Source organism: Acinetobacter sp. YH01007, assembly GCF_013420425.1.
GTDB lineage: Bacteria > Pseudomonadota > Gammaproteobacteria > Pseudomonadales > Moraxellaceae > Acinetobacter > Acinetobacter towneri.
This window is the reverse complement of record NZ_VOYC01000007.1, coordinates 1-57,671: the sequence shown is the minus strand read 5'-3', so window position 1 is coordinate 57,671 and position 57,671 is coordinate 1. Positions and strand designations below refer to the sequence as shown.

Below are 57,671 nucleotides of genomic sequence, written 5' to 3'. Positions count from 1 at the left end.
ATGCGCTCACTTTCTGGTCCGAAAGCTCCTGAAAAAGAAGCAGATCCAATTATTGTGCATCCTGCTGTACGCAATATGCTATTGACTCAAAAAGCGTTTGCTGAAGGTGGTCGCGCACTAGTGTATCTGTTGTCTCTACACGCAGATATCGTTGAACAAGGTGCAACTGAAGAAGAACGTAAGTTCTCTGACAACATCTTGTCTTTATTGACGCCTATTGCAAAAGCATTCTTAACTGAAACAGGTTCTGAATCTGCAAAACATGGTGTGCAAGTCTTCGGCGGTCATGGCTTCATTTCTGAGCATGGCATGGAACAAATTGTGCGTGATACACGTATTTCATGCTTGTACGAAGGTACAACTGAAATTCAAGCAATCGATTTGTTAGGTCGTAAAGTTTTGGGTACACAAGGTGCAATGTTGAAAGACTTCACCAAAATCATCCATAAATTTGCAGAAGCCAACAAAGACAACGCAGCAATGCAAGAATTTGTTGAACCGCTCGCAGCGCTCAATAAAGAATGGGGCGATTTGACCATGCAAATTGGTATGCGTGCAATGCAAAACCCTGAGGAAGTAGGTGCTGCAGCAGTAGACTACATGTACTTCTCTGGTTATGTAACACTAGCTTACCTATGGGCACGTATGGCATTGGTCGCTCAAGAAGCACTTGCAGCAGGCACAACCGATGTAGACTTCTACAATGCTAAAGTGACGACTGCACGTTTCTACTTCAAGAAAATCTTGCCACGTGTTCGCTCACACGTAGACGTGATTGCAACAGGTGTAGAGCCACTATTTGCATTAGATGCTGAACACTTTGCTTTCTAAGCGAAAATTGAAACTCGCTAAATATTGAACATATTTAGCGAGATATTCAAAATGTTGTACTCTTGAGTACAGAAATTGAGAAAGGACGGTCATAGCATTGACAGTCCTTTTTCTTTATAAATAAAGCATTCTTTCGCTTTAGTCGCCTACAACATTCACAATTGTAGATTACACTGAACTCAACGAATCAAGATTCAAACAATAAACAGGTGAACTCACATGCCAATTTATAATGCCCCACTTGCCGATATGAAATTCATCTTAAATGATGTATTCAATGCAGAACAATTCTGGCAAAACAATGAAAACCTCGCTCACCTTGATGCTGCAACGGCTGAAGCAATTTTGGAAGAAATGGCAAAATTTGCCCAAAATGTGACGTTGCCTATTAACCGTAGCGGTGATGAAGAAGGCGCGACCTATAACAATGGCGAAGTCACCACACCTGCTGGATTTAAAGAAGCATTTAAACAATATGCCGAAGGCGGCTGGATTGGTTTAGGCGCAGATGAAGAATGGGGTGGTCAAGGCATGCCAAAAATGCTGACAGTATTGTCAGATGAAATGCTGTTTGCCACCAACCCATCCTTCATGTTGTATCCACTGCTATCTGTCGGTGCAGGCATGGCATTAAGCAGCTATGCATCACAAGAACAGAAAGAAACCTATTTACCTAAAATTTACTCAGGTGAATGGTCAGGTACCATGTGTTTGACTGAACCACATGCAGGAACAGACCTCGGGATTATTAAAACCAAAGCAGAACCAAATGCAGACGGTACGTACAACATCACAGGGACTAAAATCTTTATTACAGGTGGTGATCACGACCTCGCAGAAAACATCATTCACTTAGTTTTAGCGAAAACACCAGACGCTCCTGCAGGTTCACGCGGTATTTCTTTATTCATCGTGCCAAAATTCTTGGTGAATGAAGATGGTTCGTTGGGTGAGCGCAACCCAGTAGGTCCAGGCTCAATCGAACACAAAATGGGCATTAAAGCCTCTGCAACATGTGTGATGAACTTTGATGGTGCCAAAGGTTACTTGGTCGGCAAAGAAAACGAAGGCTTGGCTGCCATGTTCGTAATGATGAACTACGAACGTCTGTCTATGGGAATTCAAGGTTTAGGTGCATCTGAATTTGCCTATCAAAATGCTGCGCAATATGCGACTGACCGTATTCAAGGCCGTAGTGCATCGGGCGTAAAATCACCAAACAAAGCAGCGGATAGCATTTTGGTGCATGGCGATGTGCGTCGTATGCTGCTCAATGCACGTGCCAATAACGAAGCTTCACGTGCATTTGCGGTATATGTGGGTCAACAATTGGATATCACTAAATTCTCTACCGATGCAGAAGTTGTGAAAAAAGCCAATGACCGTGTTGCATTGTTAACTCCAATTGCCAAAGCCTACTTAACCGATACTGCTTTCAATGCGACACTTGATGCGCAAATGTGCTTCGGTGGTCATGGTTATATCCGTGAATGGGGTATGGAGCAATGTGTTCGTGATTTACGTATCGCCCAAATTTATGAAGGCACCAACGGCGTACAATCGCAAGACTTGATTGGTCGTAAAACCATTAAATGTAATGGCGAATTTATTGCAGAATACATTGCAGAAATCCGTGATTTCACCAATGGTTTAGATGCAGACCTCAACTTCATTAAAGATGCAACTTTAGATGCAGCGACTGAAGTTGAATCCGTGACTCAATACGTTTTAAATGCAGCCAAAGAAAATGTAGATTTCCCGAACGCAGCAGCGGTTGATTATTTACATGCGGTAGGTTTGCTCAGCTTCTCATATATGTTTGCGCGCATTGCCAATGCAGCCAAGCAAAAAGAGGGTGAGTTCTATCAAAACAAATTGTCATTGGCACTGTACTTTGTACAACGTATTTTGCCAGAACTGACTTTACGCATTACCAAAGTGAAAGCGGGTGCAGAAGTGGTGATGAACTTCAGCGAAGATTACTTCACTAACCAGTCTTAATTAATACATTATCGCAAAAACGCCTGAATCATCAGGCGTTTTTTTGTACTAAATTTTATATCCCTATTCTAATTTGTGCATGAAATTTGCATCACCTTTGTTGAAGTCTGAATATCCATACTCAAACAGGAGGTGAAAATGGCAGTACGTCGTTCAAAAATAGATAAAAATATTCAAGCAGTTGAAAGCCTATTAGACAAATATGGCAATTGGGCTGTAGAAAGTTTTCATTATCTTGCGCTCTTTATCATTGGCTGTATGGTCATTTGGTCTGCTGGACATACGGTAATTGATATTTTCACCATCAAACAATATGCCACTATTGATGACATCTTATTGCTTTTTATCTATTTAGAACTAGGTGCAATGGTGGGTATTTATTTTAAAACCAATCACATGCCTGTGCGTTTTTTAATTTATATTGCCATTACCGCACTAACCCGTTTGCTAATTTCAGATATTCAACACGACCATAAAGCTGATCTCGACTTAGTGATTATTACTGGTTCAATTTTAATTTTAGCCGCTGCAATTTTAGTGGTGCGTTTTGCATCTTGGCATTACCCTTCCGTTATTCGAGACAAGCACAGTGAAAAGCCTTTAGCACAAGGCAAAACCCCTCGCCCAGAAGATGATGAATTGGCGTAAAAATCTAAAATAGGTCAAAAAAATGCTTCTAGATACTCAATATCTAGAAGCATTGATGTCTATGATTTCACTTTTTTCTCAACGATTTGCCACCAACACATAACGCCCATGTTCAAAAATCCAGTACATACCTCGTGGCGGAGCGGGTAAACCCAAGTGCTGCCAGTCGGTCACCACACGATAGGTCGAACTTTCAATATGTGCGCTACTTGGCTCACCATTTACCCAACTGTAACTTTGGTGGTTATATTGCACAGTACTTGGCGCATTGTATTGAATATTGATGCCACTACGAATCGTGGGCTGCCCCCACTGCGGCACAGGTCGTTGATGGTATGGATAATGTGGTGGATAGGAATAGGGTTGCTGTGAATGATAAGGTCGATGCTGCGGATAAGCAGGACGATGTTGTGGCGAATAAGGACGATGCTGATCACGCTGTGTATTGACGCCTGTATATCCTGCCCAACGATTGGTTTCGGCCAAGCTCTGCATCGACACACCTAAAAATAGCATGCCACTCAATGCAGTTAAAATCGCCACTTTCATATCTAGCACTCCTATTTTTTTTCATATTTTTATTCTAAGCTCAAATTAAGGATAAACAATGAATAAAAAATCAGCAATTTTAAACTTTCGTCTCCGCAGATTTCACCGACACGGCTCGCCATTTATGAAATATCTCCAACCCCTATGCTAAGATACATTTTTTTTGAAATTGGATGAAACCTAGTGCCTGAATTAAATTTTGACCGCCTTCATCAGTTTTTCTGCAAAGTTCCGAGTGTACAGCAAGCCCGTGTAGACGCTTATGGTTCAGACGGTCAGCATGCATGGTGGTTCAAATTTCAAATTGATGTAGAACATCCGTTAGCATGGCAAACTGTGCAGGAATTGGGACATGTGCTGAATTATATTTCCAGAGATGAGCGCTTGCCGACTCAATTCTTACCTGTTTCACCGCCACCGTATATGAATGGTGAAGCCAAAGATTTTTTATCGTGGGTAATTCAATGCAACCATCCAGAATTTAGCCCAGATGTGGTTTGTGATTGGTTAGAAGCGCGTTTACCGAATCCTGTGGATGATGAAGCACAATGGAAAATCAAAACCGATATTGCCGAGTTAGATCAAATGAGTGATAAAGATTTGGATGAAATGGTGCCGCCAAATCCTGTAAAGTAATATTCGGCTCAAAAAAATCCCTCTTTCAATAAGAGGGATTTTTGAGTTCAAGGCATACAATTAAAAAATCAAAAGGTCGATAAACCACTCCATTCCATAAAGCGATACAGCGCATATTTCCACTTCGACTCATCGGCATAAACCGCATAATCCACACTCATATTTTTACCCTCAAGGTTTGACCATGCGGTATTAAAATAGTGTTGAGCATCCTGAAATACAGGGTCTTGCACCTGTCCGACCACACGCAAGTTGCTTTCTAAATTATAGTTTTTTAAATTACGTGCGGTGAAATTAGCAGAACCTAAAATCAACTCAGCCTGTGTGGCATTCGATTTCATCAGCATTTTATTGTGGCATTGCTCGCCTTGGGTATTACACCAACGTATCTTCACCCCTGCAGCATGTAATTCTGCCGCTACTTGTCGGTTTGGAATGCCATTTTTTTCACGTCCAAAAGCATCTTTATTCGGGTCCAGTAATACTCGCACTTGTACGCCACGTTGTTGTGCAGCAATCAGTGCCTTGATGATTTGTCGCTCCGATAAATAGAACATTGCCAAATCCAGATGTTCTTGCGCTTTTGTCTGCTGAATCAGTGTCAAACTGGCCTCTAAAATGGCTTGTTCAGTGATGACTTGCACTTGAGGATAAGACGAATCTGCCTCAAACTCCCCCACAATCACCCCAGACAGATTGCCCTGCGACATACGCGCGACGGCTTGTTCTGTTTGCAACACATCTACTGCGGTATTGCCCGTCACCAATAAAGCGCTGTTAGAATGACGTGAACTGCCATCATGTGGATTAAACGACGTGACCAATGCTTTCCAGCCTTCGGCGGTATCGACCACCATGGCTTTACGATGGTTGGCTTTAAAATTAAGCAAGCTGAAATAACTACGTAAGGTAATTTTATCTTTGCCGAAAGGACTGGGTAGCCAACCCTTTTCAGCATTATTTGGAATGCCCTGACAGCAGAGATACCAAAACCCCGACCACAGCGGATTCGATGCGCGCAGCGGGGTTAAATCTGTTTCAATCACATCAATACCTGCCTGACGCAATTGACGATAATGTTCAGGTGCAATGCCACCATATACCGAATTAATGGGATCAGTAATGACTTTGATTTCAATATTTGGCTGCAGCTGACGTTTATGAATTAAAGCATCGGTGAGTTGCTGTGTCAGTGGCTGATGCTGCTGTTTAGATGTTCCCACTTCAGGATTAAACAAGAACATATCCAATACAATGGTGCTTTGTGCTGCATCAACCAGCTCTAAAATTTCATTAAAAATTTGATGCTGTTGTTGCTGAACACCTTGCGCGTCGATATAGGTCTGATCGGCAATAAATTTAATAGGCGCATGACGTAATTTTCCAGTGTAATTCAGCCCTTCGGGTAATGGTTTTAAGCTGTGGTAGGTCGCAGACGCCAAATAACCTAAAGCCAGAAAACTTATAATAAGTCCCACATACGCCCGAGGCGACCAATTCAATTTTTGATGAATTCGCTGAAAGATACGCATAACAAAAAACCTAGTCCGATGCGCTCAGACTAGGTTTAATTGTTTGGATTTTCAAGAGGATTTCTGTGTTTTCACGCAAACATCCTGCTCAAGGCAAATTGAATTTTAGAAGCCAAATTCCACGCCGACTGTAAAGTTACGACCCACTTGTGGAATATTCGACAAGAACGATGTATGTGAATACACTTCATCATCGAGCAAGTTGTTGGCTTTAAAATACACACGGTAATCTTGTTTGTTGGCATAGTTGCCCGCATAAGCCACACCAACATTGACCATATTATAGCCTGCTGTTTCTTGCTCATAAGCAGCAATTTTGTCTTGTTTGAATACACGGTAGTATTCCGCCATACCCGACCAACCGTCGGCAAAGTTGGCATCCACCTTAGTCCCCAAACGCCCTGCAGGTACACGTGGTGCATTTTGATTGTCAATTTCACCACGCACATAATCACCAAACACACTGAGTTTATAATCTGAGCTAATCTGATACCCTAGCTTGGCTTCTGTACCATAAAACTTGGCTTTGTCTTGTTGATAATCAATTAAACGGAAAGTTTCCTTATGGTCAGTAGTCGCACCATAAATATAGTTATCAAACCAGTTATGATACACATGTAATGAATAATCGAGTTTGTCAGCTTCATAGTGCAAACCAAGTTCTAAATTATTCGACTTTTCCACATCTAAATTCGCATTCCCACGCTCATAGGTGTTGGTTGCAAAGTGGATTCCATTGGCATAAAGCTCTTGCGCCAATGGTAAACGCTGCTGATGTGAACCTGTAAGGGATAATTTATAGTTCGGTGCAAACTGCCAGTTGGCTGCGGCAGAAGCAGATACACCTGTATCTGAATAATCTTTTTTCTGAGCATCGACATCAATTTTTTGATGTTCAACCCGTGCACCGAGTTCAACATGCACATCGCCAAATTGTTTATGCTCTAAACCGAATAAACTATATTTTTGAGTTTTGGTATCAGGCATAGGTACGGTTTCGTGAGAATGATCGCCGTGTTGTTCTACTTGTCCAGTTAAATCGATTTTTTGCTGACTATACTGTGTACCAAACACACCTTCCCAACCTGCAAGGGGTTTATGCACCAATTCTAAACGCGCATCATAGCCTTTACTTCTAAAGTTACTGATAACTTTATTTTCTTCTAATTCATCATGTTCATAATCAGTAAAGCTGGCGTGCGCACGTAGTTTATCAAAACCTGCAAAAGGCTGATCAAGCTCGGTACGTAAATCATAACGGTGTGATTCCAAATCAATCCACGGGCCACCATGTGTATGTTCGTGTTCGTCATGTGGATCTGGTTGTGGTGCAGGGTCATGACTTCCGCAATGCAATTTATTTCCATGTGGATGGCAATCATGATACTCATGACTATGCCCTGGCAAACCATATTTGTCCTGACGGTTACTGTACGACAACCCCACAAAACCACGGTCATGAATCCATGATCCACCAATATTCACCGTTTGGCCTTCGGCAAAGGTATTGTCTACACGGCGTTCTTTTACCAACTCTTCATGTTCATGTGTATGGGTTGAGCCATCTGGTTCAACATGTACTTCTGTATGATGATGCTCTACCCAATAGTTTGGGGTAATGTAATCATTGGCTTTACGTTTTGAACCTTCAATACGCAGCGCAAATTGATCACTGAGTGCTGCAGTTACCCCCGCACTCACTAGCTTTTCATCGCTACCTGTGTTGTAACGTAAACCTACCTGTCCTTCTAAACCATTATTTGGCATTTGAGTTGGAATTTTTTGATCGGTCACATTAACTAAGCCACCAACCGTTCCTGCACCATAAAGTAATGTTGATGGGCCACGAATAATTTCAACTTGTTTGGCTAAAATCGGGGAGACAGTGATAGCATGGTCTGGTGAAAGCATAGACACATCGGCAGTTTCTGAAGCATGTTGCAGCACTTTAACCCGTGGACCATCTTGTCCACGAATTACTGGGCGGCTAGAGCCTGAACCATATTGATTGGAATATACGCCTAGCTCATCTGCCATCGCATCACCAATGGTGGTACTACGTTCTGCCAAAGTTTTTTGATCAATCACATGATCTGCCACTGCAAAATCTGCCGCAGTTTGCACCAAAGGATGTGCTTGTAACTGAATGGTTTCCAGTTGTGTGCTACTGCTTTCAGTATTGGCGAATGCTGCAGGTGTCAGCACTGAAAAAATGGAAAGTGTTATTAAATTTTTATGGAACGACATGACCCATGCTCAAATTAGTAAAAATAATTGATGTTATAATATAACATTTCATTAACATTGCAATAAAAAACATTGTTCCTCTGTATTCTCAATTAAGCTATTCATCACAATTTATTCTGATTTTTTATATTATTTACTTTGAATTGGTATGCCCTTTACGCTCTCACATGCGGTACTTGCCCCACCACTCGCCAAGCTTTCAGGACAACGTCTGCCTATCGCTGCACTCGCTATAGGTACGATGTTGCCAGATTTACACCGTCTGTTTACTTTGCGTCATGATCCCACTCCACATTTATGGTCAGCATTGCTGTATCCAAATTTATTATTGGGTCTTGTCTTTTGTGCGCTGTGGTATTTACTCTATCGCCCTGCATTGTATCGCTTTGTGGGCGTGCATCACCCTTTAAATCTAAACACGATAAAATCTGTACTTAGGTTTGTATGTGGCTTGATTCTCGCCTTACTGATTGGCAATGCCACCCATTTAATTTGGGATGGTTTAACCCATCACGACTTTCGTAGTTTTGCCTTTCAGGATTTTTTAGCGCAATCGGTACAATTAGGAACAGGGATTTATCCGATGCATCGCGTACTACAAATTGGCAGTTCTATTTTGGCGCTGCCTTTTTTGTTATGGATGAGCCTGTATTATTATCGCAAGCATCGACAGGTCAGTTCTGTAAGCACTAAAATTCGCGTTTATGCCATCGGCCTAATTATCTTGTCGATTGTATGTGGTGGTTTTTCACTTTGGGATTATGCGCGTTATATCCCCGATGCGACTTGGCAAGCCGAACTGTATTATTTTACGGGACGTGCCATCAATGAGTTTAGCCAAGGGGCATTACTCATGTTCAGTTTAGGTTGTCTGTTATTTTTGTTTTTGGATCGGTAAGGGTAGATAAAATAAAGTCAAAGCTCATCACTTTATCCTGAATCTTGCTGCATTATCCTATTTCAGACACATTCCTTGTAAAAACCCACTGTTTTTGCAGCAGGTTCTTGTAGCCACATGCCCAAAGAGGCATAATCCTACCTTTGCTAAAGGCGGTGCGCTGTTTACGTATTCGCTTCCTTAACCCATATAGTTGGATTTTTAACGCTATGATGCGAACTCATTATTGCGGTTCTTTAACCGAAGCTCAAATTGATCAAACCGTGACCCTGTGTGGTTGGGTACACCGTCGTCGTGACCACGGTGGTGTAATTTTCCTAGACATGCGTGACCGTGATGGTCTTGTGCAAGTCGTAATTGACCCAGATACCCCAGAAGCATTTGCAACTGCAGATAAAGCACGTTCAGAATTTGTATTAAAAATCACAGGTCGTGTACGTCGTCGCTATGCAGGCACAGAAAATGCCAATATGGTCAGTGGACAAATTGAAGTTTTAGGCAAGGAAATTGAAGTTCTTGCAGCATCTGAAACGCCTCCGTTCCCATTGAACGATGAAAATACCAACATTTCAGAAGAAATTCGTTTGAAATACCGTTTCTTGGACATCCGTCGTCCAGAAATGTTAGATCGCTTACGTTTCCGTTCAAAAGTCACCAACCTGATTCGTAACTATTTAGATGATCATGGTTTCTTGGATGTTGAAACACCAATTTTGACACGTGCAACGCCTGAAGGTGCACGTGACTATTTAGTGCCAAGCCGTGTATCTAACGGTAGCTTCTATGCTCTACCACAATCGCCACAATTATTTAAACAATTGTTGATGGTGGGCGGTATTGACCGTTATTACCAAATCGCTAAATGTTTCCGTGACGAAGATTTACGCGCAGACCGTCAGCCAGAATTTACTCAAATCGACATTGAAACATCGTTCATGAGTGACGATGACATTATGGATTTGATGGAAGGCATGACCGTGAAGATGTTCGATGAACTTCTAGGCGTGAAATTCGACAAATTCCAACGTATGCCGTATTCAGAAGCGATGCGTGATTATGCGTCTGATAAGCCAGACTTGCGTATTCCACTGAAATTGGTAGACGTAGCAGACTTAATGCAAGACGTTGAGTTCAAAGTGTTTGCTGGCCCAGCGAAAGATCCGAAAGGTCGTATTGTTGCGCTTCGTGTTCCTGGCGCGGGTTCATTGCCACGTAGTGCAATTGATGAATACACTAAATTTGTTGGCATCTATGGTGCAAAAGGTTTGGCGTATATTAAAGTCAATGAACTTGAAAAAGGCATTGAAGGTTTACAATCTCCAATCGTGAAATTTATTGAGCCAATCGTGCTTGATCTACTCAAACGTGTAGGCGCAGAAAATGGCGACATCGTATTCTTTGGTGCAGATAAAGCCAAAGTGGTCAATGATGCGATGGGCGCACTGCGTGTCAAAATCGGTCACGATTTGAACCTCGCCACTTGCGAATGGGCACCGCTTTGGGTCGTTGATTTCCCAATGTTTGAAGAAACTGAGGATGGTAAATGGACCTCTGTGCATCACCCATTCACCTTGCCTAAATCAAGCGTTGAAGATGTGAAGAGCAACCCAGGTGAAGCATTATCTGTTGCCTATGATATGGTGTTGAACGGTACTGAAATTGGTGGTGGTTCACTGCGTATTTATACTTTAGAAATGCAAAAAGCGATTTTTGAAGCTTTAGGTATTGAAGAAGAAGAAGCCGAAGAGAAATTCAGTTTCTTACTGAATGCGTTGAAATACGGTGCGCCTCCGCACGGTGGTTTGGCATTTGGTTTAGACCGTTTGGTGATGTTGATGACAGGCGCATCGTCTATTCGTGATGTGATTGCCTTCCCGAAAACCAAGACAGCTGAATGTCCATTGACTCAAGCACCAGCACCAGTTGAAGCGACTCAATTACGTGATTTGGGTATTCGTTTACGTGAAAAACCAAAAGCAGAATCTCAAGAATAAGTTTTGAGAATGTGAGAAGAACCCTGCAAATTTGCAGGGTTTTTTATTAACTTCAATTTGGATAAATTCCAAGTTGAACAATAAAAATAATAATTACTTTACTTGGCTAATAGCAAAACGATTACACTGCACTATGCTAAACTGGCTAATTATGAATAACATTGAATAATTCAATTTCATACCTCATTTTATTTTGTTTTAAGGCTTCTGATCATTTTTCTTGTGAAACAAGCACGTTCGCGTTCACTGCAAAATTTATGCTTCATTTGTACCTTATATTTTGAGATCGGCTGTCTGATGTACTTAATTTTAAAAATAATATCTGTCTTTCCGTTACGCCTGCTGCAAGCAATTGCAATGATGGCTGCTGGTCTTATTTATTATTTTAATTTATCTATCAAACGCATCACTGCAATTAATATTAAACTGGCTTATCCAAAGCTTTCATCTGCCGAACAAGAACAGCTCATAAAAAAGAGTGTACAAAGTCAATGTCTCAGTTATCTAGAGTTTATTAAATGCTGGGGAATGCCACCAAATTACAGTTTGAATCTGCTAAAAAATGTTTATGGTGAAACGGTTTTAACTGACGCTCTTGCAAATAAAAAAGGAGTTATCGTGGTAGTTCCTCATTTTGGTTGCTGGGAGTTACTCAATGCATGGCTCAGTGTATATACAGCCCCCATGATTATGTATAAGCCCAATAAAAACAAAGGGATAAACAGATATTTACTAGAAGCTAGAGAAAAATTTAATGCCACTTTAGTACCCACCAATGAAACTGGTATTCGTTCTATTTTTAAACATTTGAAACACGGCGGTTTAACAGTCATTTTACCAGATCATTTACCCAAGCCATCTGGTGGTATATATTCTGCTTTTTTTGGGAAAAAGACTTTATCCATCACACTAGTTTCCAAGCTTGCAGCAAAAACACAGTGCAATATTATTGGTTTAAGCTGTATTCGAAGTCCAAATTTAAGATATTTCAATATTCACTGTCAAAAATTGCCAGATGCTATTCTGTCTCAAGATTTACAACACTCTGTAGACTGTCTAAACCTTTCAATGCAAAATATGATTGAACAAGCACCTGAGCAATATATTTGGTCATACAAGCGCTTTAGAAATTGCTTGGGCAATGTCAATATGTACCGTAAAGAGTAGATTTTTTTAAATACGTTTGCTCTTTTTGCACGTATAAAACCAAGATTTAGGTTATTCAATTGAGATCAATTTTCAACAATGGCATAATAGCGCTTCGTTTTGAGTTTTAAGTTGAGCGTTACTATGGCTATGCGTCCTGCAGTTCGTAATCGTGGCATTATGCTAATTGTATTTGCTGTCGCTCAATGGTTGTTCATGCGTTATATTCTGGCCAATAACCTATTTGCCTTAGACACCAATGACCGTATTTTATACTTTAGCTTAAGTTCTATTGGCGGTGCATTTGTGATTTTTGTGGGGCTGATTTATATGGTGTTGGCAGGGAATGCGGATAAAAACCGATAAGCCATTTTTCGATTCTATATTTTATACTAATACTTTAATATTTTGAGCTTCTGATGATTCCAAAAATTATTCATTACTGTTGGTTTGGTCCAAACAATATTCCTAATGAACTTATTAACCACATGAAGTCTTGGGAGTTATTTTGTCCTGACTATGAGATTAAATTATGGAATGAAGACTCTTTCGATATTAATAGCCACCCATTCACTAAATCAGCATACAATGAGGGGAAGTATGCATACGTATCAGACTATGTTCGAGCTTATGCATTAAATGTTTATGGTGGAATTTATTTAGACACAGATGTTGAATTAAAACAAAACTTAGATATTTTTTTAAATCACGAAGCTTTTACTGGATTTGAATGCATTGGAGCACCATTTACAGCAGTATGGGGTTCTATTGAGAATCACAGTTTAACTAAACGAATTTTAGACTACTATAAAAATAAAGTTTATACTATACATGAACCAACAAATACAGCCTCTGTTTCAGAGATTCTTATCAAAGATTACCATATCAATCCTTTATCAAATGAAAAACAAAAAGGTGATGATAACAATAATTCAATTATTGTTTATCCATCAACTACTTTTTGTTTGGATCTTGCAACCAATTATGCCACTCATCACTTTCATGGCTCATGGTTAGAAAATAAAAAGAAGAGTTTTAAAATCAATATCCATGAGAAATACTTATTAGAGTCCCTAATTAAATACAATTCAATTTATAAAGAAAATAACTTCATTAAAGAAATTGCAAAAAATTTAACGTTTAAAGACTTTTTAAAACTATTAAGATACTTTATTAAATATAGAGTATTTTAATAAATATACTTTAAAATAATTCAAATTTTTTAAATTTAATTTTAGCAATTTGCTTTGATATCCCATATCCATAGTGACTACGGAGTATATCACTACTTTTTACTCTTTCAGACTCAATATAACTATTATCAATATTTTGCTCAACAGGATGGTCTATTAAATTAGTCATATAAATTTTTGCTTTAGGATTAAAATCATACAAATAACTCCAATCATCTGCTCTCCGTAGTTTACGATGATAAGCCAATAGGACTTCAGCCATTTTTCGATCAATTACGTATGCAAATGTGAAGCAGACTCTATTATAAAAATGGGGGTTTATTTTTATAATAGTTTTTGAAAGTATTTTACTTTTTTGAAACTCACCTCTTACATTACGACACACTTTCATTTGCACACCACCTAAACTTAATAAAAAGCAGTCTTCCAATTCAATCTTTTTTATTTGATTAAGTAGCTCATACGAGGTTAATGTAGAAGGGAAAATTGCATCATCTTCAAAAATTAATGCAAAATCATCCCCTGTTTGTAGGAATTTCTTATATATTTCAAGATGTGATAAAGTACAACCCAATTCTCCAGGTGTCAAAGGCTTCACCCTTCCATGAACAGCTAAATTAAAATATTCTTTAGCTGTTATCTCTCCTCCTTTAACACCCTCAATATGAATATCTCTTTCAGGAATATCCTTAAAAAAATTTTGTTTAAAGAAAGAATTCAACCTTTGACTCTCTCTTTCCTCGATACTGACTACATATAAACTAAACATATAAAACCTTATCTAATTAACTATAATTGCTCTTCAATATAGTTACTATTTTTTTAGCCGAACAACCATCACCATATGGATTACTAGCTTCAGACATTTTTCGGTACAATACATTATCATCTAATAAAGCCTGAACATTAGAAATAATACTCTCTTGGTTCGTACCAACCAATTTTACGGTTCCTGCTGAAATGGCTTCTGGGCGTTCTGTCGTTTCTCTCATTACCAACACAGGAATACCCAAACTTGGTGCCTCTTCTTGAATACCACCTGAATCCGTCAAAATAATATAGCTATGCTTCATTAAGTTAATAAATTCCAGATAAGATTGTGGAGGAATTAACGCTATATTATTAATATCAGACAAATAGCTATTAACTACATTTTTAACATTAGGATTTAAATGGACTGGATAAATAAACTTTACATTTGGATTATTTTTTGCCAGGTACTTTAAAGCTAAACAAATATTTTTAAAACCTTCCCCAAAGTTTTCGCGTCGATGGCCTGTAATTAGTACTATCTTATCTTTCGGATCTAATTTAAAAAATAATTCATCAGAAAGCTTTGGCAATGGCAAATTATCATAACTTACTACACTTAATAAAGCATCTATTACTGTATTGCCTGTAATGTATATATTTTCTTTCTTCAGTCCTTCATTGACTAAACTTTGATATGAAATTTGAGTAGGAGCAAAATGTAACCTTGCTATTCTAGAAATTAATTGTCTATTTCCTTCTTCAGGCCAAGGAGATGTTAGATCATAAGTTCTTAATCCTGCCTCTACATGCCCAATATCAATCTGATTATAAAAAGCAGCCTGAGCTACAACAAAAGCAGTTAGAGTATCACCATGTACTAAGACTATATCTGGTCGAAACTCATTAAATACATCATCCATCCTTCCTAAAATATTTGAAGAAATCTGTGTTAATGTTTGATTAGGCTTCATAATATCTAAATCAAAATCTGGTTTTATATCAAACACAGCTAAGACTTGATCTAACATTTCACGATGTTGTGCTGTTACTAAAACCTTAGTATCAAATGAAGCGTCTGCTTGTAAGGCGTTAACAACAGGCGCCATTTTAATTGCTTCAGGACGCGTACCGAAAGCGACTAGTACATTAATTTTACGCATATCAATTCTACATAATCTGTTTATAGTAATTTTCTGTTTGCTTCGCAATCACAGTCCAGTCAAATTTAAACTTTGCTCTTTCTGAACTCGCCAAACTTAACTGAATATATTTTTGGTTATCAAAAGACAAAACTCGATCCATTTTTTCAGCTAAGGCATTAGCATCATGGGCTGGTACTAAAAAACCCGTCACCCCCTCATCAATAAGATATGGAATACCACCTACGTTTGTCCCAATAAGTGGTAATCCTGAAGCCATTGATTCAAGCCCTGTAATACTTGTAGCCTCATAAAATGATGGTAAAACAGAATAATCTGCTTGTTTATATAAAGCTGGCATATCCGAGTTATTAACAGCCCCAATAAATTTAACTTTATTTTCTATACCAGCTTTTTTTAATATTTCTTGCATAGCTTGTTGTTCAGCACCCACGCCAGCAACTAATACCTTAAAATTTGGATTTTTGATTTTAGTTAGTGCTTCAGCAAACACTACAACACCATTTTTTTCGACCAAACGCCTCGCGAGAATAAAAGTTTTCTCTTCGTTAATACTCTCTAATTCCTTTGCGGAAAACTTATTTGTATCCACTCCATTAGAAACAAAATATACAGGCCCAGTGTAGCCAGTTTTGACTGTAGCATCACATAACTCATAACTTGGTGCCAATACTAAAGAGACATGTCGTAAACGTGATTTTAAGCGACCTTGTAAAATTGAAGGCTTTTCTAATCTTTTTAAAAAACCCGAAGTATGATTTGTAAATACCACAGGAATTTTTAAGCCTTTGGTTGCTTCCAAAGGCCGCATTCCATGTACATGAACTAAATTTATTGAATTATCATTTATTATTTTTTTTATATACTTAGCCATCCCCCAAGTATAAAAGGGCTTTTGCCAAAGAACTTTTACACGATGTACAAAAACGCCATCCATCATCTCTACGGGTTCACTCCCATGAACTAAGGAAGTCAAAACATGAACTTCGTGCCCAAGTTTTACCATTGCTTTTGCTAACTCATGTGCATGAGAGGCAACGCCACCTAATGTTGGTGGAAAATCTGTAGAAATAAAGCAAATTTTCAACTTTATGTACTCAATATTTAGAATCATGCTTATTGTAGCTTCTTTTTTCAAATAATTTAGCTTCTTTTAGAAAAGCATAAAACGCATTAATCATACTACTAACAAAACCACGCCATCCATTCATAAAATTTCTTCTAAAAAAGTACGATTTCATAAACATTAAGGGCATGATACATATCAATTTTAAAATACTTGGATGTTTCCCTTTTTGGTATTTTTCTTGTGCTTTTAATTCAGAATATTGATTATTCTTTTCAACTTTAACAAAAATACTTGATTCACCATAATGGTAAATATCACCTTCTGCACGAACACTCTGACCATCTACAATCACATTTTCATGCACTTTATTTTCTAAGTCATATCGCCCTTTAGACTTACGAAAAAAACGTACCTTGGCATGCTTTTTTGTATGTTTACTATTGGGAACACCTAAAAACACATCGTTAATTGGTGTAATTAAAGCATCGAGTTGATTACTCTGAATCGTTTGCTCAATTTCAGCTTTTAATTCAGAAGATAAAACTTCATCACCATCTAAATTTAAAACCCAATCATTTTTACATTGCGCCAAAGCTAAGCTTTTTTGACCCGCATAGCCCTGCCAATCTTGATGAGAAATTCGCGTATTGGGAAATGATTCTGCAATAGCATAAGTATGATCTGTACTGCCTGAGTCTAAAATAATGACCTCTGAAAAGTCTTTTACACTTTCCAGTGTACTCTCAAGCCATTCGGCACAATTTAAAGTTACGATATAAACACTACAAGGAATCATAATTTATAACGTCCTTTGGCTAAAGCAATACGCATTTGTAAAGCATTCATTGCGCCATGCGTACTGACACGTGGAATATTAAATTGATTAGTTTCTGTATAAGCTTCTACTTTTTTACGTGTAGATACAGCATTTTTAAAACCAATTTTTTTTGCCATTTGTTGATGTTTCTCATTAAAACGCCCAAATGGATAAGCAAAGCTTAGACATTTCCCGACTAAAACTTCTACATCTTTTTTTGATGCCTGCATTTCAGCAAATGCTTCCTCATCAGACAATTTCAGCAAATTTACATGATGCTGAGTATGTGCACCAAACTCAATTAAGCCAGAAGCTGACATTTCTTGAATTTGTGCTGTATTTAACTTTTCAATACCTTCAATTTGTGTTGCTAAATAAATTGTTGCCTTCACATTATATTTTTTGAGTAAAGGAAATGCATACTGGTAGTTATCCTGAAAGCCATCATCAAATGATAAGGCAAAAACATTACTCTGCCTCTCATACTGGTCAAGTTCGGAAACGAAACAAAAAACAGCCTGTTTTTTTACCAAATACTGCAACAACTGTTCAAATTTAGCCGGTGGCATATTCATACCAGAAGCTTCTACATGGGGAGTTACTTGATGCAACATCACAATACGTGGCAATTTTGCACTGCGTAATGGTAACCAAAAGGTATAATTACCCAATAAGTAAAGTATTGCAGCAAAAAAAATTAAACCAAGTACCACATAAACAAACCACATTAGATATACACCTCATGTGCCCACTCATATGCTTCAGATAAAGGCTGATCAAAAATAACCTCTAACATATATTTTGCCACCCTAGCACTATTAAATGATTGATGCGATTTTTTCCAACCATTTTCCGCAATCACCTTTGCTTGTTCTGTATTCATTTTATAGTATTCAAATTTTTCTATAAGATCTTTCAAGTCATCAAAATAAACTACTTCTTTATCAGTATATAATTTCTCAAAACCAGGTATACGTGGAGTAAATGTTAATAAACCATTGCCTGTTAATTGCACGATACGATCAGATGAATATAATTCAATATCATTACGTCTTGATAAGTTTAACCCACATCTAGCTGAAGACAAAATATCAATGTACTTATGTCCATACACAGCTTTATTATCAAAAGCTCCAAAACAGTGAAAATTTTCACCCAAACTCTGAACTAAATGTGTTAAAAATACTTCTCGATCAGGATCTTTATATACAGTACCAAAAAATATAAAATCCCTTAAAAAAAAATCTTTATTAAATTGCTGAAGCTCTTCAATAGATTTTTGAGCAATATTTGGAATATAACCAATTTTATTATTTGGTAATTTAAATTGTGTTAATAACCTCCCACCTGTTGTACAAAAAATAGCATCAACATAAGGAGCAAACTCTCTTATAAAATTTGCTTTGGATTGTTCACATAACCAATCTACAAACCAAAATCCAATCTTGATTGAGGGATAATTTTTGCGAATCGTTTGAAGAGTTTCTTTTTTTAGTAAATCACTATGACCGATCAAAACAAGCTCTGGACATAAATTTTCTACAATTTTTAAAACCTCATTATTAGCTACACCACTCCCTAACTTTTTTGTTTTGAAAATTGTTCCCATTCTTGCCATATCACGAAAACTATAATCATAAACAAAATGACCATTTTCTATTAAACCTGCAGAAATTTTTCGATCTATAGAATAATACCGCTCTCCCAACTTATTAAATGCAAAATTAGCTATATGTAAAATTTTCATAAAATCAAAGCTCTAACTAGATAATATAATTTTAGCAACTCTAGTTGCTTCATTTAGAAATGTATTAGACAATAATTTTCTTTCATTATCAAAAAAAGTTGAAGTTATTAGTTTATCTACGGAATGCGTAATCCGATCCTCTTTCACTCGATCTATCTGAATAAGCCCTACTTTACAACCTGCGGTGAGTGCTTCGTATATCATAGACACACTATCTTCAGTCACCCATACTGCTTCCGCTTTTTGCATCTCTTCAAAAATCCAACCCTGCGGCGTTTCTTCAACTGGGAAAATTTGCAATTGTGAAGCAAAACTTTGCTGGGCCACTGCAGGTAAAAAATCAGCAGGTGTACGCCTAGAACTCGTCAAAATAATGTCACACTGCATGTTCTGCTGCACAATCTGCTGAATCGTAGACATCACCTTATCTGCATTCCAAATATGCCGTTTAGATGAACCACCTAACGCAATCAAAATACGGTTTGCTATGTGTCGCTGCTCATTTTCAATGGGATTCAACGCACCTTGTGTAACAATCACATTTTCCCGCTCTAGCACACCATCATGTTCAGGAATAACCACATGATCAAACCAAGATAATGGAAAATTGGGTTTCATTAAAATGACAGTTTTCGCACATGAAAAAACTTTGCCCATCAATAAAACACGTAATTGCGTATGACTACCTACTCCAAAAATATAATCAGGTGGCTGCGATACTGCAGCATGTTTTTGTTTTTTATATGCGGCCAATAAACTCAACAGTGGTAAATGATCAATTGAAATTTCTTCAAAAGTCAGATCAATATTTGTTTGCTTTTGCATTGCCTTAAAAAGACCCAATGCTTGAGAGCGATGACCTGCCTTACCATCGCTCACATATAAAATATGCATATTCACCCACCAGATCTAAAGCACGAATAGCATCATTTTACTAGATCAAAGCATTTAAAGTAAGCAAAGCTACATATCCTCAATGACTCGAAATATAAACTTCATTGAACTGTCACAGGGCTTAAATCCGCCTTTTCAGATTCAATGAGTAATTGAACCGCTCTTTCTCTAATTTCGGGGGTATAGTTTGGTTTTTTCATCGGAATAGTCTCTCAGAATATTGAGTCTCCGACAAACCCGGTACGGTTCAAATTGCCTTAATAGATTGACCTTGTTGATGAAGTATTTGGATTGTCACTGCTTGCTCCAAAGTTAACATGTTGAGCAGTCCAAAAAGACCACTATATTAACCAAGGGGGTCAATTTTCAAATGCTGTTGGGGGGTCATTTTTACATTGCCGCTAACAGTAAATTCCATGAACTGCATGTGACCGGGAAAAGTCAGGTCGCTGAACAGGCATTAGTGCTGATTCAGAAACTGTATGCCATAGAAGCAGAACTCAGGAAAAAGACGGATGGTACAGCGGAAGACCGCCGCGAATACCGACAACAGCATAGCCAACCGGTGATGCAACAACTATATGAATGGCTCAACCAACATCATCTGACGGTGCCATCGAGTTCTCCCACCGCCAAGGCTATCAATTACACTCTGAAGCGTTGGCCAGCTTTAATCCGCTATTTGGATGATGGCAATCTACCGATTTGCAATAATTGGGTAGAGAATCAAATGCGACCTTGGGCCTTAGGGCGCAAGAACTGGCTGTTTGCTGGCTCGCTGCGCAGCGGCCAGCGAGCGGCGAATATCATGACTTTAATCCAGTCAGCAAAGCTGAATGGCTTGGATCCGTATGCCTATTTAAGTGATGTGCTGAAAAGGCTGCCGACGCATAAAGCGACCCAAATAGAAGAATTACGCCACATCGCTGGAAATCCAACTCAAATTAAAAAATAGGCATGGGGTTCAGCGGACGCTTACAGCGCAAGGAGTGAAAACACAGTTCTGAGCGAAGCGCAAGACACGTAACATCCTTTACTTCACTCATAAAAAAACCCTTATATACAATAAGGGTTTTTTAAAGATTAAACTAAAACTTAGTTTTTCTCTTTGTCTACGATTTTGTTTGCTTGGATCCAAGGTACGAAAGAAAAGTAAAGCACTGCTTTACTTTTCTTAAGGCGCGTAACTTAGTTCTTTTCTTTGTCTACGATTTTGTTTGCTTGGATCCAAGGCATCATCGCACGTAACTTGTTACCCGTTACTTCAATACCGTGAGCCGCGTTTTGACGACGACGAGCAGTCATTGATGGGTAGTTCAACGCACCTTCTTGGATGAACATTTTCGCATATTCACCAGATTGAATACGTTTAAGTGCATTACGCATTGCTTCACGAGACTGTTCGTTAATTACTTCAGTACCTGTTACATATTCACCGTATTCAGCATTGTTAGATACTGAATAGTTCATGTCAGCGATACCGCCTTCGAACATCAAGTCAACGATCAATTTAAGTTCGTGTAAGCACTCGAAGTAAGCCATTTCTGGTGCATAACCAGCTTCAACCAAAGTTTCGAAGCCCATTTTAACCAATTCAACAGCACCACCACAAAGAACTGCTTGCTCACCAAATAAGTCAGTTTCAGTTTCTTCACGGAAAGAAGTTTCGATGATACCAGTACGACCACCACCCACGCCTGAAGCGTAAGAAAGTGCAACATTACGCGCGTTACCAGAAGCATCTTGGTGAATCGCGATCAGGTCTGGAACACCTGAACCACGTTGGTATTCAGAACGTACTGTATGACCAGGTGCTTTAGGTGCAACCATGATTACGTCTAAGTCAGCACGTGGAACAACTTGGTTGTAAAGAACCGAGAAACCGTGTGCAAATGCAAGTGTCGCGCCTTGTTTGATGTTTGGCTCGATTACGTCGCGATAAAGTTGTGATTGAAACTCATCTGGAGTCAAGATCATAACAACGTCAGCTTGAGCTACAGCAGCAGGAACTTCAGCAACTTTAAGACCCGAATTCTCAGCTTTTTTCCAAGAAGTAGAACCAGCACGTAAACCTACAGTTACGTCTACACCAGAATCTTTAAGGTTAAGCGCGTGTGCGTGACCTTGTGAACCGTAACCAATGATTGCTACTTTCTTAGACTGGATGATAGATAAGTCGCAGTCTTTATCGTAAAAAATTTGCATTGCTGTCTCCGCTAAAATGCTTTGGATTCCTATCTTGCTCAAATGCAGGTCTATTCAGCATTTGAGCAAGCTCTCCATCCTTTGAGATGGAATGAATTCGATGAATAAAATTAACTAAATTCAGTTAAATGGTTAAAACTTTTTCGCCACGTGCAATACCAGACACACCTGAACGTACAACTTCTAAGATCGTATTTTCTGCAATCGCATCAATAAAACCGTCAAGTTTTTCAGTTGTACCCGCAAGCTGTACAGTATAAGTGGTCGGTGTAACATCTACAATTTGTCCACGGAAGATGTCTGCTGTGCGTTTAATTTCGGCACGTGCAGCACCTGACGCTTTTACTTTAATCAGCATCAATTCACGCTCAATATGTGGACCTTCTGACAAGTCAACCACTTTTACCACTTCAACCAATTTGTTTAATTGCTTGGTGATTTGCTCAATTTTATGATCATCACCATACGTGGTCAGTGTTAAACGTGAAAGCGTTGGGTCTTCGGTTGGTGCAACGTTTAAAGTCTCAATGTTATAACCACGCTGAGAAAATAAACCCACTAAACGAGAAAGCGCACCTGATTCGTTTTCAACGAGAACGGAAATAATGTGTCTCATTCTGTACGCTCCCCTTTACCTAACCACATATCTTTCATAGATTGACCCGCAATTTGCATCGGATAAACGTGCTCTGTACGGTCAACCATTACGTTAATGAATACACATTTATCATTAATCGCCATTGCTTCTGTAAGCTTAGACTCAAGCTCATCGGCATGGTTAATCTGAATACCCACATGACCATAGGCTTCCATCAATTTAGGGAAGTCTGGCAATGAGTCAACATAAGAACTAGAGTGACGACCTTCATAGTTCATGTCTTGCCATTGTTTAACCATACCTAAAGCTTGGTTATTCAAGCACAAGATTTTTACGTTTAAGCCATATTGCTTACAAGTTGAAAGCTCTTGGATACACATCTGAATTGATGCTTCACCTGTAATACAAACAACTTGTTGATCTGGATAAGCCAGTTTAGCCGCCATTGCATACGGCAAACCTACGCCCATCGTACCCAAACCACCAGAGTTCAACCATTGACGTGGACGCTTATACTTATAGTAGTTCGCGCCAAACATTTGGTGCTGACCTACGTCAGAAGTAATGATCGCATCACCATTGGTCACTTTATCCAATGCTTCAACTACTTGTTGTGGCTTCATACTGCCATCAGTTGGCTTATCATATTTCAGACCATGAACTTTGCGCCATTCATTAATCTGATTCCACCACGCAGCAATTGCTTCTGGGTTTGGCTTAGAAACATTTAACTGTTTCAGCTGCACTAGCATTTCCTGAAGTACAGGCTCAACTGCGCCCACAATTGGAATATGCGCCATGATGGTTTTTGAAATCGTCGCAGGGTCGATATCAATATGAATCACTTTGGCATTTGGACAGAATTTTGCAGGATTATTGGTTACACGGTCATCAAAACGCGCACCAATACACAAAATTACATCGGCATTGTGCATGGTCATATTGGCTTCATAGGTACCATGCATACCCAACATACCAATAAATTGTGGATCATTGCCCGGGAACGCACCCAAGCCCATCAATGTATTGGTTACAGGGAAACCTAAAATGTGTGCAAGTTCAGTCAATTGCTCCGATGCATTACCTTGAACCACACCACCGCCTGAATAAATAACAGGGCGTTTTGCATTCAACAATTCATCAATTGCTTTACGAATTTGACCTGAGTGACCACGATGCGGTGGCTGATACGAACGCATCTTCACTTTTTCAGGATATTCGTAAGCAAATTTTTCCGCTGGGTTGGTTGCATCCTTTGGAATATCAACCACAACAGGACCTGGACGGCCTGAAGATGCAATATAGAAAGCCTTCTTAATCACTGAAGGAATTTCACTTGCATGACGCACTTGGAAACTGTGTTTTACAATCGGACGTGAAATACCCACCATATCGGTTTCTTGGAAGGCATCTTCACCAATTAAGTGTGTTGCAACCTGACCAGACAAAATCACCATTGGGATTGAGTCCATATACGCAGTTGCAATTGGAGTTACTGTGTTGGTTGCACCAGGACCTGAAGTCACTAGCACCACACCAGTTTTACCTGTTACGCGCGAGTAGGCATCTGCCATATGACCAGCAGCTTGCTCATGACGCACGAGGTAATGATTAATTTTGTCTTGTTGAAAGAACGCATCGTAAATATGAAGTACTGCGCCGCCTGGGTATCCAAAAACATGCTCAACGCCTTCGTCCGCCAATGCGCGAACGAGCATTTCACCACCAGATAAAAGTTCCAACGTGATTCACCCTAGTCTTATCACTGCAAAATGGGAGACACCTGCAGTGTTTTGTTCATTAATTCCTGCACTGTTATAGCACACATATTTCATAGTTTTCATGGCAATAGGAAAAATTTCCGATCTGATTACCGTATAAGCAATATGAGATCTAAAACGTGTTGGGGTAAACACATTTTATAAGCTTTGTTCAGCTTCTCGGCTAGAGAAGTTGCCCATTGCATGACATGACACTTATTCGAAGGGTGATCGATCTAAGGCACATAAAACTAAAGTGTGCATTTTTGTAGTTTACCCGACTAAAGTCAAGTTTAAAAATCGGCTTTTTCTGCTTTATTTATAAACTGGGCATTTTTTACGCTTTGTGTCATCCATCACAATTTAATCCCAAGCCCAATATTTCCATATAAAACAAATAACTTCAGATATTTGCTGAATTTTTTATAATTTTTTCATATCAGATACATAAAAATAAAGAATGAATTAAAAAATATATAAATCGCTTGGTTATGATTCAGCAACGCATTTCAGCTTATTTTAACTCGCAAATTGGCAAGCCAATGCTCCAATTTTGAATAGGCACTATTGCAGATAAAAATCATCGAAAAATTGTCAATAAATCCTAGCTTCATGGGGAATTATTGCTAAAATTTAGCCAACATGATTTTTTGTAATTGGTTTTCTGCCATTTACCCTTTTTGCTCAGGACTTCCAAACATGAAAACGCCAATGATCCGCTTGAGTTGTCTTTCTGCAAGCTTGATTTTAATTTTTGCCACTAGCTCAGTTTCTGCAAAACAATATTACAAGTGGGTCGATGCAAATGGTTCAACCCATTACACCACGACACCGCCGCCAAAAACTGCCAAGAAAAAAGGCAAAGTCGATACCTATGGCTGGAGAAATTCAGCACCAACCGTTGCCACTCCTGCAAATCCTGCTGACAACCCTGCACCTACTGCTGCAAATACAACAAACCAACATGCGACACCTACCACAAATCATCCTGCAGGAAATCCAGCTATGGATCAGCAACAACGTGAAGCCAATGCAGCTTTAAATCAGGCACAACAAGAACGTGCCAACCCACAAGTTTTTTAAGTTTTAAGCCATAAAGTACGACTCGCTTAAATTTTCCTGCACAATCCAACGCGCAAAATTCAATTTAGCTGCATTTTGCGCTATGCTGTGTGACACACTTTTTTTAACCGTTTATTCCTGATTTAACCTTATGACTACTCACATTGACCCTGAATATCAAGCCAGTGCGATTGAACCCCAAGTCCAAAGCGACTGGGAATCTCGCAAAGCCTTTAAAGTTGCCGACACAGTCGAAGGTCCACATCGTTATATCCTCTCGATGTTCCCTTACCCAAGCGGCAAACTGCACATGGGTCACGTGCGTAACTACACCATTGGTGATGTAATTAGCCGTTTTCACCGTTTAAAAGGTGAAACCGTCTTACAACCTATGGGTTGGGATGCTTTTGGTTTACCTGCAGAAAACGCAGCGATTGCGCATCAGGTTGCCCCAGCTAAATGGACTTTTGAAAATATCGCCTACATGCGCGACCAATTGAAAAAACTAGGTTTGGCAATAGATTGGGATCGTGAATTTGCCACTTGTACTCCAGAGTATTACCACTGGGAACAATGGTTATTCGTGCAACTGTATAAAAAAGGGTTAATTTATCGCAAACTCTCGACAGTCAACTGGGATCCTGTCGATCAAACAGTTTTGGCCAATGAACAGGTCGAAAATGGCCGTGGTTGGCGTTCAGGTGCATTGGTAGAAAAACGCGATATTCCAATGTACTACTTCCGCATTACCGATTATGCCCAAGAATTATTAGACGATTTAGAAACTTTAAAAGATGGCTGGCCACAGCAAGTCTTGACCATGCAACGCAACTGGATTGGGCGTTCGCAAGGGATGGAAATCACATTCCCATCGGCAAATCCTGAAATTTATGCAGATGGTCTGACTGTATTTACAACGCGTGCTGACACGTTAATGGGTGCAACTTATGTGGCTGTTGCTGCAGAACATCCTATGGCGTTAAAAGCAGCAGAAAACAATGCACAATTAAAAGCCTTTATTGAAGAATGCCGCATGGGTTCTGTGGCAGAAGCTGACCTTGCCACTGCCGAGAAAAGAGGCATGGCGACTGGCTTGTTTGTGAAGCATCCAGTAACGGGTAAAGAATTGCCAGTGTGGATTGCCAACTATGTGTTGATGTCTTACGGTTCTGGTGCGGTGATGGCTGTACCTTCGCACGATGAGCGTGATTTTGAGTTTGCCAATAAATTCCAATTGCCAATTATTCAGGTGATTGATGCCAAAGGTGCAGACGATGCGGACTTTGACACAACCCAATGGCAAGAATGGTACGGTTCTAAAGAAGGTAAACTGGTCAATTCAGGCGAATTTGATGGTTTAGATTTCCAAGCGGCTTTTGATGCACTTTTAGCGAAATTAGAGCCACAAGGTTTAGCCAACGTAAAAGTACAATTCCGTTTACGTGACTGGGGTGTTTCACGCCAACGTTACTGGGGTTGCCCAATTCCAATGATCAACTGTGAAAAATGTGGACAAGTTCCAGTTCCAGAAGATCAGCTTCCTGTCATTTTACCTACCAATGTTGTGCCAGATGGCTCAGGCAACCCGTTAAATAAAATGCCTGAATTCTATCAAACTACTTGCCCATGCTGTGGTGGCGAAGCACGTCGTGAAACCGATACCTTAGATACTTTTGTAGAATCATCTTGGTATTATGCACGTTATGCATCTCCAGATTTTACAGGTGGTATGGTCAAGCCTGAAGCTGCGCAAACTTGGTTGCCAGTTAATCAATATATTGGTGGTGTAGAACACGCCATCTTGCACTTATTGTACGCACGTTTCTTCCACAAACTTATGCGTGATGAAGGCGTGGTACAAGGCAATGAGCCATTTACCAACTTGCTGACTCAAGGCATGGTCTTGGCTGACACCTTCTACCGCGAAGCAGAAAGCGGCAAGAAAACTTGGTTTAACCCTGCCGATATTGAGCTTGAAAAAGACGAAAAAGGTCGCGTTCTTTCGGCTAAATACATAGGCGATGGTCAAGCTGTGATTGTTGGTGGTCAGGAAAAAATGTCGAAATCGAAAAATAACGGTATCGACCCACAAGCCATTATTGACCAATACGGCGCAGATACTGCACGTGTATTTATGATGTTCGCTGCACCACCAGATCAGTCTTTAGAATGGTCAGATGCAGGCGTTGAAGGTGCGAACCGCTTCTTAAAACGTGTTTGGCGTTTGGCGGCAGGTTTCCTTGAAAAAGGCAGCAATGCAACTGCAATTGACAGCAGCAAACTTGCTACAGCAGCACAAGACTTACGTCGCAAAACCCATGAAACCATTCAAAAAGTGGGCGATGATATTGAGCGTCGTCATGCGTTCAACACTGCAATTGCAGCATTGATGGAACTCTTGAATGCTTGCAACAAGTTTGAAGCGCAGAACGAACAAGACCTTGCGGTTGAACGTGAAGCAATTGTGACGTTATTGACCTTGCTTGCGCCATTTGCACCACACTTGAGCCAAACCTTATTGGTAGAGTTCGGAATTGAATTAACCTCCACCCTATTCCCTGTGGTCGATGAGTCTGCATTAACCCGCAATACTCAAACGATTGTGGTGCAGGTAAATGGTAAATTACGTGGCAAGCTTGATGTAGCAGTAGATGCATCTAAAGAAGACATTCTTGCACTTGCCAAAGCCTTACCTGAAGTACAACCATTCTTGACTGGGCCAACCAAGAAAGAAATTGTGGTACCGAATAAGTTAGTGAATTTGGTGGTTTAAGTGCTTTTAAACCTCCCTTTTTTAAAGGGAGGTTTGGAGGGATTTTATAAAACAATCCCCCTAAACCCTCCTACAAAAAAGGAATTAAAACAATTTCCTAACAAAGCCCGTTGTCAGTCAATGGGCTTTGCACCTACAATCAAGATCTTCTCAACTTCCGCTTTTAAACTTTCAAGAATATTACAGAGGACAGCACATGCACTTTAGCCAACGTCTAGCAGTCATTGTTTTAACTTGTGGACTCAGTGCTGGCTTAGTCGGCTGTGGTTTTCATCTTAAAGGCACCAATCCAAGCATTGCACCTGTGGCTTATTCAAAAATGAGTCTGGCTTTACCGAGCAATGCTGAAGAATTAGAAGAAAAACTTTCCATTCACATGGGTACAGCGGGCGTACAACTCAGCAATGACCCTAATGCCTATGTACTGCGTGTACTTGACTATACGCCACGTCGCTTGGAATTGAATGGCAAACTGGTAGAAACCTTATTACGTTTGAGTGTGACTTTCCGTATTGAAGATGCGCAAGGCAACCCGATCACCGAACCTCGTACCGTCATGGCAACGCGCAGTTATCAATACGATGTCGCAACTGTGAATACCGATGATCAGGAACAAAAATTCTTAAAAGAAGTCATTATTGATGATGTAGCACAGCAAATTGTGCGTCAAATTTCATCTAATCGTTTACCTTTGGTCAACCCACCTGTGTATTCAAACCCTAAATAAGTTTTCGAGTGCGAATTTTTTATGAAACTTGACTATCTACAAGCCCTCAAACGTGTCGATGAAGCACGTGGCGTATGGATTTTGCATGGTCAAGAACCCTTACTCGAACAAAACTTGCTGGATGCTTTTCGTGCCAGTTGGCAAAAACAGGATATTGAACGTCAGCGTTATGATTTAAATAGCGTTAGCGATTGGAAAAATGTATTCAATGCCTTAAACAGTCTGTCACTGTTTTCGAGTCAATTGGCGGTTGAAGTACACGGCAATATCAAGCCCGATGCCAGCACACTAAAACAACTGAAAAGTTATATTCAGCACAATGAACAAAACTTGCTGTTGGTAGTGATGCCAAAACAGGACAGCAATAGCCTGAAATCCAGTTTTTTTCAGTTGATTGATGCCAATGGGGTCAATGTTGCACTCACGGCGAATTATCCTAAAGATCGGCAGCTGATTTTAGGTTTGGAAGCAGAAAAGCTTGGCATCCAATTGGGACATGATGCGTGGCAATGGTTGGAACAACATCATGAACACAACCTTTTGGCTGCCAAAAATAGCTTAATGCGGGTCAGTGACACCTTTCCTGAAATTCAGCAGATTCAGATTGAACATTTACATGCCTGTTTACAAGATCAATCTCGTTATAGCACTTATGATTTAAACGATGCTTTACTGGCAGGAAATCTGGCGCAAGCCATGAAAATTTTTCAATACCTCATGGCTTCGGGTGAAGCCATGAGTTTAATTTTGTGGAGCATCAGCAAAGAAATGCGCCTGCTGATGCAATTATTTGAACAACCACAAAATGCTTTGCAACTGGGTATTTGGAAAAACAAAGTCAGTGTTTACCAGCAAGCTTTGCGACGTTTAAATCCAAATAGTTTCTTGCAATGGCCCGCCCTATTATTGCGTATTGATGCCGCCATCAAAGGGATGTCCAAGGAAAACCCTGAACATTTGGTGCTACAAGCCATTACAGAACTCTGTGGTAAAACGCTGTTTGCTTCTCACTCGGCTTAATTAAGCAGACTTCATCAAATAATTTTTAAAATCATCTGCTTTTCAGAGGATTAGCTAAAGAAACGTGCAAACCAACTTTTGCCTTTTTTCTGTTCCTGTGAACGCAAATAATGCAGCATATTGTCGCGTACCGCATCGACATAATCCTGATCATCATGCTGAATATGGTTAATCAACCATTTAGACAACAAACGATACAAATCATGTTCTACCGATTCGCCATTGGCAAAACGCTGACGGCAATCATTCAAACGCTTCACAAAGAGTTCGTGAATACCACGATGTGATGGTAAGTATTGATAATTGACCTGTGACAACAAGTTTTCTTCAAAGCTAAAATGCGATTGCGTATAGTCAATCAAGTCATCCAAGACTTCTTTGATTTGCTCCCGCGCACCTGTCGCCCGAATTTTTTCCAGCGCATTAATATAGTCCAGAATTTGTCGATGTTGATTGTCAATCACATCAATTCCGATATTAAATTTCTCACTCCACTCCATGATTTACCCCTCAGATTTTTTGCTTAAAGTCATGTTTTATTGCATCGTCCCGATGCCGTATTATCCTAATGATTAAATCCATAATTATTTTATGGAATTTGATACTAGCTGCTTTTAATTCTTAAATCCATATAGAAAATAAGGTTTTTTAAGCAACTTAGACCATAGTTGTATTTTTCAGCATTTATCATAAAAATTCATAAAATTATCATAGAGATGAAACAAACTACCCCCACCTCGTTAACAGATGCTATTTTCACTTTTTTTATGGATGTAATACCGTACTCAGACTGTATTAAATCTAGCTCAAACCACTAATAAATAATTCTCATTTGCAGTTTCTTCAAAAAATTCACGATTTATCCTTATTTCACTTCTATAATCCTTTTAATTTCTTTTTCTGTTTTTTGACTCATGCCAAAAATAAAATCGACCAAACTTATTGCGGGAATTATCATTGCGCTGATGCTGGCATTTGCCGCTTGGTATTTTTTAAAACCCAAAGAACAACAACCGCAATACATTACTGCCGAAGTGAGCCGTGGAGATATTGAAAGTGCGGTGTTGGCAACAGGCGTACTTGAAGCCACCAAAATGGTCAGTGTTGGTGCGCAAGTTTCAGGTCAAGTCAAAAAAATGTATGTTCAGTTAGGCGATCAAGTCAAACAAGGACAGTTGATTGCCCAAATTGACTCCGTACGACAGGAAAATGAGTTTAAAACAGCGCAGGCCAGTATTAAAAACCAACAGGCACAATTGGCGGTTCGACAAGCCAATCTCGCCAAAGTCGCAGCAGAATATCAGCGTCAACAAGCCATGTATGCGCAAGATGCGACCTCACGTGCCGAACTTGAAACTGCCTTAGCCAACTATAAAACTGCACAAGCAGAAATTGCTGCCATTAATGCTCAAATTGAACAGTCACGCCTAACTTTAGACACGTCTAAAGAAAATTTAGGTTATACCCGTATTCTTGCCCCAATGGATGGCACTGTCGTTGCAATTGTGACCGAAGAAGGTCAAACCGTGAACGCCAATCAAAGTGCGCCCACGATTGTTAAATTAGCCAAACTTGACACCATGACTGTAAAAGCAGAAATTTCTGAAGCGGATGTAATGAAGGTCGAAGAGGGACAAACGGTCTATTTCACCACCTTGGGCAACAGTGAGAAAAAACATTACGCTACTTTACGTCAGGTAGAACCTGCACCCAAATCCATCAATACCGAAAGCAATAACAACACCTCATCATCTTCAAGTTCTGCCGTGTACTACAACGCTTTATTTGACGTACCAAATGAAGACGGCAAGCTACGCATCAATATGACCGCACAAGTGTCCATTGTTTTGGCAGAAGCGCGCAATGTGCTGACCATTCCTGCTGCTGCGGTGCAAGGTGCAAACCGTTCACGCAGTCGTGGCAACAGCAATAATTCTGACAGCAACGCACGTGCTGAGCGCGACAATACCGATGCCAGTTCTGCCAAACGCCCTGCCCGTTTGGAATTGACTGCCAATGAAAAAGCCTTGATTGATCAAGGTAAAGCCTCTTTAGGCATGGTACGTGTACTGCAAGCCGATGGCTCAGCTCGACCTCAATCGGTATTGCTTGGCTTAAATAACCGTGCAACAGTACAAGTCATTCGTGGCTTAAAACTGGGCGATCAAGTCATTATTGCCGATGGCTCCGATACCTCAAACGATGCGGCGAAGCGTGGTGGTCGTGTTGGCCCATCAGTGAGAATGTAAGATGAGTCAGTCACAACCTCTGTTAGAGGTCACCAATCTGACCCGTGAATTCCCTGCGGGTGAATCTACAGTGCAGATTCTCAAAGGCATTGACCTGAAGATCTACCCAGGTGAATTGGTTGCCATTGTAGGTCAGTCGGGTTCGGGGAAATCCACTCTCATGAATATTTTGGGCTGTCTGGATCAACCCACCACTGGCAGCTATAAAGTCAAAGGACGTGAAACCCGACAACTTGAAGCCGATGAACTGGCACAGCTACGTCGTGAATATTTTGGTTTTATTTTCCAGCGCTATCACTTATTGGGTGATTTAAGCGCTGCGGGCAACGTCGAAGTGCCTGCAATTTATGCAGGTGCCGATGTTGAAGAACGACAAGCACGCGCGACTGCGCTGCTCAGTGACTTAGGTCTAGCCGATAAAACCCAAAACCGCCCAAGTCAGCTTTCAGGTGGACAACAACAACGTGTGTCCATTGCACGTGCCTTGATGAATGGTGGCGATGTGATTCTTGCCGATGAACCCACAGGTGCACTCGACAAGAATAGCGGTATTGAAGTGATGCGGATTTTACGTGAGCTAAATGCTAAAGGTCACACCATCATCTTGGTCACACATGACCATAATGTCGCTAAAAATGCCACACGGATTATTGAAATCAGTGATGGTCTTATTATTTCTGATCAGCCCAACACACCTGCCAATCAGGATGATATTGCCCAACAAACCTTGCAACATCCGCCACAAAAAAGAACTTCAGCTTGGCGTTCTGTATTTGATCGTTTAGGTGAAGCGTTCCGCATGGCGCTACTGGCCATGAATGCGCATCGCATGCGTACCTTTTTAACCATGCTCGGCATTATTATCGGGATCGCTTCGGTTGTATCTGTTGTGGCACTCGGCAATGGTTCACAGAAACAAATTTTAGAGAACATCAGCAGTTTAGGTACCAACACCATCACCGTATTTCAGGGGCGTGGTTTTGGCGATACCTCGCGCTCATCGCAGCTTAAAACCCTGATTCCTGCCGATGCCGATGCTTTGGCAGAACAGCCTTATGTAGATGGCGTCAGCCCATCGGTCAATAGCAACGTCACAGTACGCTTTAAAGACACCGAGGCTTCTGCCACAATCAATGGTGTGAGTGAAGACTTTTTCTATGTACGCGGCATGAATTTCCAGTCGGGTCAGCCTTTTGACAAACACAGCGTACTGGAACAAGCGCAAGATGTGGTGATTGATCACAATACCAAAAATACTTTCTTTAGTGATGGCAGCAACCCAGTTGGGCAAGTGATTTTATTGGGCAGTGTACCCAGCCGTATTATTGGCGTGGTCGAAGAACAAAAAAGCATGATGGGCAATGCCGACAGCTTAAATGTGTATTTGCCTTACTCTACGGTAATGAGTCGCATGCTCGGTCAAAGCCATGTGCGCAGCATTATTGTACGAGTCAAAGATGAATATCCAAGTGCTGCAGCAGAAAATGCCATTCTGAGTCTATTGGTACAGCGTCATGGTGCGCAGGATGTATTTACTCAAAATGCCGACAGTATTCGCGAAACCATTCAGCAAACTACCGCCACCATGACCCTACTGGTTTCTGCTATTGCAGTGATTTCACTGGTGGTCGGTGGAATTGGTGTAATGAACATCATGTTGGTCTCTGTCACAGAACGTACCCAAGAAATTGGGGTACGCATGGCAGTCGGCGCACGACAAAGCGATATTTTGCAGCAATTTTTAATTGAAGCCATTTTGGTGTGTATTTTAGGCGGTGTACTTGGCGTCTTACTCGCACTCGGAATTGGTCAGTTGATTAACCATGTGGCAGGCGGAACCTTTCAAATGGCGTACTCCACCACCTCGATTGTAGCCGCTTTTGTCTGTTCAAGCCTGATTGGAATTGTGTTCGGTTTTATTCCTGCACGTAATGCTGCCCAACTGAACCCTGTCGATGCGCTATCTAGAGAATAAGGAATTAGAGTAAGGAATGATGATGCGATTTAACCAGAAGTCACGACAATTCAGCCAACTCGTCACTGCGCTTTTTCTTGGCAGCAGCTTAGTGGGTTGTGCAGCCGTAGTCAAAACACCTTATCAGGCACCTGCTGTAAATATTCCTCAACAGTTTGAGCAGCAGCAAAAAAGCCAGCAAGTCCTTGCACAACTAAATACAGACCGTTGGTGGACACTCTTTCACGATGCTGCTTTAAATCAATTGGTTGAACAAGTCTTGGCGCGTAACAGTGACCTCGCGGTTGCAGGACTGAATTTACAACAAGCCAGATTACAAGCAAAACAAAGCCAAAGTCAGCAAGGTGTCCGGATTGGCAATGCAGGTATTTCTACAGGGCATCAATTTAGTTTAGAGGGCAATGGTGATACAGCGCGTGGGATTTCGCTGAATTATCCCGGACTGAGCTATGAATTGGACTTATTCGGTAAACTTGCCAATCAGACTGAAGCTGCACGTTGGGAAGCCTTAGCCACCGAACAAGACTTACAAGCCACCGCACAAAGCCTGATTGCAACCACTGCCAATTTATATTGGCAATTGGGTTATTTAAATGAACGCTATGTTGTCGCACAACAAAACCTTGCCAGTACGCAAAAAACGTATCAATTGGTCAGTGCGCAATATCGCGCGGGTGCAGTTTCAGGATTGGATTTAAACCAAGCCGAACAAGCCCTGCAAAGTCAAAAATCAACCTTGAGCCAAATTGCACAGCAAAAAGTTGAAACACGCACCGCCTTGGCAGTTTTACTGCATCAACCTGTGCAAATGTTGAATATCAATGAACCACAGAGTTTAGCCGCTGTTCGTTTACCGAATATTACTGCTGGCTTACCTGCAGAACTGCTGTCACGTCGTCCCGACTTACGTGCAGCCGAATTACGTTTACGTAAAGCCTTGGCCAATAAAGATGCCAATCGAGCCAGTTATTACCCATCCATCAGTCTTACAGGCACACTCAGTACAGGTGTCGGTACAGGCGCGCATACCTCTTTAAGCGATGCCCTAAAAAACCCAATTGCCACTTTAGGTGCAGGTTTAACCCTGCCATTTTTGCAATGGAATGATATGCAGCGCGATCTAAAAGTGAATGCTTTGGAATATGAAAAAGCCATTGTGCAATATCGACAAACTTTATATAAAGCCTTTGCCGATGTCGAAAATGCACTGTCAGCACGAACCGCGCTGAATCAACAAGTCGCGCTGCAAAGCCGCAATTTAGCACTGGCAGAGAAAACTGAACGCTTAACTGAGGTGCGTTATCGGCATGGTGCGATTGCCTTAAAAAACCTGCTAGATGCACAAGAAACCACCCGCAATGCACGTTTAAGTTTATTGCAGACCAAGCAAAACCAATACAACGCCTATGTGACTTTATTGCAAGCGTTGGGTGGTAGTCCGATTCAAAACATTCAATAATGCAAGAGTTGATCTAAATTGATCACGATAAAAAAAGCCTGTGGATGATTTTAAACATCCACAGGCTTTTGCTTGCTTTGTATATAAACTTTGAAATTAAGTTTTCTCAGATAATAACGCTTCTTTACTTAATACTTGATGGCTACTGGTCGCAATTGGCAAACTGACTTTAAAAGTCGTTCCCACACCTTCTTTCGATTCCACCACAATTTGCCCGTGGTTCAAATCGACAAAACGCTTACACAACACCAAACCTAAACCAATACCCTTTTCACCTGCAGTGCCTTTAAAACTAACAGTAAGTTTAGGCTCGAACAGCGTTTCGAGTTGTTGTGCAGTCATGCCCAAACCCGTATCTTGAATATAAATATCCACACTGGTTTCTGTTTGCTCTGCACGTAAAATGACTTTGCCTGTGCCATCGGTAAAGGTAAATTTCAGCGCATTCGACACCAAATTTTGAATCACCGAGGTAATCATATTGATGTCGGCATAAACTTTAATGCCTTCTTCAACTTGATCAATCAGTTCAATATTTTTCTTGATTGCCAAACTTTTCAACACATCGCAAACAATTTTGGTCGATTGCTTTAACTCAAAATTAATTGGGTGATACACAAAGCGTCCACCCTCTGCCATCGCCCAATTCAATAAACTTTCTAGCAAGTTATAGGTCGATTGTGCTGTGTCGAATAAATAGTCGGCAATATTTTGAATACTAGAATCATCCAAAGTTTCGCGCTCTTGCGCTAAAACTTCCGAAAACCCCAATAAGCCATGAAATGGCGCGCGCAAATCATGCGCAATAATTTGGAAAAATTTAGTTTTACTAAAATTCAATGCAGACTGCTGTTCATACAGTTCTTTTAAGCTTGCATAATCAACTTTTAATTCAATATAACGCACCAAACCTGCAGCAAACTCCGCGACTGTCGGCAAAGCACCTAAACTAAACGCTTCTTCACGATGATCAAATAACAACAACTGCCCAATCGACTCGCCATCGGTTTTGAGTAAATCCAGTGCGATTAGGCGCGCGGCTTCTATCCCCAAACTTGCGATGTGCTGCACAAAATTTGCATATTGAGGATGTTGAGGTTCAATCAGTTGCTGACCTTGAAAGAAAGCGTCTAACCGTGCGTTTGGGTTGGCACGAAAGGCTTTAAAAACTTGATTGGTGGAATACCAGATGTACGGCTCATTTTTAAAAGTCAAAATGGCATGATCTACTTGCAGCATTTGACGGGCAAACTTCAAAAAACCATCAATTTGGTTACTTGGCGTATGTACACCCAATAATAACGAGAGTGTGCAAGCACTGAGTTGCTCCGTTTCAGGACCAATTTCCAGCAACTGTATTTTCATTTTTGCCTCGTTAATTAAAGTGTGCCGCGCCTATGAATTATTTTGTCTACAAAACTCATCCACTGAATTCAGAGTTAACCTACAAACTTTAACACAAAACACAAGCTTTCAAACTAATTTAAAAACTGCGTAACAACTCGGCATTTCTTCTTTACTACTTGATTTTTTCATCTATGGATTAACAAGGGTTTAGCTCACGCTTGATTATGATTTTTGATGGATCAAACGGTGCTACAAACCCGCTAAAAAATACGCTTATTTTTGTAAAATTTGGACCATAAAAATAGATCTAAACTTTTAAAATATAAATCAGGCTTTTTATCTGTAGATTTCCCTCCGTTTTTGAAGAAAATCTCAACTTCTATACAAGAGTTTACATTGCATCACACTGTAAAAAATAGAAGCAACATATTGATAAACATATAAAATAAATAGAATAAATATATCCACCTATCATTTTCATCGGTTATTTATCAAACATTCGACTTAAGTCGAACCCTCAACTGGTTAATTTATAATAAAATATACATATATTTTTGATGTCATATCTTCATCATACGATTTGATTAGTATTTCAACACTAAATACTCAAGGCGATTTTTAGGTTTAAATAGGCTCGTTTTTACATTAAGCCGTGTCTTGATTCGCACAAATGCGACACATCATTTCGTAGCGAAATGGCGTCATCACTGTAATTACGTTGACTGAAATGCATAGAGAGTCGATACTCTCAAGGTTAAATTAGGCAAATCGGTTCGCAGGGGCTGAGTCATCATCTCGCTCCTAAAAAACTCAATCAAAGCAAGGGGCTATATATGGCTGGTGGAAAGTCAAAAATCATTTACACACTGACCGATGAGGCGCCATTGTTGGCGACCTACTCTCTACTGCCGATCATTGAGACCTTTACTAAGCCTGCTGGCATCGAGATTGTCAAGAGTGATATCTCTGTAGCAGCACGCGTACTCTCTGAATTCTCGGAATACCTAAGCGAAGAACAGAAGGTAGCCGACAACCTCGCAGAGCTTGGACGTCTCACGCAAGATCCAGATACCAATATCATCAAACTTCCAAACATCAGTGCTTCAGTTGCTCAGTTAGTTGCATGTATCAAGGAATTACAAGCAAAAGGCTATGCAATTCCTGACTATCCTGAAAATGAAAATACTGCAGAAGATAAAGCTTTACGCGCTCGTTTTGGCAAATGCTTAGGCTCAGCAGTAAACCCTGTATTACGTGAAGGTAACTCTGACCGTCGTGCACCTGCTGCAGTGAAAAACTATGCAAAAAAACACCCTCACTCTATGGGTGAATGGAAGCAATGGTCACAAACTCACGTTTCACACATGGATGAAGGTGACTTCTACCATGGCGAAAAATCAATGACGCTTGACCGCGCACGTAACGTAAAAATGGAACTCATCACTCATTCTGGTGAAACCATTGTATTGAAAGAAAAAGTAGCGTTACTTGATGGCGAAATCATCGATTCTATGTTCATGAGCAAGAAAGCGCTTTGCGACTTCTATGAAAAAGAATTGGATGATTGTAAAGAAGCAGGCATTTTGTTCTCTTTACACGTAAAAGCGACCATGATGAAAGTTTCACACCCGATTGTATTCGGTCACTGTGTGAAAATTTACTATAAAGAAGCGTTTGAAAAACACGGTAAATTGTTTGAAGAACTTGGCATTAACGTCAACAACGGTATGGCAGGTCTTTATGAAAAGATCGAAACCTTACCAACTTCTTTACGTGAAGAAATCATCGAAGATTTACACGCATGCCAAGAACACCGCCCTGCACTTGCAATGGTGGATTCTGCAAAAGGCATCACCAACTTCCACTCTCCAAACGACGTAATTGTAGATGCTTCTATGCCTGCAATGATTCGTGGTGGCGGTAAAATGTGGGGTGCTGACGGTAAACCTTACGACTGTAAAGCAGTAATGCCTGAATCTACTTTCGCGCGTATTTACCAAGAAATGATCAATTTCTGTAAGTGGAATGGTAACTTCGACCCACGTACGATGGGTACTGTGCCAAACGTAGGTTTGATGGCGCAAAAAGCTGAAGAATACGGCTCACACGACAAGACTTTTGAAGTTCCTGCTGCAGGTGTTGCAAACATCACCGACATTGACACGGGTGAAGTGTTGATGACTCAAAACGTAGAAGAAGGCGACATCTGGCGTATGTGTCAGGTGAAAGATGCACCTATTCGCGACTGGGTTAAACTTGCAGTAACACGTGCACGTAACTCTGGTATGCCAGCAATTTTCTGGTTAGACCCGTACCGTCCACACGAAAACGAAGTGATCAAGAAAGTTCAAAAATACTTAAAAGATCACGACACGACTGGTTTAGATATTCAAATCATGTCACAAGTTCGTGCGATGCGTTATACACTTGAGCGTGTTGCGCGTGGTTTAGACACCATTTCTGTAACAGGTAACATCTTACGTGACTACCTCACTGACTTGTTCCCAATTATGGAGCTTGGTACTTCTGCGAAAATGTTATCTATCGTTCCGTTAATGGCGGGTGGTGGTATGTACGAAACTGGTGCGGGTGGTTCTGCGCCTAAACACGTACAACAACTTGTTGAAGAAAACCACTTACGTTGGGATTCATTAGGTGAGTTCCTTGCGCTTGCTGCTTCTTTAGAAGAAATGGGTATTAAAGAAGATAATACTCGTGCGAAATTACTTGCATCAACTCTTGATCAAGCGACCAGCAAATTACTTGATAACGACAAGTCTCCATCACGTCGTACTGGCGAACTGGACAACCGTGGCAGCCACTTCTACTTGGCAAAATTCTGGGCAGAAGCACTTGCTGCTCAAGATGAAGATGCTGAGTTGAAAGCGAAGTTTGCACCACTTGCACAAGCTTTAGCTGCAAACGAAGACAAAATTGTTGCTGAACTTGCGGAAGTACAAGGTAAATCGGTTGATATCGGTGGTTACTACGCAGTAGATCAAGCTAAAGTGAATGCAGTAATGCGTCCAAGCGCAACATTCAATGCTGCACTTGATGCAGCTCAATAAGATGATGCAAAACTAACCTAAGTTAGTGATGTAAAAAACCAGCGCTTCGGCGCTGGTTTTTTTACACCCTCATTTATATAGTGTTATGACAACTATTTCATTTTATGCTTAGATCTAAATTTTATGAATGTGAGTTATCAAAGGTTAGGATTTTTCATTCAACTATAGCCATAAAATAAGGAAAACCTAAAATGGCAAATTCATGGGGAATACCAAAGCACATAGAAGATGCGGTCTCGGAGCGAGACCTGTGCTGTGTATATTGCGGCAAAAAGTTTGGCACTGAAAGGGCTAATAAGAAGTCTTGGGAACACATTATCAACGATATAAGAATAACAACCTTATCCAATATTGCATTGTGCTGTGTTGGCTGCAAGGCATCTAAAGGCAATAAAGACTTAGCAACTTGGCTCCATTCTGAGAATGCTCGAAAAAGAGGCGTCACCACTGAGACAATTGCAGATGTCATCAAAGTAGCTTTAGATAGTGAATAAAGCTTTTAAGTACTACAAGCCCTATAAGACACCCGATCAATCACATTTGATTATTGTATTGATCTAATAATTTAAGCTTAGCATCTGATTCCACCATGAGTACCAATGAAAAATCAGGTACTCATTTGGGTACTCATTTTCCAAAGTGACCACCTGAATTGTGGCTAATGGAATCATTAAGACTGGAGCTAAAAAATGGCACAACCCATTAATATACAGACAATAAAAAAGCCCCCAAGTCTTAATATGCTTGAGGGCTTTTCCTTTATATGGTCCCGAGGGTCGGACTCGAACCGACACGTCATCTCTGACAGCGGATTTTGAGTCCGCCGCGTCTACCAATTTCACCACCTCGGGTAGGTGTTGATGGGTATAATAAACTTTTTTGACAGCTTGTCAACGCAAGTTTTTTGCAATTGTTTAAAATTAAATCAGCTGTCATTTTTTTGATTTATAATCGACCAATTTCATCCATAAAACCTAAAAAAGCATATACTAGGCGCAGTTTTCCCAGTGTTCTAACTTGTTTTTATCATGCAGCTTTCTGACTTTAATTTTAATCTCCCCGATGAACTCATTGCTCGTTACCCACTAGCAAGTCGTAGCGCCTCTCGTCTGCTGCATCTTGATGCTCAAGGTCAGTATCATGACCATCAATTTACCGACCTACTGAATTTACTCGAAGCGGGCGATTTACTGGTACTTAACGATACCAAAGTCATGAAAGCGCGTCTTAAAGGTAAACGTGCCACAGGCGGTGCAGTGGAAGTCTTGGTAGAACGTCTGCAAGATCAATTTATTGCCCATTGCCATATTAAAGCCAGCAACTCACCAAAAGCAGGTGCAGAACTGTTTATTGGGCCTGATGCTGTAAAAGTGACCGTACAAGGTCGCCATGAAAACTTATTTATTGTCGAGTTTTCGCAGCCTATTTTAGACGTATTGGATGCCTACGGTCAGTTGCCGATTCCACCCTACTTTAACCGCGAAGCAGAAGCGATTGATACCGAGCGTTATCAAACCGTATTTAACGACCCAACAAAACTCGCTAGTGTTGCCGCACCCACTGCCAGCTTGCACTTTGATGAAGCCTTACTGCAACAGCTAGCAGATAAAGGCATTCAAAAAACCTTTGTGACCTTGCATGTGGGCGCAGGCACATTCCTGCCTGTACGTACCGATGATATTGCCAATCACATCATGCACAGTGAATGGTGTGAAGTTTCTGAAGCTGCCGTAGCGCTGATTCGTGAAACCAAAGCACGAGGTAATAAAGTTATTTCAGTGGGTACAACTGCTACCCGTGCCGTGGAAAGTGCAGCTCAAGCCCATTCAGGCGAACTTGCGGCTTGGTCGGGTGATACGCAAATTTTTATTTACCCAGGTTATCAGTTTAAAGTGGTGGATCGTCTAATCACCAATTTCCACTTGCCTGAATCCACCTTATTAATGTTGGTATCTGCGCTTTCAAGCCGTGAAAATGTCATGCAGGCGTATCAACATGCTGTGGCGGAACGCTATCGTTTCTTTAGCTATGGCGATGCCATGCTGATTGATCAAGCTCAGACTTAATTTTCAAACTGTAAAAGAAACCGCCATGCCGCTCGATTCCGTGCAACACTCCATTCATATTCGACGCAAGAAGAATCAACGGGTATTTCGTAATATCGCGCGGTTATGGGATATTGGAAAAAAAGCACAAAGCCATCAAGATATTTTAGATGGCTTACACCCTTGGCAAGATGACATCACCCTCAAGTTTGAAAATGTTTTGCCTGTCCTGCTTGGCATTATAGGTGTGTTGTTCTGTTTATTGCTCTTGATTCAACCGAGTAATATTTGGCTGCAATTCTGCTTGCTGATTGGGTTAGGCTGTATCTTCTGGGCATTTATTACCTATGAACAAGACGACCCCATTGAAGAAGTCATCACTTTTTTAGAACAAGAAAGCATTGCTCAACGCTATCAACTGGCATGGCAGCAACCACCGCAACATCTTGCCCGAACCCTACAACCCGTTTATTTGATTGCCCATTTAAAAAGTCTGTTCCCTTTATTTAATTTGGGGAATCTGTCCAATGAAATTCGCCGCTACGCCAGTACAGTTTGGCAAGATCAACAAGGCAAGCAGCATCAGGTTTTGGTATTTGAATATCGCTATGTCAGTGAAACCCGCATTAAAGATCAAAATGGCAATGACTACAAAGTACGTGAAGTGGTGCGACATTTATCGGGCGTATTTGTCTTTGATGTGCAGCTACAAGGTTTAGCCGTTACCTCAAACAATAAAACCTTTGGTGCGCCTTATCATGTGCCGTGGCATACCAGTGACATTCGCCTGAATCAAAAACTCAACTTTTTTGGCAGTGATGCAATTCAACTGGCGCGTACGCTCAGCCCTGCAATGGTGTTAAAACTGGATGATTTTTTTCAGCATCAGCAAGGTGATTTGTTATTTCACCCTGAGCGGAACACGCTCTGTTTTTTAGGTAATCGCAACTTGTTTGAAATTTCCAGTAAAGCAAAAAATATTCAAGATATTTCCGCATTGCGTGGACACTTACGCACTTTTAAATTACCTTATTTAGAACAATTACAGACAGATTTGATTGATTTTCTGGACTAAGAAAATCGTCTTGGGGCAAAACATGGGTATCGCAATTTTTCTTTTGGTTGTCATCGTCTTGGTGATGCTGGGCATCATGATTCGTAACAACATCATACGCCACCACAACGCCACCATCCGCGCTTGGGCAGATGTGACCAGTTTTGAACGACAGAAGTTAAAAACGCTTGAAGAACTTGCGCCAGTGGTCGAACAATATGCAGGTATGGAAAAAGGCACTTTAGAAAAAGTGACTGAACTGCGCCAAAATATTATGAACCTAAACATCAACAATGCCGATGTCAGCCAATTACAACGTGTTGAAGCCTTGAGCAAAGAATTGATGCGCAGCTTAAATGTGGTGGTCGAAAATTACCCTGAACTCAAAGCCGACCAACTGTATTTAAAAATGATGCATGAAATTGATGAGCAGAACGAAAATGTCGGTGCTGCGATTACTATTTATAACCGCAATGTCGAGTTATTTAATAACTATATTCAGGTCTTTCCTAACAACATGATTAACACTGCAACCACAGCGAAAAAACCTGTGCGCGCCTTTCGGGACAACAGTGCAGCACAAAGTTTTGATTATCGTCCAAACTTTTAAGCCATTTAATTCTAAGCCGCTCCTTTGAAATTATTTATAAAAACAGCAAGCACGAAGCTTGCTGTTTTTTCAGATTTCGACTAAACACAAGACTGTGTCAGATACTGCACCTGATTACGTCCTTTGTTTTTTGCCAAATACAACAATTCATCGGCTGAATGCAGAAAATCGACCACATTGTGATACTGCTGATTTTGGTGATAGCTATTTACACCAATACTCACAGTAACTTGGGTCGTCTCCCCTGTCTTGGTATGTGGAATTTCCAGCGCATATACTGCCTGTCTAAAGTTTTCAGCAAGTTGTACAGCATCTGCCAATGGTGTTTCAGGCAACAGCACCACAAACTCTTCGCCACCAAAGCGAGCCACAAAGTCAGATGCACGAGCAAAGTGTTGTTTAAGCAACTGCGCCACACTAATCAAACAATGATCACCCTGTAAATGTCCATAATTGTCGTTATAAGGCTTGAAATGGTCGATGTCGATAAACAAGAGAGACAATGCATGTTGATGACGCACAGCACGTTTAAATTCGTTTTCTATACGCTCACTGAGCGCCTTTCGATTGGCAACCAAGGTCAGCGGGTCTTGTAAGCTCAAAGCCAGATTTTTGCGACTCAACGCTTCGAGTTCCAACTCCATTTGTTTACGCGCAGAAATATCAAACATAAACCCAATAATCGCCACAGTTTCGTTATTTTCACGAATCACATGCACCACATCACGAATCCAGACATAATCTCCTGTAGCGGTTAAGGCACGATAATCCGCTTCGTGGTCTGTGCCTTGATCGGACAGACTCACACACATATTCACGGTCTTGTCCCGATCTTCAGGATGCATCCGATCAATCCAATCTTGTGCAGTTTTCCAGCTGTCTTGCGTCCAACCCAGTAAAGACTCAATTTGTGGGCCAATATAGCTAAAAGCTTTGGTTTTCCAGTTAATCTGCCACAGAATTGCATTCGTGGTTTCCAAAAGTGTTTTATAGAATTGGTCTTCTTTTAGTGCACTGTTTAATTCACTCATAGCCCACCTCTATGAATTGATTTTAATTACAATTTAACAACTTAAGTGAGCTTTGACTACAATTTGTTTTGTCTTATTGACATTTTTCTCAGCTTTGACACAATCATGAGGTTGAGCAAAATATAAACAACAATTGCTCAAAACATAAATCCCAAAATAAAAAGTAAGCCGATAAAATGTTAGAACATATTCAGAACCTGAAAAACCCCTCATTCAAGAGTTTTTCCAACTCTATGAGCAATATGAACAAGACCAAATTTATGCCTGTGTACTGGTCTTTAATGAATATCTTGGGGTCGATTATTTAGCTGTTTCAAGCCAACGCAGCCTGTTTAATGAACAGGAAGATGAAGCACAATATTTATCTGAAGTAAATAAATGGAATATAGAAAAATGGCGTTATCGCACTCAAGCCAACAATTCTAGCGGTCTGCATCAATTTAAAAATATTTTTGCAGATTATTTTAAACAGCGACATATCTATGGCAATCCTCTGCTGAATTCCAATGACACGCTGCAATACAACCATCTTGAACTTTTACTGGATATATTTCAGCAGGCTAAACAATCTTTATCGGGCGCTTATGGCTTAGATTTAAGCCAAATTCTGTTTTTTATTCATGTGCCCAAACAGGTCGATGTAGAAATCCACTCAGCGCAATTTCTAAACACTCCAAGTGCTTTGCTCGATGAATTCCTGCACAACAAAGCGCCTCAAACCACGATGGAACAATCCACCGCACAACCCAAGCTCAAACTACAACAAGTGGATAAAGACTTGCTGATTGATCTGGCACAACTTTTAGAAGTGGAACCGTATGATTATTTGAGCATTGCACATGAAGCCTATTTGCTCACATTAGAACCGAGTTTTATTGACAGTAATTTATATATTCAGCGTTTAATTCAGCACGTTGCTGCAATGGACAATCATGAACAAGGTGAAATTGCCTTACATAAAGAAATTACCCAACGTATTCAGCAATTTTACGCCATGTAAGCACAATGGATTTGAACAAAATATTTACTCGCAATTTTTACCAAGGAAAACGTATCTCAACTGGCAATTCCGTGCAGAATCTAGGAAAATATTGCACTTTTAGCATGAACAATCAGCGAACTGTTTTTTCGCCTTGATTTGGAACATATATGAAGTTTGAGAAATTAGGTCAGTCGGGGCGCGCCCGTCGTGGTCGTTTAACACTTGCTCATGGTGTGGTAGAAACCCCTGTGTTTATGCCTGTGGGGACGTATGGCACAGTCAAAGGCATGCTGCCACGCGATATTGAAGAAATTCAGGCACAGGTTATTTTAGGCAATACCTTTCATTTATATTTGCGTCCAGGGCTAGAAGTGATTCAGCAACACGGCGGTCTACATGAATTCATCAAATGGGATAAGCCTATTTTGACTGACTCTGGTGGCTTTCAGGTGTTTAGCTTAGGCGCAATGCGTAAAATTAAAGAAGAAGGTGTGACCTTCCGTTCGCCTATTGATGGCTCAAAGGTTTTTCTTTCGCCTGAAATCTCGATGGAAATTCAAAAAACTTTGAACTCTGACATCGTGATGATTTTTGACGAATGTACGCCTTATCCTGCAACGCATGAAGAAGCACAAAAATCTTTGCAATTGTCTTTACGCTGGGCAAAACGCTGTAAAACACATCACCATGATGAACTACAAAACAGCAACGCGCTGTTCGGGATTATTCAAGGCGGTATGTACGAAGATTTACGTGTTGAATCTTTAAACGGCTTACTTGAAATTGGTTTTGATGGTTATGCCATTGGCGGTCTTTCGGTGGGTGAACCGAAAGAAGAAATGATCAAAGTACTGGATTATTTGCCAGCTAAAATGCCAGAAGATAAACCACGTTATTTGATGGGCGTCGGCAAGCCAGAAGATATTGTGGAAGCAATTCGTCGTGGCGTCGATATGTTCGACTGCGTGATGCCAACCCGTAATGCGCGCAATGGTCATTACTTTGTAACCGATGGCTTGGTGCGTATTCGTAACAGTAAGTATCGTCATGACCAAAGCCCGCTCGATCCGCATTGTGATTGCTATACTTGCAAGAACTTTACCCGCGCTTATTTGTTTCATTTAGAAAAATGTGGCGAAATGTTGGGGTCAATGTTGGGCACTATTCATAACTTACGTTATTACCAACGCTTTACCCAAGATATTCGCAATGCCTTAGATAACGGCACTTTCGATGAATTTGTACAGGACTTTTATGCCCGTCGTGGCCTAGAAGTACCGCCTTGTCCTGAAGATTAGTCTTTTCAGTATTTGCGCTGAGTAAAAAGACAAGGTAAATTGCAGAACAAACCCAATTTATTATCAGATCACTGATCGCCAGTTTTTAGTTTAGGAAAATGAAATGAGCCTTTTTATTTCGACCGCTCACGCAGCAGGTGAAGCTGCACAACAACCAAGCCTTGTGGCTAACCTTTTAATGATTGCAGTCTTCATTGCAATTTTCTACTTCCTGATTTGGCGTCCACAATCAAAGCGTGCCAAAGAGCATCGTACACTGATTGAAAGCTTGGGCGTAGGCAGTGAAGTGGTATTCGCAGGTGGTCTTATGGGTAAAATCACGAAAATTGAAGGTGATTTTGCAGTGGTAGAGCTGAACCGTGGTGTAGAAGTAAAAGTACAACGCGCGAGTGTCATTTCAGTTCTTCCTGAAGGCACATTAAACAACCTCTAATCAAAAAGAGTCGTGCTCACGCACGACTTTTTCATTTTAAGAAGAAAATAAATGCGTTACCCAGCATGGAAATATCTGCTCATCCTCGTTGTTCTTGTGGTGAGTACATTATATGCCCTGCCTAGCTTGTATCCAGATGAACCTGCTGTTCAAATTTCAGGTGCCAAAGCTGGTACCCAAATTGATCAAAGCATCATACAAAAAGCAGAGCAAATTTTACAATCAGAAAATATTGCCAGTCATGACAACAGCTTTACCAACAATGCTGCATTGTTGCGTTTAGACACCTCAGAAGCCCAACTCAAAGCCAAAGAAGCTTTACGTCGCGGTTTAGGTGATGACTATGTCGTGGCACTGAACCTTGCGCCAACCACACCAGAATGGCTACAAAAAATTGGTGCAAAACCAATGAAACTCGGTCTGGACTTACGTGGTGGTGTGCACTTCTTATTAGAAGTGGATATGGACAAGGCCATCAGCCAGCGTATGGAAACTTCAGCCACCGATTTACGCCGTCAATTGCGTGACAACAAGCTGAAATTTAATAGCCTTTCGCTGAATAACAACACCATCACCCTACAGTTTGCCAATAATGCAGACCGTGATGCAGTGATGGATTTCTTGCGTCGTAACGGCAATGAATACACACAGCAAGCTGTAGCCACCACAGAAGGCTCTAGCTTACGTCTGAACTATACCGATGTCCGTAAACAGGAAATTCAGTCGTATGCGGTCAATCAGAACTTAACTACTTTACGTAACCGTATTAACGAGTTAGGTGTGGCTGAAGCTTTGGTACAAACTCAAGGTAGCAACCGTATTGTAGTGGAATTGCCAGGCGTACAAGATACTGCTGAAGCGAAGCGTGTACTCGGTCGTACTGCGAACCTCGAATTCCGTTTGGTGTCTGACTTAAATGATCAATATATTGATCCGTACACAGGTCAGACTACAGGTACAGTACCACCTGGCACAGAAGCGTTTGCCTTTGAATCTTTGGACAGTGGTCGCCAATTATTATTGAACCGCAGCCGTATTTTAACGGGTGAGCGTGTTCAAAATGCGTCGAGTGGTTTTAGCCAAGATACAGGCGGTGCAGAAGTTAACATTACCCTTGATGCTGCGGGCGGTAAACTCATGGCAGATGCGACACGTAACGCTGTGGGTAAACGTATGGCGGTATTGTTTATTGAAAACAAACAACGTATTAGCTATGTGACCGATGAAACTGGCACACAAACTGAAGTACGCACCCCATATACCGAATCTGTCGTCATTAATGCTGCAACCATTCAGGCGGTATTGGGTTCGCAGTTCCGTATTACAGGTCTAGATTCCCCACAAGAAGCCTCTGAATTGGCCTTAATGCTTCGTGCAGGTGCCTTGGCAGCGCCAATGTACTTTGTCGAAGAACGTGTGATTGGTCCAAGCTTGGGTCAAGAAAACATTGATAAAGGCGTATTGTCGACTCAGATTGGCTTCATTTTGGTTGCAATCTGGATGGTGGTGTTCTTCCGTCTATTTGGTCTGATTGCCAACTTCGCTTTAGTGTTTAACTTAGCCATGATTTTAACCGTCATGTCTTGGATTGGTGCATCACTCACCTTGCCGGGTATTGCGGGTATCGTAATTACCATTGGTATGGCGGTGGATGCCAACGTCTTGATTTGTGAGCGAATACGAGAAGAAATTAAGTGGGGGGCCTCGCCCAAACAAGCCATTGTGGCGGGTTATGACCGAGCGTATAACACTATTTTCGACTCGAACTTAACCACATTCTTGGTGGCATTCATTCTGTTTGCGATTGGTACAGGTCCAATCAAAGGCTTTGCTGTGACGCTCATGATTGGTATTGTCTGCTCGATGTTTACTGCAATTACAGTGACCCGTGCAATTGTACAAATCATCTACGGCAAAAAACGTAACTTGAAAAAGTTGAGCATTTAAGGAGATCACTGATGACTGAGAATACTCAACTGCCTTCAAAAAAATATGGCCGCCCTGATGATGAGCGCGTGATTCCGTTTATGAAGATTGCTTTGCCTGCGGCATTGCTTTCTATTCTATTAACGGTCGCCAGTATCTTCTTCATTGCCACCAAAGGTTTAAACTTAGGTTTGGACTTTACTGGGGGTATTGCTGCAGAACTCAACTATAGCAATCCAGTAAAAGCCACCGATGTTTCTAACGCATTGGTCAAAGCAGGCTTTAACGACCCTGTGGTACAAACGCTTGGTTCAGACCGCGACCTAATGGTACGTATGCCTGTGCAAGAAGATGTTGAAGCAGAAGACTTAACCAAAGCAATTACTGCTGCGGTACAACTACCAAATAACACGGCAACTGTGCCAAAGGTAGATGTGGTTGGTGGTCAAGTCGGTAATGAGCTGTACGTACGTTCTGCGGGCGCTGTAGCTTTAGCGCTGTTATTGATGTTGGTATACGTCACCATTCGCTTTGAATTCAAACTGGCAATGGGTGCGGTACTGTCATTGTTCCACGATATTGTGGTGACACTGGGTATTTTTGCCATGATGCAATGGCCATTTGACCTGACTGTATTGGCAGCGTTATTGGCGATTATTGGCTTCTCACTCAACGATAACATTGTTGTATCTGACCGTATTCGTGAAAACTTCCGTAAAATCCGTGGTGCAACACCACTTGAAGTGGTAAACATTGGGCTGACAGAAACTTTACGTCGTACCATTCACACCTCTATGACCCTATTATTGGTTGTAGTCGCGATGATGCTCATGGGTGGTGATGGTCTGAAATGGTTCTCGATTGCGATGTTTGTGGGTGTCTTTGTCGGAACATATTCATCTATTTACATTGGTACAGCCTTTGCCTTATGGCGCGGTTTGAACCGTCAGGACTTCATTGTTCAAGTCAAACCTGAATTTGAAGGTGAAGAGCAAGAAATTCCTTAATGCATTTCTGCTGACACCAACATTCAAGCCTATCTTCGGATAGGCTTTTTTGTGCCTTAGCATTGCGATATTTACGCTGACGTTGCGATGTTAATGCTGAATAATATGAATCTGTGGAAACTGAAAGCCTACGCAAGATGGCGCTGCTCGCCATGCTACGGTCAACATACAATCTGATAAACGAAAGTTTTGATAGGCAAAATGCCCAATCTGTGGATGATGACAAATGCCGCCCTGTGCATTGGGATGCATACGAGTATCCAACTCATTCAGGCTTAAACGAATCCCTAAACCTGATGCTTTCAGCACTGCTTCTTTAGTTGTCCAGACACGAAACCAATAATCAGCGTCGTGTTCCAAATCTTGCCAGTATTGGAGTTCATTGGGATGAAACGCATGTTGTGCCAAGGCATCGAAACGCACCTTACGGTCTAAGTCCTCGACATCTACGCCAACATCGAGCAATTCAAAACTGCTTACCAAAGCATAATGCTGACGGCTATGACTATGGTTAAACTGCAATTGAGGGAATGCTGTCAAAAATGGCTTGCCATGTGGGTTACGCTCAATATCGCTGTTTTGAATATCGTGTTCTAAGTATCCAGAAAGCAATTGATTCCGATGCCGATAAATAGCCTGTTTTTGCTGTTGAATCTGTTCACTGCGTACAGCACTTGGATCGGGACTAAAAATCTGCTGAATGCGGCTAACATTCACACAAATTTTTTTAGGTGTTTTATTCATCCGCCCTTCTCCATTTTGGCTGAAATACGATAGAAAAAAAACCAGCAAACATGCTGGTTTTTTAAAGCGTGCTCGCTTAGCTGCCTTGCACCAAACGACGTGCGCTGATAATCCCTGGTTGCTGCTCTAAACGTGCCAACAAACGAGAAAGTTGCGCCAAGCCTTTAACCTCAATTAACAATTTCATATTGGCGATACCATCACTTTCAGAAATAGTATTCACCTGACGAATGTTAATTTGATCGGCAAAAATCACTTGGGTTAAGTCTTTGAGCAAACCACGGCGGTCATAGGCTTCCACCACAATTTGCACGCTTTGACCACGGGTTGGCTGCATTTCCCAATCGGCTTCTACCGCACGTTCAGGTTCGTTGCCAATCATACGCACATAGTCCGAACACGCCACTTTGTGAATACTCACACCACGGTTCAGGGTAATATACCCCGCAATCGCTTCACCATGCACAGGCTGACAGCATTGTGCGATATGCAGTTCAACGTTATCCAAACCATCAATCAAAATGCCATGTGCCGATAAGGTATGGCTGGCACGTGGGTTCAAGGTTGGCTTCAACACCAGTTCAGGTTCATCCTGATCTAAGTGCATGTGACGATTGACCTGATTAATTAAGGCATGCAGGCTAATATCACCATTCACCAAACCAATCAGAATGTCTTCACCTGTTTTGACGTTAAAGTGATTGCAATAATCATTTAAATCAATACTTTTTGGATGAATCGCCAAACGTGACAATTCTTTATTGAGCACTTCACGCCCAACTTCCAGATTTTTACTGCGGTCTTGCTGTCTAAACCAATGACGCAGCTTATCGCGCGCACGTGCTGTCTTAATATAACCTAAAGAATTCACCAACCAATCACGGTTCGGTTCACGGTCTTTTTTGGTCAAAATCTCGACCTGCTCGCCTGTTTTTAAAGTATAGGTGAGCGGCACATAGCGCTGATTGACCCGTGCGGCATAGCATTTATTGCCGACTTCGGTATGCACATGATAAGCAAAGTCCAGCACCGTTGAGCCACGTGGCAATTCTTTAATATCACCATCACGGCTGAACACATAAATTTTCTCAAAATCTTCAAACTCTTGGATTTGTTCAAAGTTTTCAGAATCATCATCTTCTTTATGTGCGCTGGCATCGTTACGTTCCTGATAATGCTCCAAAACAGAACGCAAAGAATGTAAACGATGATTAAACGAATGGTCTGTGGCTTTAGAACCTTCTTTATAATTAAAGTGTGAACATACCCCAAGCTCGGCTTCTTCGTGCATATCTAGGGTACGAATTTGCACTTCAAGCGACTTGTTTTCTGCAATTACGGCAGTATGCAATGAGCGATAACCATTGGCTTTTGGATTGGTAATGTAATCATCAAACTGGTGCGGAATATGCCGCCACAATTGATGTACGATGCCCAAAGAGTGGTAACACTCTGGAATGGTTTTCACCAAAACACGTACAGCACGAATGTCATAGAGCTGATCGAAGCTGAGGTTTTTACTCTTCATTTTTCGATAAATCGAATAAATGTGTTTCACCCGCCCGCTAATTTCGGCATGAATACCATTATTGCCCAGCTCTGTACGCAATTGCTCAATTACGTTTTGAATGTAGTTTTCACGCTCCAAACGCTTTTCATTCAGTAACGTCGCAATTTCTTTATAACGGTCTGGCGCCAAATAACGGAAGGCTAAATCTTCGAGTTCCCATTTCAGTTGGGCAATGCCTAAACGGTGTGCCAATGGCGAGTAAATGGTTAAAATTTCTCGCGCCACACGCTCCTGACGTTCTTTGGAAGCGGTTGCCAACTCACGTAATGAATAGGTACGTTCTGCCAGTTTAATTAGCACCACGCGCACATCTTCCGTCATGGAAATCAGCATTTTATAAATGCCTGTTAAATGTTCACGCTGGTTATTATTAAAATGGTCTTCTAAACGCTTATTTTTCTCAATCAGTTCAGACAACTTACCCATCGACAAGGTGCCTTTGATCAAGCCATAAACTGCTTCACCAAATTCTTCACGCACTTCATCTAACTGCATGACATTTTCACGCACGCTACGATAGAGCATGGCTGCAGACAAAGTGTCTTCATCGACATGCAAGTGCGCTAAAATATTCGCCATCTCAATACCTGTATATAAGGTATGCGATGGATGACTGACGTCTGTTTCCAGCTCTTTTTTCAGGGTGTAATTGGCAACGCGTTCTAATTGTTCAAGTGCCGCCCCATCGTAAATCCCGCGTACTCGGTCTAGCCATTCTGCTAAATCCTGTCGGGCTTGCTCGGCATGTTCTACAGTCGTTTCCTCAGACAGTTCATTTAAACGTCCAGGAAGTTGTTCACGTACTGTGACCATACCCTTCTCCTACCTCTATGTACTTCATATTATAAATCGTTTATTTGCTTTTCTTTCTCAAACAAGGCAATGGATTCGACATGCCCCGTATGCGGAAACATATCCATCACGCCTGCTTTTTTCAATTGATAGCCCTGCTTGACCAATACACCTGCATCCCTTGCGAGTGTGGCTGGATTACAAGACACATAAACGATTCTATCTGCGCCAAATTTGGGCACATAATACATCACTTCCTCTGCGCCTGAACGCGGAGGGTCAATTAATAATGCCTCAAATCCTTGATTTGCCCAAGAATGATGCGAAAAATCTTTTGTTAAATCTTGTGAATAAAACTTAACATTGTCTAAATCATTACGTTGTGCATTCTCTGCACCACGCTGCACCATTTGCTCTGAACCCTCTACAGCAACCACCTTTCCTGTTGCACCTACACAACGTGCAAGCGGCAATGAAAAGTTGCCTAATCCACAAAACAGATCAAGCACCCGATCACCTGATTTTAAGTTAAGCAAATCACATGCCAGCTTAACCATTTGTGGATTAATTGTAGAATTGACTTGGGTAAAGTCTTGGGGATGAAAGCCAAAACTCACATCAAAATCATCTAAACGATAATGCAAACGCATTGCTGCATGCGGATCATCAACCCGATGCAAACTGTCTGGACCTTCAGGCTGCAAATACAATTGCCAGTGTTTCTGTAACGCAAACTGCTGTAACTGGTTGATATCGGCTGCAGATAGTTGTTCTGTATGCCGCACCACCAAAGCAATCTCTTGATCTCCCATCGCCAATTCTATATGACCAATATGGGCCTTGCCTGTTAGACTTTGGAGTAGCTGCTTGATTCGTGTTAACGAACCAAATGCCTGATCCAACACCATACAGCGGTCAATTGAGGTCAGTTTATTGCTATTGCGCTCACGAAAACCGACCACCAATTTGTCTTGACTGGCAATATAACGCACCCCAACACGGGCTTTGCGGCGATAATCTTCACGCTGTGAACGCAAAGGCGCTAACCATTCTTCAGGCTGAATTTGCGCAAAATGTTGCAGATGCGACTGCAACACCTGTTGTTTGAGATGAATCTGCTCATCCAACTGAATATGCTGCATGCTACAACCACCGCAACTCTGATAATGTGGACATTGTGGCGTAACCCGTAATGTCGAAGGCTCACCCAGCACTTCTAGACACTCGGCTTCTTCTAAGCGTTTGTTACTATGCGTAATTTTGGCGCGTACTGTTTCACCAGGCAATGCGCCCTCTATAAAAACTGTTTTCCCCTGCTTCTCGGCTGGATGACCCGACTGAGCTGTGTAGTGTGCAATCCCGCGCCCTTCATGTGACAACGATTCCACCTGAAAGCAATATTCAGCCTGCTGCGTGGTACGGTTTTTACTGCGATGTTTCATATCAGTCTAAATATCGGAAGATGGGGAAGATTGAAAAGGCATCACGGATTCATTTGAAGGCGTGGTGACACTTTGTTCAGGAAAATCTGTACGGGTAAATTCAGTTTGCTGCGAACTGTGCTGCCACACGCTTAAAAAGTCTGCATGCTGCGGCTGAGTATGCAAATATTGAATGGTATGCTGTACCCATAAAGTATGCTCTTCAAGCAGCAATTGCCCTTTGAGCAGCAGCCAACGCAAATAAATCAACCAAGTATTTAAGACATCGCCTTCACAATAACGCGTCAGCCTTGACCATTCGCCGCTTTGCATAAATGCAGGAACATGATAGCCCGCATCTACACGTTTACCCGGAAAACCTAGCAAATACGCAATGTCATCCAACTTTTGAAAATGACGACCATTAAACATTGCCATCACATCCATTAAATCGACATGACGCTGATGGTAACGGTTTTGATAATTGTTATAGCGCTTTTGCTGATCAATCTCGCCCTGATCAAATAAACTTGGTGCAGACAGCCCGTGATACATGGCGCGGAATAAAATCACTGGCAAGTCAAACTGCGAACCGTTCCAACTGACCAAAGTCGGATGACGCTTATCAAAAATAGACAAAAACTTTTTCAGCATTGTCGCTTCGCTGTCATGTTCACGGCTAAAGGAAAACAGCTTCATGCCGTGTTCATCAATCCACAAGCCTGAAATACACACAATTTCATGCAAAGGCAAACGCTGAAAATCGGTTCCTGCCTCTTGGCGACGCAACTTCATTAATGCTTGTTCAAGCTCTGCTTCGGGTAAATCGAGTTGATATAAATGCGCGCCTGACTTCAAATCGGTAACGGTTTCTATATCGAAAATCAGCACAGGTAAACGCATAAAATCTTACTCAATGGATGATAGAAAAATGAATATCACAATTCAGTATCTTGAACAGAGAACAAACCTGTCGATAAATAACGATCACCACGGTCACAAACAATACAAACAATCACTGCATCTGGATTTTCTTCGGCAATTTTTAAAGCTGCCCATACCGCACCGCCCGATGATGTGCCTGCGCTGATGCCTTCTTTTTGCGCCAGTTTACGCATGGTTTTTTCCGCTTCAATTTGCGGAATATCAATAATACGATCAACACGACTACGGTCAAAAATGGTTGGTAAATATGCTTCAGGCCAACGGCGAATCCCTGCAATACTTGAACCATCTGAAGGTTGTAAACCAATAATTTGAATCTCTGGATTTTGTTCTTTTAAGTATTTAGACACCCCCATAATGGTGCCTGTTGTGCCCATAGAGCTGACAAAGTGGGTAATTTTACCGCCCGTTTGCTGCCAAATTTCAGGCCCTGTGGTCAGGTAATGTGCTTCAACATTATCTGGGTTACCAAATTGGTTCAGCACCAAGCCTTTGCCTTCGCGTTGCATTTGCAAAGCCAAATCGCGCGCGCCTTCCATGCCTTGTGCTTTAGTCACTTCAATCAATTCTGCACCATAGGCACGCATGGCATCTTTACGTTCTTGGCTCATATTGTCAGGCATGATCAGCTGCATTTTATAGCCACGCATAGCTGCAACCATCGCCAAAGCAATGCCGGTATTGCCACTGGTTGCCTCAATTAAAGTATCGCCCGGTTGAATTTCACCGCGTTTTTCTGCCTGCATAATCATGTTGTAGGCAGGACGATCTTTAACAGAACCCGCAGGGTTATTGCCTTCCAGTTTTGCCAAAACCGTTGCCTGCGTATGACTTGCCAAACGCTGCAAACGCACCAATGGGGTTTTGCCCACATAATGATCTAACAAAAATTCATCACTTTGGAAATCTGATTGGGTATCAAGCATGGTCTGCACCAATATCAAGGTGGGCTTATTGTATGAAAATTTGCACCTTCCTGCACGTTTTTCACAGGCTTTTTATCAAAACAGCAATACTCTGCCGACAATTTATGCATCACTCACTGCCTACACAATTCTAGGCAAGATGAACACAATTTCAGATTGTCTTTTGCGGGATGGATGCAAAAAAATGCACACCGATTGATTGCGAGATGCAGCTGAACCACTCGCACCAAACAGATGAAAACACAGTCAGGAGAATTGACATCCTCCCCCCCTTAAAAGAGGGTGATTCCTACAGCTAGACGCTTATGCCCAAGCGCAAGAATGTTTAGAGCTGAGTTTATATCTCGATCATGAACTGTACCACAGCTCATGTACTCCCATTCTCTTATTCCAAGATCTGTCCTACCTTTGGGACTACTTGAGGTGATCTCACCGCAGCACGAACAGATTTGGGTGGTATAGGCTTCTTGGACTTCTTCAAACAATACGCCTGCGTTCTCGCATTTATACTTGAGCATTGTTTTTAGTG

Annotated in this window: 48 protein-coding genes, 1 tRNA gene and 1 pseudogene (1 of these 50 running past the window's edge); 27 read left to right on the top strand and 23 right to left on the bottom strand. The window is 41.1% G+C overall.

Annotation, left to right across the window (positions count from 1 at the left end; all coding sequences use genetic code 11):
• The 3 genes from FTT74_RS05425 to FTT74_RS05415 all read left to right on the top strand — a co-directional run.
• Positions 1-831, top strand: partial view of an acyl-CoA dehydrogenase C-terminal domain-containing protein gene (locus tag FTT74_RS05425; RefSeq protein ID WP_026438352.1) — the 3' end only. It extends 972 nt beyond the left edge of the window; 831 of the gene's 1,803 nt are visible here — the last part of the coding sequence; its start codon lies off the left edge, out of view; its stop codon occupies positions 829-831.
• 219 nt (positions 832-1,050) lie between these two features.
• Positions 1,051-2,832 (top strand): acyl-CoA dehydrogenase C-terminal domain-containing protein, encoded by a 1,782-nt coding sequence (locus FTT74_RS05420; RefSeq protein WP_179988679.1) that lies wholly within the window; start codon positions 1,051-1,053, stop codon positions 2,830-2,832.
• Between the two features lie 138 nt (positions 2,833-2,970).
• On the top strand, positions 2,971-3,480 hold the full coding sequence (locus FTT74_RS05415) for a phosphate-starvation-inducible protein PsiE (RefSeq protein ID WP_004975036.1): 510 nt from the start codon (positions 2,971-2,973) through the stop codon (positions 3,478-3,480).
• Positions 3,481-3,558: 78 nt separating this feature from the next.
• Here the strand turns inward: FTT74_RS05415 and FTT74_RS05410 are convergent, their stop codons facing one another.
• On the bottom strand, positions 3,559-4,029 hold the full coding sequence (locus FTT74_RS05410; protein ID WP_004975035.1) for an RcnB family protein: 471 nt from the start codon (positions 4,027-4,029) through the stop codon (positions 3,559-3,561).
• A 183-nt stretch (positions 4,030-4,212) separates the two neighbouring features.
• Here FTT74_RS05410 and FTT74_RS05405 point away from each other — a divergent pair, with 183 nt between their 5' ends.
• On the top strand, positions 4,213-4,665 hold the full coding sequence (locus FTT74_RS05405) for a hypothetical protein (protein WP_004975032.1): 453 nt from the start codon (positions 4,213-4,215) through the stop codon (positions 4,663-4,665).
• Between the two features lie 68 nt (positions 4,666-4,733).
• Here the strand turns inward: FTT74_RS05405 and FTT74_RS05400 are convergent, their stop codons facing one another.
• Together FTT74_RS05400 and znuD are read right to left on the bottom strand one after the other, a co-directional pair.
• Entirely contained in the window at positions 4,734-6,197 is a 1,464-nt protein-coding gene (locus FTT74_RS05400) for a phospholipase D family protein (protein WP_179988680.1), read from the bottom strand.
• Positions 6,198-6,302: 105 nt separating this feature from the next.
• Positions 6,303-8,444 (bottom strand): zinc piracy TonB-dependent receptor ZnuD, encoded by a 2,142-nt coding sequence (gene znuD / locus FTT74_RS05395; RefSeq protein ID WP_179988681.1) that lies wholly within the window; start codon positions 8,442-8,444, stop codon positions 6,303-6,305.
• Positions 8,445-8,592: 148 nt separating this feature from the next.
• Between znuD and FTT74_RS05390 the strand changes: the two genes are divergently transcribed.
• The 5 genes from FTT74_RS05390 to FTT74_RS05370 all read left to right on the top strand — a co-directional run bounded on the left by FTT74_RS05390 (position 8,593) and on the right by FTT74_RS05370 (position 13,675).
• The gene (locus FTT74_RS05390) at positions 8,593-9,342 is read left to right on the top strand and encodes a DUF4184 family protein (RefSeq protein WP_179988682.1); all 750 of its coding nucleotides are present in this window, start codon (positions 8,593-8,595) and stop codon (positions 9,340-9,342) included.
• Positions 9,343-9,551: 209 nt separating this feature from the next.
• Positions 9,552-11,336 (top strand): aspartate--tRNA ligase, encoded by a 1,785-nt coding sequence (gene aspS, locus FTT74_RS05385; protein WP_179988683.1) that lies wholly within the window; start codon positions 9,552-9,554, stop codon positions 11,334-11,336.
• Positions 11,337-11,633: 297 nt separating this feature from the next.
• On the top strand, positions 11,634-12,503 hold the full coding sequence (locus FTT74_RS05380) for a lysophospholipid acyltransferase family protein (RefSeq protein ID WP_179988699.1): 870 nt from the start codon (positions 11,634-11,636) through the stop codon (positions 12,501-12,503).
• 123 nt (positions 12,504-12,626) lie between these two features.
• The gene (locus FTT74_RS05375; protein WP_004975012.1) at positions 12,627-12,848 is read left to right on the top strand and encodes a hypothetical protein; all 222 of its coding nucleotides are present in this window, start codon (positions 12,627-12,629) and stop codon (positions 12,846-12,848) included.
• A 53-nt stretch (positions 12,849-12,901) separates the two neighbouring features.
• The gene (locus tag FTT74_RS05370) at positions 12,902-13,675 is read left to right on the top strand and encodes a glycosyltransferase family 32 protein (RefSeq protein WP_004975011.1); all 774 of its coding nucleotides are present in this window, start codon (positions 12,902-12,904) and stop codon (positions 13,673-13,675) included.
• A 10-nt stretch (positions 13,676-13,685) separates the two neighbouring features.
• Here the strand turns inward: FTT74_RS05370 and FTT74_RS05365 are convergent, their stop codons facing one another.
• Genes FTT74_RS05365 through FTT74_RS05335 form a run of 7 tightly spaced genes read right to left on the bottom strand, consistent with a single transcriptional unit; the run spans position 13,686 to position 20,115 of the window.
• Positions 13,686-14,444: a glycosyltransferase family 25 protein gene (locus FTT74_RS05365; RefSeq protein ID WP_179988684.1), complete on the bottom strand. Its 759-nt coding sequence runs from the start codon at positions 14,442-14,444 to the stop codon at positions 13,686-13,688.
• Positions 14,445-14,460: 16 nt separating this feature from the next.
• A complete protein-coding gene (gene wecB / locus FTT74_RS05360; protein WP_004975006.1) occupies positions 14,461-15,588 on the bottom strand; it encodes a non-hydrolyzing UDP-N-acetylglucosamine 2-epimerase in 1,128 nt (375 codons plus the stop codon).
• Positions 15,589-15,595: 7 nt separating this feature from the next.
• Positions 15,596-16,726 carry a glycosyltransferase family 4 protein gene (locus FTT74_RS05355; RefSeq protein ID WP_154648283.1) on the bottom strand — a complete coding sequence of 377 codons (1,131 nt, stop codon included), beginning with the start codon at positions 16,724-16,726 and terminating at the stop codon, positions 15,596-15,598.
• On the bottom strand, positions 16,686-17,453 hold the full coding sequence (locus FTT74_RS05350) for a glycosyltransferase family 2 protein (protein ID WP_004974996.1): 768 nt from the start codon (positions 17,451-17,453) through the stop codon (positions 16,686-16,688). Before FTT74_RS05350 ends, FTT74_RS05355 begins: the two co-directional genes overlap by 41 nt.
• Complete coding sequence (locus FTT74_RS05345) at positions 17,450-18,202, bottom strand: polysaccharide deacetylase family protein (protein ID WP_004974995.1); 753 nt, start codon at positions 18,200-18,202, stop codon at positions 17,450-17,452. The genes FTT74_RS05350 and FTT74_RS05345 overlap by 4 nt, the downstream gene beginning before the upstream one ends.
• Positions 18,202-19,221, bottom strand: coding sequence for a glycosyltransferase (locus FTT74_RS05340; protein ID WP_179988685.1), 1,020 nt, complete (start codon positions 19,219-19,221; stop codon positions 18,202-18,204). The genes FTT74_RS05345 and FTT74_RS05340 overlap by 1 nt, the downstream gene beginning before the upstream one ends.
• Before the next feature lie 12 nt (positions 19,222-19,233).
• Positions 19,234-20,115 carry a mitochondrial fission ELM1 family protein gene (locus FTT74_RS05335; protein ID WP_179988686.1) on the bottom strand — a complete coding sequence of 294 codons (882 nt, stop codon included), beginning with the start codon at positions 20,113-20,115 and terminating at the stop codon, positions 19,234-19,236.
• Positions 20,116-20,515: 400 nt separating this feature from the next.
• Between FTT74_RS05335 and FTT74_RS05330 the strand changes: the two are divergent.
• Positions 20,516-21,063 (top strand): annotated as a pseudogene (locus FTT74_RS05330) (IS66 family transposase); the annotation flags it as partial.
• Between the two features lie 240 nt (positions 21,064-21,303).
• Here the strand turns inward: FTT74_RS05330 and ilvC are convergent.
• The 3 genes from ilvC to FTT74_RS05315 form a co-directional block, all read right to left on the bottom strand.
• The gene (ilvC, locus tag FTT74_RS05325) at positions 21,304-22,320 is read right to left on the bottom strand and encodes a ketol-acid reductoisomerase (RefSeq protein WP_168419090.1); all 1,017 of its coding nucleotides are present in this window, start codon (positions 22,318-22,320) and stop codon (positions 21,304-21,306) included.
• A 124-nt stretch (positions 22,321-22,444) separates the two neighbouring features.
• Entirely contained in the window at positions 22,445-22,936 is a 492-nt protein-coding gene (gene ilvN, locus FTT74_RS05320) for an acetolactate synthase small subunit (protein ID WP_004974986.1), read from the bottom strand.
• The gene (locus FTT74_RS05315) at positions 22,933-24,660 is read right to left on the bottom strand and encodes an acetolactate synthase 3 large subunit (protein WP_019836444.1); all 1,728 of its coding nucleotides are present in this window, start codon (positions 24,658-24,660) and stop codon (positions 22,933-22,935) included. Before FTT74_RS05315 ends, ilvN begins: the two co-directional genes overlap by 4 nt.
• Positions 24,661-25,389: 729 nt before the next feature.
• On the opposite strand from FTT74_RS05315, the gene FTT74_RS05310 reads away from it, so the two are divergent.
• The 4 genes from FTT74_RS05310 to holA all read left to right on the top strand — a co-directional run bounded on the left by FTT74_RS05310 (position 25,390) and on the right by holA (position 30,260).
• Positions 25,390-25,761 (top strand): DUF4124 domain-containing protein, encoded by a 372-nt coding sequence (locus FTT74_RS05310; RefSeq protein WP_373682945.1) that lies wholly within the window; start codon positions 25,390-25,392, stop codon positions 25,759-25,761.
• Between the two features lie 130 nt (positions 25,762-25,891).
• Positions 25,892-28,513 carry a leucine--tRNA ligase gene (leuS, locus tag FTT74_RS05305; RefSeq protein ID WP_179988688.1) on the top strand — a complete coding sequence of 874 codons (2,622 nt, stop codon included), beginning with the start codon at positions 25,892-25,894 and terminating at the stop codon, positions 28,511-28,513.
• A 196-nt stretch (positions 28,514-28,709) separates the two neighbouring features.
• Positions 28,710-29,240 carry an LPS assembly lipoprotein LptE gene (gene lptE, locus FTT74_RS05300; protein ID WP_004974973.1) on the top strand — a complete coding sequence of 177 codons (531 nt, stop codon included), beginning with the start codon at positions 28,710-28,712 and terminating at the stop codon, positions 29,238-29,240.
• A 21-nt stretch (positions 29,241-29,261) separates the two neighbouring features.
• Positions 29,262-30,260, top strand: a complete 999-nt coding sequence (gene holA / locus FTT74_RS05295) for a DNA polymerase III subunit delta (protein WP_179988689.1) — start codon at positions 29,262-29,264, stop codon at positions 30,258-30,260.
• Between the two features lie 50 nt (positions 30,261-30,310).
• On the opposite strand, the gene FTT74_RS05290 is transcribed toward holA, so the two are convergent.
• Complete coding sequence (locus FTT74_RS05290) at positions 30,311-30,760, bottom strand: bacteriohemerythrin (protein WP_004974971.1); 450 nt, start codon at positions 30,758-30,760, stop codon at positions 30,311-30,313.
• A gap of 414 nt (positions 30,761-31,174) precedes the next feature.
• Here FTT74_RS05290 and FTT74_RS05285 point away from each other — a divergent pair, with 414 nt between their 5' ends.
• Genes FTT74_RS05285 through FTT74_RS05275 form a run of 3 tightly spaced genes read left to right on the top strand, consistent with a single transcriptional unit; the run spans position 31,175 to position 35,943 of the window.
• Positions 31,175-32,509, top strand: coding sequence for an efflux RND transporter periplasmic adaptor subunit (locus tag FTT74_RS05285; protein WP_179988690.1), 1,335 nt, complete (start codon positions 31,175-31,177; stop codon positions 32,507-32,509).
• A 1-nt stretch (position 32,510) separates the two neighbouring features.
• Positions 32,511-34,484 carry a MacB family efflux pump subunit gene (locus FTT74_RS05280; RefSeq protein ID WP_179988691.1) on the top strand — a complete coding sequence of 658 codons (1,974 nt, stop codon included), beginning with the start codon at positions 32,511-32,513 and terminating at the stop codon, positions 34,482-34,484.
• A gap of 22 nt (positions 34,485-34,506) precedes the next feature.
• Positions 34,507-35,943, top strand: a complete 1,437-nt coding sequence (locus tag FTT74_RS05275) for an efflux transporter outer membrane subunit (RefSeq protein ID WP_004974963.1) — start codon at positions 34,507-34,509, stop codon at positions 35,941-35,943.
• 96 nt (positions 35,944-36,039) lie between these two features.
• On the opposite strand, the gene FTT74_RS05270 is transcribed toward FTT74_RS05275, so the two are convergent.
• On the bottom strand, positions 36,040-37,308 hold the full coding sequence (locus FTT74_RS05270) for a sensor histidine kinase KdpD (RefSeq protein ID WP_004974961.1): 1,269 nt from the start codon (positions 37,306-37,308) through the stop codon (positions 36,040-36,042).
• A gap of 815 nt (positions 37,309-38,123) precedes the next feature.
• On the opposite strand from FTT74_RS05270, the gene FTT74_RS05265 reads away from it, so the two are divergent.
• Both FTT74_RS05265 and FTT74_RS05260 read left to right on the top strand, forming a co-directional pair.
• Positions 38,124-40,358 carry an NADP-dependent isocitrate dehydrogenase gene (locus FTT74_RS05265; protein WP_179988692.1) on the top strand — a complete coding sequence of 745 codons (2,235 nt, stop codon included), beginning with the start codon at positions 38,124-38,126 and terminating at the stop codon, positions 40,356-40,358.
• Positions 40,359-40,549: 191 nt separating this feature from the next.
• Positions 40,550-40,852, top strand: a complete 303-nt coding sequence (locus FTT74_RS05260) for an HNH endonuclease (RefSeq protein ID WP_179988693.1) — start codon at positions 40,550-40,552, stop codon at positions 40,850-40,852.
• 270 nt (positions 40,853-41,122) lie between these two features.
• On the opposite strand, the gene FTT74_RS05255 is transcribed toward FTT74_RS05260, so the two are convergent.
• Positions 41,123-41,209 (bottom strand) — tRNA-Leu (locus FTT74_RS05255).
• Between the two features lie 177 nt (positions 41,210-41,386).
• Here FTT74_RS05255 and queA point away from each other — a divergent pair.
• From queA to FTT74_RS05240, 3 genes are read left to right on the top strand one after another with little or no spacing between them, the layout of a single operon-like run.
• Positions 41,387-42,424 carry a tRNA preQ1(34) S-adenosylmethionine ribosyltransferase-isomerase QueA gene (gene queA / locus FTT74_RS05250; RefSeq protein ID WP_131262001.1) on the top strand — a complete coding sequence of 346 codons (1,038 nt, stop codon included), beginning with the start codon at positions 41,387-41,389 and terminating at the stop codon, positions 42,422-42,424.
• 25 nt (positions 42,425-42,449) lie between these two features.
• The gene (locus FTT74_RS05245) at positions 42,450-43,478 is read left to right on the top strand and encodes a hypothetical protein (protein WP_179988694.1); all 1,029 of its coding nucleotides are present in this window, start codon (positions 42,450-42,452) and stop codon (positions 43,476-43,478) included.
• 22 nt (positions 43,479-43,500) lie between these two features.
• The gene (locus FTT74_RS05240; RefSeq protein ID WP_104852521.1) at positions 43,501-44,067 is read left to right on the top strand and encodes a LemA family protein; all 567 of its coding nucleotides are present in this window, start codon (positions 43,501-43,503) and stop codon (positions 44,065-44,067) included.
• Between the two features lie 80 nt (positions 44,068-44,147).
• On the opposite strand, the gene FTT74_RS05235 is transcribed toward FTT74_RS05240, so the two are convergent.
• Positions 44,148-45,098, bottom strand: a complete 951-nt coding sequence (locus tag FTT74_RS05235; protein WP_179988695.1) for a sensor domain-containing diguanylate cyclase — start codon at positions 45,096-45,098, stop codon at positions 44,148-44,150.
• A gap of 622 nt (positions 45,099-45,720) precedes the next feature.
• On the opposite strand from FTT74_RS05235, the gene FTT74_RS13990 reads away from it, so the two are divergent.
• The 5 genes from FTT74_RS13990 (at position 45,721) to secF (ending at position 50,744) form a co-directional block, all read left to right on the top strand.
• The gene (locus FTT74_RS13990; RefSeq protein ID WP_306669350.1) at positions 45,721-46,098 is read left to right on the top strand and encodes a hypothetical protein; all 378 of its coding nucleotides are present in this window, start codon (positions 45,721-45,723) and stop codon (positions 46,096-46,098) included.
• A 149-nt stretch (positions 46,099-46,247) separates the two neighbouring features.
• Positions 46,248-47,378 (top strand): tRNA guanosine(34) transglycosylase Tgt, encoded by a 1,131-nt coding sequence (gene tgt, locus FTT74_RS05225; protein WP_004974942.1) that lies wholly within the window; start codon positions 46,248-46,250, stop codon positions 47,376-47,378.
• 103 nt (positions 47,379-47,481) lie between these two features.
• Positions 47,482-47,811 (top strand): preprotein translocase subunit YajC, encoded by a 330-nt coding sequence (yajC, locus tag FTT74_RS05220; RefSeq protein WP_004974939.1) that lies wholly within the window; start codon positions 47,482-47,484, stop codon positions 47,809-47,811.
• Between the two features lie 51 nt (positions 47,812-47,862).
• Entirely contained in the window at positions 47,863-49,758 is a 1,896-nt protein-coding gene (gene secD, locus FTT74_RS05215) for a protein translocase subunit SecD (protein WP_104852524.1), read from the top strand.
• Between the two features lie 8 nt (positions 49,759-49,766).
• Positions 49,767-50,744, top strand: coding sequence for a protein translocase subunit SecF (gene secF, locus FTT74_RS05210; RefSeq protein ID WP_171458235.1), 978 nt, complete (start codon positions 49,767-49,769; stop codon positions 50,742-50,744).
• Positions 50,745-50,834: 90 nt separating this feature from the next.
• Here secF and FTT74_RS05200 read toward each other — a convergent pair whose 3' ends face one another.
• The 6 genes from FTT74_RS05200 to FTT74_RS05175 all read right to left on the bottom strand — a co-directional run.
• Positions 50,835-51,488: a 4'-phosphopantetheinyl transferase superfamily protein gene (locus FTT74_RS05200; RefSeq protein ID WP_096902676.1), complete on the bottom strand. Its 654-nt coding sequence runs from the start codon at positions 51,486-51,488 to the stop codon at positions 50,835-50,837.
• 76 nt (positions 51,489-51,564) lie between these two features.
• Entirely contained in the window at positions 51,565-53,871 is a 2,307-nt protein-coding gene (locus FTT74_RS05195) for a bifunctional (p)ppGpp synthetase/guanosine-3',5'-bis(diphosphate) 3'-pyrophosphohydrolase (protein ID WP_004974935.1), read from the bottom strand.
• A 29-nt stretch (positions 53,872-53,900) separates the two neighbouring features.
• Complete coding sequence (gene rlmD / locus FTT74_RS05190; protein WP_131261992.1) at positions 53,901-55,292, bottom strand: 23S rRNA (uracil(1939)-C(5))-methyltransferase RlmD; 1,392 nt, start codon at positions 55,290-55,292, stop codon at positions 53,901-53,903.
• A 6-nt stretch (positions 55,293-55,298) separates the two neighbouring features.
• The gene (locus FTT74_RS05185) at positions 55,299-56,174 is read right to left on the bottom strand and encodes a 3'-5' exonuclease (protein ID WP_004974933.1); all 876 of its coding nucleotides are present in this window, start codon (positions 56,172-56,174) and stop codon (positions 55,299-55,301) included.
• Between the two features lie 35 nt (positions 56,175-56,209).
• The gene (gene cysM / locus FTT74_RS05180) at positions 56,210-57,142 is read right to left on the bottom strand and encodes a cysteine synthase CysM (protein WP_179988696.1); all 933 of its coding nucleotides are present in this window, start codon (positions 57,140-57,142) and stop codon (positions 56,210-56,212) included.
• A gap of 272 nt (positions 57,143-57,414) precedes the next feature.
• Positions 57,415-57,671 (bottom strand): zinc ribbon domain-containing protein (locus tag FTT74_RS05175; RefSeq protein ID WP_180043925.1); only part of this gene is annotated, 257 nt, incomplete at its 5' end.

Excerpts from the sequence above, each read along its gene's own strand:
- FTT74_RS05340 (WP_179988685.1), bottom strand. The coding sequence starts at position 19,221 with ATGAAAATTTTACATATAGCTAATTTTGCATTTAATAAGTTGGGAGAG.
- queA (WP_131262001.1), top strand. The coding sequence starts at position 41,387 with ATGCAGCTTTCTGACTTTAATTTTAATCTCCCCGATGAACTCATTGCT.
- FTT74_RS05280 (WP_179988691.1), top strand. The coding sequence starts at position 32,511 with ATGAGTCAGTCACAACCTCTGTTAGAGGTCACCAATCTGACCCGTGAA.
- FTT74_RS05260 (WP_179988693.1), top strand. The coding sequence starts at position 40,550 with ATGGCAAATTCATGGGGAATACCAAAGCACATAGAAGATGCGGTCTCG.
- FTT74_RS05270 (WP_004974961.1), bottom strand. The coding sequence starts at position 37,308 with ATGAAAATACAGTTGCTGGAAATTGGTCCTGAAACGGAGCAACTCAGT.
- ilvN (WP_004974986.1), bottom strand. The coding sequence starts at position 22,936 with ATGAGACACATTATTTCCGTTCTCGTTGAAAACGAATCAGGTGCGCTT.
- FTT74_RS05390 (WP_179988682.1), top strand. The coding sequence starts at position 8,593 with ATGCCCTTTACGCTCTCACATGCGGTACTTGCCCCACCACTCGCCAAG.
- FTT74_RS05350 (WP_004974996.1), bottom strand. The coding sequence starts at position 17,453 with ATGATTCCTTGTAGTGTTTATATCGTAACTTTAAATTGTGCCGAATGG.
- holA (WP_179988689.1), top strand. The coding sequence starts at position 29,262 with ATGAAACTTGACTATCTACAAGCCCTCAAACGTGTCGATGAAGCACGT.
- znuD (WP_179988681.1), bottom strand. The coding sequence starts at position 8,444 with ATGTCGTTCCATAAAAATTTAATAACACTTTCCATTTTTTCAGTGCTG.
- FTT74_RS05235 (WP_179988695.1), bottom strand. The coding sequence starts at position 45,098 with ATGAGTGAATTAAACAGTGCACTAAAAGAAGACCAATTCTATAAAACA.
- FTT74_RS05365 (WP_179988684.1), bottom strand. The coding sequence starts at position 14,444 with ATGTTTAGTTTATATGTAGTCAGTATCGAGGAAAGAGAGAGTCAAAGG.
- FTT74_RS05265 (WP_179988692.1), top strand. The coding sequence starts at position 38,124 with ATGGCTGGTGGAAAGTCAAAAATCATTTACACACTGACCGATGAGGCG.
- rlmD (WP_131261992.1), bottom strand. The coding sequence starts at position 55,292 with ATGAAACATCGCAGTAAAAACCGTACCACGCAGCAGGCTGAATATTGC.
- FTT74_RS05195 (WP_004974935.1), bottom strand. The coding sequence starts at position 53,871 with ATGGTCACAGTACGTGAACAACTTCCTGGACGTTTAAATGAACTGTCT.
- aspS (WP_179988683.1), top strand. The coding sequence starts at position 9,552 with ATGATGCGAACTCATTATTGCGGTTCTTTAACCGAAGCTCAAATTGAT.
- FTT74_RS05310 (WP_373682945.1), top strand. The coding sequence starts at position 25,390 with ATGATCCGCTTGAGTTGTCTTTCTGCAAGCTTGATTTTAATTTTTGCC.
- FTT74_RS05200 (WP_096902676.1), bottom strand. The coding sequence starts at position 51,488 with ATGAATAAAACACCTAAAAAAATTTGTGTGAATGTTAGCCGCATTCAG.
- yajC (WP_004974939.1), top strand. The coding sequence starts at position 47,482 with ATGAGCCTTTTTATTTCGACCGCTCACGCAGCAGGTGAAGCTGCACAA.
- FTT74_RS05240 (WP_104852521.1), top strand. The coding sequence starts at position 43,501 with ATGGGTATCGCAATTTTTCTTTTGGTTGTCATCGTCTTGGTGATGCTG.
- FTT74_RS05290 (WP_004974971.1), bottom strand. The coding sequence starts at position 30,760 with ATGGAGTGGAGTGAGAAATTTAATATCGGAATTGATGTGATTGACAAT.
- ilvC (WP_168419090.1), bottom strand. The coding sequence starts at position 22,320 with ATGCAAATTTTTTACGATAAAGACTGCGACTTATCTATCATCCAGTCT.
- FTT74_RS05185 (WP_004974933.1), bottom strand. The coding sequence starts at position 56,174 with ATGCGTTTACCTGTGCTGATTTTCGATATAGAAACCGTTACCGATTTG.
- FTT74_RS05245 (WP_179988694.1), top strand. The coding sequence starts at position 42,450 with ATGCCGCTCGATTCCGTGCAACACTCCATTCATATTCGACGCAAGAAG.
- FTT74_RS05345 (WP_004974995.1), bottom strand. The coding sequence starts at position 18,202 with ATGTGGTTTGTTTATGTGGTACTTGGTTTAATTTTTTTTGCTGCAATA.
- cysM (WP_179988696.1), bottom strand. The coding sequence starts at position 57,142 with ATGCTTGATACCCAATCAGATTTCCAAAGTGATGAATTTTTGTTAGAT.
- leuS (WP_179988688.1), top strand. The coding sequence starts at position 25,892 with ATGACTACTCACATTGACCCTGAATATCAAGCCAGTGCGATTGAACCC.
- wecB (WP_004975006.1), bottom strand. The coding sequence starts at position 15,588 with ATGCGTAAAATTAATGTACTAGTCGCTTTCGGTACGCGTCCTGAAGCA.
- secD (WP_104852524.1), top strand. The coding sequence starts at position 47,863 with ATGCGTTACCCAGCATGGAAATATCTGCTCATCCTCGTTGTTCTTGTG.
- lptE (WP_004974973.1), top strand. The coding sequence starts at position 28,710 with ATGCACTTTAGCCAACGTCTAGCAGTCATTGTTTTAACTTGTGGACTC.
- FTT74_RS05410 (WP_004975035.1), bottom strand. The coding sequence starts at position 4,029 with ATGAAAGTGGCGATTTTAACTGCATTGAGTGGCATGCTATTTTTAGGT.
- FTT74_RS05415 (WP_004975036.1), top strand. The coding sequence starts at position 2,971 with ATGGCAGTACGTCGTTCAAAAATAGATAAAAATATTCAAGCAGTTGAA.
- FTT74_RS05335 (WP_179988686.1), bottom strand. The coding sequence starts at position 20,115 with ATGCATATTTTATATGTGAGCGATGGTAAGGCAGGTCATCGCTCTCAA.
- FTT74_RS05400 (WP_179988680.1), bottom strand. The coding sequence starts at position 6,197 with ATGCGTATCTTTCAGCGAATTCATCAAAAATTGAATTGGTCGCCTCGG.
- FTT74_RS05375 (WP_004975012.1), top strand. The coding sequence starts at position 12,627 with ATGGCTATGCGTCCTGCAGTTCGTAATCGTGGCATTATGCTAATTGTA.
- FTT74_RS05275 (WP_004974963.1), top strand. The coding sequence starts at position 34,507 with ATGCGATTTAACCAGAAGTCACGACAATTCAGCCAACTCGTCACTGCG.
- tgt (WP_004974942.1), top strand. The coding sequence starts at position 46,248 with ATGAAGTTTGAGAAATTAGGTCAGTCGGGGCGCGCCCGTCGTGGTCGT.
- FTT74_RS05285 (WP_179988690.1), top strand. The coding sequence starts at position 31,175 with ATGCCAAAAATAAAATCGACCAAACTTATTGCGGGAATTATCATTGCG.
- FTT74_RS05380 (WP_179988699.1), top strand. The coding sequence starts at position 11,634 with ATGTACTTAATTTTAAAAATAATATCTGTCTTTCCGTTACGCCTGCTG.
- FTT74_RS05370 (WP_004975011.1), top strand. The coding sequence starts at position 12,902 with ATGATTCCAAAAATTATTCATTACTGTTGGTTTGGTCCAAACAATATT.
- FTT74_RS05420 (WP_179988679.1), top strand. The coding sequence starts at position 1,051 with ATGCCAATTTATAATGCCCCACTTGCCGATATGAAATTCATCTTAAAT.